Raw genomic sequence first — 57,671 nt, 5'->3', positions numbered from 1 at the left:
AGAGCGTTTGCAAGTGTTTTAATTCAACTGGGTAGCCTTGCATTATTGTCATATTTCAGCATCCGCACTGCAAGAGACTCCTCCCATGCCAGTCAATCCTCTCTTCCCCGCCATTCAAGCTAACACGTTCACTATCAGTGATCAGCTTACTTCAGCTTCTGCACTAGTTTCAGATCAAGCTCGCCCCATGAGGGCAGTGGCAATGGCGGCAGATGGCAGCTTTGCAATTACTTGGTCGAGCCGAGGTCAAGATGGATCTGTTGGATCGGAGTGGGGAGCTTACGTTCGCTTTTTTGATCAAGATGGCACCCCAACGAGCGCTGAAATCAGAGTTAACCCAAATACTGACAAAAACCAGTCAACCACTTCGATCGCGCTGCTGCAAAATGGCAACTATGTCGTCACTTGGTCAGATGACAATGAGATATTGCCCGATGTCAGTTTGAGCGGAGTCCACGCTCGCATTTATCAGGCGAATGGGACTGCGGTAGGCGGTGAATTTCTAATTAACCAAGATACAGACGGCGATCAGTACAATTCTGCGATCGCCACCTCAGCCAACGGCAAATTTGTCGTAACCTGGGTGTCTAATGCTGACCTAATTGACGTTGAAAATGGGGTTCGTGCCCGTGTCTTCAACAGTGACGGAACTGCATTTGGCAACGAATTTCAGGTCAACTCTGTTATTGCTGGTAACCAACTTAAGCCCTCTGTTGCCATGGCAGATGATGGCAGCTTTGTCATCGTTTGGGAGAGTCAGGCACAGGATGGCGAGGGAGCAGGTGTTTTTGGTCAACGCTACACCGCAGCAGGTGTGAGACAAGGAACTGAGTTTCAAATTAATGAAATTACGGCGAAGGATCAAAAGACCGCCAGCGTAGCCATGGCAGCAGATGGCAGTTTTGTCGTGACCTGGACGAGCGACGAAGGTGCAATAAACGGCAACGAAATTTATGCACGACGCTATGACGCTGCTGGAGTTGCGATCGGGAATGAGTTCCGAGTCCTTAACCCCGGTGCAACATCTGGGATTATGGGCAACCAACGAGACTCTATCGTAACGATGACGGATGGAGGCGGTTTCATCATTACTTGGACTAGTGATGATGGTACGCTGGGCGATAGCTCAGGCTCAGGCGTTTATGCACGACGCTTTGATGCAGCAGGATTGGCGATCGAAGCACCGTTTTTAGTCAACACTGGACAAACACTGCTCAATCAAGACAATGCCTCGATCGCTGCCAATGCCAGCGGCGATTTCATTGTGGCGTGGACAAGCCAAGACCAGGACGGTAGCGCGAGTGGTGTCTTTGCCCAAGGGTTTACCATTCCGCTTAGTGCACCTCCCGTTTTAACACCCCTTGCTGCTTTGGTAGGGTATGCCGAAAACCAGGGTGCAGTCTTTCTAGATACTACTATTGGAGTGTCTGATGCAGATAGTGCTGACTTGCAGAGTGCAACCCTGAGCATTGGCAATTATGTGGCTGGACAGGACTCACTGGATTTTATTGACCAGAATGGAATTGTCGGTACATTCAACTTTGTAACGGGTGTTTTAACCCTAATTGGACAAGCCTCGGTTGAGAATTATCAAACGGCACTGCGATCGATTACCTATACCAATAGCAGCGACCAGCCCAATACGAGCGATCGCCCGATCACTATTTCTGTCAGTGACGGGGCGAGCAATAGCAGCGTTGTTCGCACTGTCAAAATTACGGCAGTGAATGATCTGCCGATTGTTGGTGTTACTAATTCGACCTTGATTTTTGCGGAAGACGGAGCAGCAGTGGCGATCGATCCTGCTGTCACTGTTACTGATTTAGATAACGACAACATCACAGGCGCAACCGTAACAGTTAACGGTTTGGTGGTCGGGGAAGACACAGTGAGCTTTACGAATCAGGGAACAATCTCTGGAACACTGGCTGGTAACGTGCTGACGCTGACTGGAACGGCAACAGAGGCTGAATATCAAACCGCATTGCGTTCTATTACGTTTAGAAGTACGAGTAATCCGCCTACTCCCGATCGCACCGTTGATTTTGTCGTCAATGATGGCAGTGGCAACAGTTTAGTTGTCTCCCGAACCATCCAGATCTCTGCGATAGACGATCCTCCAGTGGTAATGACCACGGGCACATTAATTTATCTAGAAAATACAGGTTCCCAAGTTATCGCTCCGACGACATTGACCGTTAGCGATGTTGATAGCGCCAACATTACTGGGGCAACCGTCAGAATTACGAACTTTGTGATGGGAGAAGATGTCCTTGCCTTTACTAATAGCCTTGGCATTATCGGGACTTGGAGCGATGGAACGGGCGTTTTAGAGCTAACTGGCACGACGACGATCGCCAATTACCAGGCGGCACTGCGATCGATTACTTACACCAACAGTAAGCCAACTCCCACAGCAGGCGATCGCATTGTTCAATTCACAGTCAACGATGGCACTAGCATCAGTGCCCCAGCCAGCCATATCGTCAAAGTTACGCTGGTTGATGATCCTCCGCTCGTGACTCCGACCTCTACTAACCTCAACTACGTTGAAAATGATGGCATTGTGGCGATCGACGAAGGCTTGGTACTCACCGATCCCGATAGCACTATTTTAACCGGGGCGATCGTCACCATTAGCGGCGTGGTTGCTCCAGAAGATGTCTTTGGGTTTGTATCGCCTAATAGCATTGTCGGTACTTTCAACGTCATTGATGCCACGACTGTCTCGTGGACTTTGACAGGCAGCGCCTCTGTTGCCGATTACCAGGCAGCGCTCCGTGCCCTAACCTATGCAAACAACAGCCTTACTCCTGCCGAAACTTCCCGCACAGTAACGTTCAGCGTGACTGATGATACGACGGTAACCAGTGTCGTGAAACAGAGAATTATTACTGTTGATGATACTCTGAATGCACCCATAATCACTACCACCGATGGTTCACTGACCTATAACGAAAATGATGAGGCAGTGATCATTGATCAGAACATTACTGTGATGGATATTGACAGCGACGATTTGGCAAGTGCAGCTGTCACTATTGGTGGTTATGTCGATGGGCAAGATATTCTTGATTTTACGCCTCAGCCTGGAATAGATGGAGATTTTGATCGGGCAACAGGTGTTCTCACCTTCACGGGCACTGCGTCAAAAGCAGATTATCAAACTGTTCTTAGCTCCGTTACCTACATCAATACTAGCGACAATCCTACGGGCTTCACTCGTACCATTCGCTTCCGAGCAAACGACGGAATTAGCGACGGCAACTTAGCGACGCGCACAATACAAATTATTGGGGTTAACAATCCTCCAGAGATCACGATCGACAGTGTTTCTTACATTTATACCGAAAATGCAGGAGCAGTTTTTGTCGATGGTGTCTTGACTGTTGAAGATGTTGATAACACCACCTTAGACCGCGCCACTGTTGCTATTAATGGCTACGTTGCCGGAGAAGATTCTCTAAGTTTTGTAGCCGCACCCGGAATCACTGGAGTATTTGATACCGCCACCGGAACGATCGCCTTTACAGGAGTTACTAGCGTTGCAAATTATGAAACGACGCTGCGATCGCTTAAATATACCAACAGCAGTAGCACACCCACTACCACTACTCGCACGATTGAAATTATAGTCAACGATGGACTGGCTGACAGCTTAGTAGCGAGTCGGAGCATTCAGGTTACTTCCAATGCGCCACCCATTATTACCGTTACAGCCGCAACGCTCAACTATTCTGATAACCAGGGAGCCGCTGTCATTGATAACGGGCTGACTGTGAGTGATAGCGATAGCCCTAATAGCCCTAACCTATCCAGTGCCAAAGTCACCCTTGTTGGATACGTGGCGGGAGAAGATGTTTTAGCGATTACGAATCCTCAAGCTGGCATCACGAGTAGTTTTGATACGGCAACTGGAGTCTTGACGTTGACTGGCGTTGTGGCGATCGCCACTTATCAAACTCTACTTCAATCCATTACCTATACCAACACCAATCCTACCCCTGCGGCAACCACTCGTACTTTGCAGTTTCAAGTTAATGATGGCGTTGAGGATAGCAACATTGGCAGTCGGGTTATTCAAATTGTGGTGAATGCTGCGCCTGTTATTACTACAGCCACTACTGCAATTTCTTACACCGAAAACCAGGGTGCCCTGGCAGTTACAGGCGGGTTGACTGTTAGCGATACCGACAGTCCTAACCTCAGTAGTGCAACGGTTCAACTCATAGGCTATGTCGCAGGTGAAGACACACTAGCGTTCGGGACGCTGCCAACTGGCATTACTGGAGGATTTGATCCAGCAACAGGCATCATTGCCTTCGTGGGTAATGCTACTTTGGCAAACTATTCAGCGCTATTAGCAACTCTAACTTATACCAATAGCAGTAGTAACCCGACAACGACACCCCGATCGCTTCAAATTATAGTTAATGATGGGATCGAAGATAGTGCTGCGACAAGTCGATCGATTCAGATTACCGCGAATACCCCACCTACTTTAATTCTAGCTGGAACGCTACTTGTTTATACAGAGGGACAGGGAGCGATCGCCATTGATAACGCTGTTCTCTCCGTCAGCGACACCGATAGCACCAATCTTGTTGGTGCAACCATTACCATTGGTGGTTATGTAGCAGCAGAAGATACACTGACCTTCGTTAATCAGCTAGGTATTACGGGCAACTTCAATGCGATAAGCGGAGTGCTGACCCTAACAGGTACAACTACACTTGCTAACTACCAAGCCGCTTTACGCACCATTACCTACACTAACAGCAGCGCCAATCCTACGGGAGTAACGCGATCGATTGAGTTCCGAGTGAACGACGGGATCGAGGGCAGCATTCCTACTAGCCGCGACATTCAAGTCAATACTTTAGAAAGTCCACCCAGCGGCAGCGGCAGCGGCACACCTCTGAATTACAACGAAAATTCTGGCGCTGTGCCGATTGATCCAAGCATTACGCTGACTGACCCTGATAGCACTAATTCGACGGGAGCAACAATTACTCTAACGGGCTTTGTGCCAGGGCAAGATGTCCTAACCTTCCTGAATCAACCTCCCATCATCGGCACTTTCGATCCGGTAACGGGAGTGCTGACTCTGACTGGAACGGCAACGGTTGCCCAATACCAAGCGGCGCTCCAATCTGTTACCTATACCAACACCAGCAATAATCCTGCAACCACGCCTCGGCAAATTGAGATTACCGTTACCGATGGCACGACGACGAGCAATCCAGCGATTATCCGCCCTATCATTATTACGCCGATTAACACGGCACCTATAGTCAACGCTACGGCTGGAAGTTTGCTCTATAACGAAAATGCCGGGGCATTGGCGATCGACACAAATATGGGAGTTAGTGATCCAGATAGCACTACGTTGACTGGAGCGACCATTACCCTAACTAACTATGTCGCAGGACAAGATACCCTCAGCTTTGTCAACCAAAATGGCATTTCTGGCAGCTTTAATGCTGGAGTTTTGACCCTAAGTGGATCATCAGCGATCGCCAATTATCAAATGGCACTGCGATCGATTACTTATACCAACAGCAGCAATAATCCTGACACCACCCTTCGCACGCTGCAAATCTCTGTGACAGATGGTTTTGCAATCAGCAATATCGCGACTCGTAGCATTCAAATTACAGCAGTTAATAACGTTCCAGTGGTAATCAGTTCTGTAAGCGTGCTGGCTTATGCTGAAAATGCAGGAGCAGTGGCGATCGATAGTGCAATTTCTGTAAGCGATGCTGATAGTGCCAGCTTGAACAGTGCCACTCTAGCTATTAACGGCTATGTGTTAGGACAGGATATCCTGAGCTTTACTACCCAAAACGGCATTTCCGGCGTATTTAATGCGGCAATAGGCGTATTGCAATTAACGGGTTCGTCTACGGTTGCCAATTATCAGGCGGCGCTACGTTCAGTTACTTACACCAACAACAGCAATAATCCCAGCACTGCCCTGCGCACACTGCGCGTTGTCGTCAGTGACGGCATCGGTACCAGTGCCCCTGCCGATCGCCTCATTCAGGTCAGCGTTGTTAACACACCGCCAGCGGTAATCAATTCCCTCACTCCTCTGACCTACACCGAAAGTGCTGGGGCAATTGTGGTAGATGGGGCGATCGCTGTTAGTGACGTTGATAGCAATACGTTGACCGGAGCGACGATCGCCCTCGGCGGTTATGTTAGTGGTGAAGACCTGCTTAATTTCGACAATCAGGGCGGTATTAGTGGCAGTTTTAATGCGGGGACAGGTGTGCTGACGCTGAGTGGTTCTGCCCCGATCGCCAGTTACCAAGTTGCTCTCCGCTCCATCACCTATAGCAACCTCAGCAGCAATCCTAGCGTTGTTGCTCGGACAGTGCAGTTCACAGTCAGCGATGGAACAACCCTGAGTGCTCCTAGTAGCCGTACCATCCAAGTTGTTCAACTTAATTCTCCGCCCGTCGTCGCCACTTCTACCGCCACCCTGTCCTATGTTGAACAAGCCGGAGCCATGGCGATCGATCCTGGCATGTTCGTACTCGACAGCGATTCAGCAAACCTAACAGGCGCAACTGTGACCTTGGGTGGCTATGTCGCTGGGCAAGATAACTTGTTATTCTCTAGTCAAAATGGCATCTCCGGTAGCTTCAATTCAACGGCAGGCGTGCTAACTCTGACAGGAAATGCGACCGTTGCCAGCTACCAGGCTGCCCTCCGCTCGATCGCCTATCTCAACAACAGCACCAATCCTGTCACCACAAACCGATCGGTACAGTTCACAGTGACAGACGGCACAGCAACCAGTAACCTGGCAATTCGCGGCATTCAGGTAACTTCAGTTAACAACCCACCTGTCATCATCTTGCCGTCTCAGGTGCTTACCTTTCCTCGTATGGCGGGAGCGATCGCCATTTCGCCTACCCTGGTTGCCAGTGATCCAGATAGTCCTAATTTAGAAGGCGCAACCATTACATTAGGTGGCTATGTTGCCGGACAAGATAGCTTGATTTTTGCCGATCAAAACGGCATTGTGGGCAGCTTTAACGCAGTTACAGGCACCTTATCTTTGACCGGAACTGCAACGGTTACTCTGTATCAAGCCGCATTGCGATCGCTGATTTACAGCAATAACAGCGACACCCCGGCAACCACTCCCCGCACCGTTAGCATCAGCCTAACAGACGGCGCGGCGAGCAGTAACGCTGCCACTGTTCAAATTCAGTTTGATAACAGGTTGTCAGTGCCTGTGTTGGATCTGAATGGCACAAGTGGAGGCGTTGACTTTAGCAGCACGTTTGTCATCAGCGGTGCGCCCGTGGCGATCGCCGCCAACGATGCCAAGTTGATGGGACAAAATAACGCGATCGCCTTTGCTCAAGTTAGAATCTCCAATCTCTTAGACGGGCAAGCCGAAGAACTGCTCGTCAACACGACTGGAACCGGAATTTCTGCGGCATATCGTAATGGCATTCTAACCCTCAGCGGCGCAGCTTCCCCTGAGCAATATTTACAAGTCTTGCGCACCGTTCAATATCAAAATCGTTCTGACCAGCCCGATCGGGCAACCCGCGTTATTTTGTTCTCGGTTAGTGATGGTACCACTACCAGTGAACCTGCACAGACCACAGTACAAATTACCCAAGTGAACTTGGATGCGATGGTCACTACCCCTGCAACCGATGTGATTTATGCCTCTAGCAGCGATAACACAGTGGTTTCAGTACTAGAAAACCTTCAGCAAAATGACACGATTGATGGGGGTGCCGGAACTGATACTTTTGTGTTGACCAATGGCGCAGGTGCAGCATTCGTGAGTGTTGGAGATCCCTCTAATCAGATCGGCGGTATTTTAACGGGAATTACTACGGTCAGAAACTTTGAACGCTTCGACTTCAGCGGCTTTTCTGGCAATGTCACGATGTTTGGCAGCGATGGAATTAATGATGATTTAGTGGGTGGTACAGGCAATGATGAAATTTATGGTGGAGCAGGGAACGATCGCCTGATCGGTAACGCTGGAAATGATACTCTCGATGGCGGACTAGGTAATGACACGTTGAACGGTGGAGCAGGTGATGATACTTACATTTTAGATAGTATTAGTGATTCTATTATTGAAACTTCAGATAACGGATTTGATACCGTTAAATCTAGCCTTTTAAACTACACGTTAGGCGAAAATCTGGAAGACTTAGTCCTTCTTAGAAACGCAGTATTAGGAACTGGAAATAACCTGAGTAATAACATTACAGGCAACGGTTTAAATAACACGCTGGTCGGCGCTGATGGCGATGATTTTATCATTGGTTCTGGCGGAAAAGATACTCTGCTAGGAGATGGGGGTGCCGATCGCCTGAATGGTGGAGCAGGCAAAGATCGGTTGGTGGGTGGTAAAGGCAACGATATGCTGACTGGCGGACTAGGAAAGGATCGGTTGACGGGTGGTAAAGGCAAAGATGTCTTCTTCATTGAATCGGCAAAACGCAGTAGCCGCGATACGATTACCGATTTTCGCCCTGCTGACGATCGAATTACAGTATCAAGACAGGGCTTTAGTGCAGACTTAAGGGAAGGTACGATCGCACCTAGCGAGTTTACGCTGGGCAGTCGGGCGAAGGATAGCAGCGATCGCTTTATCTACGATCAAGGCACAGGCAATTTATTCTTTGATGCAGATGGAACAGGAGCAGCGGGACAGGTCTGGGTGGCTCGATTGGCAAATCGGGCGGCGATCGGAAGTTCTAATATTGGGGTTGCGTTCTAATTTCTCTAATGGGGCAAGCAAGACACTTATTCTTACTATTAATCTGCATCAATTAATCTAGAGTGATTTATTTTGACTTCTTCTTCTCCTTACCTTCTTTTCCATCTTTGCTGCTTTTATCTTTCTTCTCATTGGGTACAGCATCCAATGCCCCTTCAACCTTCGCATTAAACCCATAAATCTGACGACTGCCCACAAAGCTTACCAGTTCAACTTGGCGATCGTCGCCTGGCTCAAATCGCACAGCCGTGCCTGCTGGAATATTAAGCCGCATTCCTCGAGCTTGCTCTCGAGAAAAATTAAGGGCAGAGTTGACTTCGTAAAAGTGAAAGTGAGAGCCAATCTGAATAGGGCGATCGCCTATATTTGCCACGTTTAGCGTCACAGTCTCCCGACCTGCATTCAGTTCGATTTCACCTGCTTCAACCAACAGTTCGCCAGGGATCATATGTTGCTCCGGTAAGGTCTAGAAAAAATATACCGTGGTGGCGAGTGATTTAATCCAATTTGTAGCAAATTTATTAAAGGCAACAGGTACAGGTAAAAGGCAAAAGGAATGAAGCCAGGGTCAGTCATCAGAATGATTGCGGGAACAAGCCCAGCGATGTTCCAGGGAATGAGTGGAGCGATCACCACGACACTGTTTTCTAAGTCGATCGCTAACTGATAGTGACCCTGCTCGTTCTCTTGATATTTCTTCTCCACCAATTGCTGGGTTAACAGGATGGCGATCGTTTGGGTACACCCAAAAGCAGCAGCCCCAGTTCCAATAATGCAAGTTCCTAAGAAATAGTCGCTGCGAGATTTTGCCCTAGATAGTAAGGTTTCAATACCTTCTAAAACGCGGGTTTCTGAAAAGATACCGACGAATGCTGTTGAGATGATAACGACTAGCGTGACACGCAGCATAGAGACAATGCCACCGCCCGCCAAAATGGCGTTGAGCGGGTGAGATTTCTCTAACTCAAACCCAAAAACTATGAATTTGAATAGTTCTTGCCATGAATAATCCTGGTAGAGGAGGGCGATCGCACTTGCAACAGCAATGCTAACTAGCATCGATAATTTCACCTCAACTTGTGCCCACGAAAGTCCGACAATGGTCAAGGCAGGCAATAGATTAATCCAACTGAGGTGAAAAGTTTGGCGAATGTTTTGCGAAAAAGACTGATCAGTTATGAGTACAGGATGCAGCCAAGACATTAACCCAAACAACGCCACAGATGCAGATAAGGGCAGCCAAGAAGTCCGCCACATATTTTGAATGTTGGTGTAGAGGTTTGTTTGAGTAATGCTTGCAATGAGGTTTGCCCCCGACGACATGGGCGAACAGCGATCGCCTACGTAAGCCCCGGAAATAATCGCCCCGGCAATAATATGTGGATCAACGTCACTGCCTTTTGCCATCATCATCAGCGCTAACCCAATGGTTCCGGCTGCCCCAAACGAAGTGCCAATTAGCAAAGACACCAAACTAGTGAGGGCAAACGCCAAGAGAATAAAATAGCTGGGAGAAATGAGTTGAATGCCGTAATAAACGATCGCTGGAACGGTTCCTGCTGCCATCCAAACTGCCATGACTGCGCCAATTAACAGCAGCACGCTAAAGACTGGAACCGATTGCCGACTCCCTCTCCATGCCATTTGCAGCAGGTCTTTTAACTCAAAGCCGCGTCTCATTAGCATAGCGACAATGAGCGTCATAGCCACTAGCAAGGGATAAGCAACAAAAACGCCTTGAGTGACGCTCAATACCAGTAAAACAAATGAACAAAGCAGCGCAAAGAATAAATCCATACTGGCGTTCCAATGAAATTGCTGCTGAAGCTCGCTTTCAGAAGTTGTTGCTCAATTTGGTTGGGTCGATTGTAGCGTTTTCCGTAAGTAAGGTTTTACTCGAACACCTCTTATAATGAGGAGAATGTAAACTTATGTAAAAGGGTAAGATTTATGAGCCACCAAACTCTAGAAGAGATTTCTGCCCAGCTAGACAGTGAAAGCACCCGCGATCGCATGGTAGCTCTTGCTTCGTTACGCAACGTGCCTGCCGAAGATGCGATGCCGCTCATCAAAAAAGTGTTGGATGACAAAAACCTGCAAATTCGTTCTATGGCAATCTTTGCCCTGGGTGTGAAGTCCACCGACGAAAGCTATCCTATTCTAATTAAGCTCTTAGAAAATGACCCTGACTACGGCATTCGAGCCGATGCGGCGGGTGCTTTAGGCTACTTAGAAGACCCCCGAGCCTTTGAACCCCTCGTTCGCACTTTTTACGAAGATACAGACTGGTTGGTGCGTTTTAGCGCGGCGGTTTCCTTGGGTAATCTCAAAGATCCCCGTGCCCATGATGTGTTGATCCAGGCTTTGGACAGTAAAGAAGTTGTGGTGCAACAAGCGGCGATCGCTGCCCTTGGCGAAATTAAAGACCTCGAATCGGTCGATCATATTCTTCGCTTTGCCCAGTCCGAAGATTGGCTGGTTCGACAACGCCTTGCTGAAGCCTTGGGGCACTTGCCAACCCCCAAAAGCATCTCAGCTTTGCACTATTTGGAAAAAGACAGCCATTCTCATGTTTCAGAGGCAGCAACTTTCTCCCTCAAGCAGTTAGCACAGGCTGAATAGAAATTCTGGGAGAAATCAATCCATCTCCATCATGGCGTTTTCCTCCTGCTCTTGATCCTCGTCTACAAATCCTTGTACAAATGCCCGGTATTCTCGCAAGGTTTCATCCACCCAACCCCGATCAGAGCTATCCGCGTAGAGGTGTACCAACGGTTCGCCCGCATCGGGTAAAACAAGCACCCAGCTGTCATGCTGAGGGTTAAGAATTTTCACGCCATCGGTTAAATCTAAATGCTCTGGTGGGTGGGTTTCTACTAAGCGCCGCATGAGGGAACCTTTTGCCGCCCAAGGACAGCGCACAGTGAGGGTGCGATGGGAGAGCCGGGGTAGCTCGGCACGGATTTGTCCGAGGGTACGGGGGACATGGTTGTAAGGATCGCGTTGCTGAAGCGAGAGCATTTCGATCAGTTTGGCGATGCAGAACATGGCATCGAAACCTGGATGGAGTTGGGGGAAGATAAAGCCCATTTCGCCACTGCCGCCCAAGACAACGTTGGGGTTGGTGTGACAAGCCTCCATTAAAGCTGTGGGGTTAGCTTTAGTACGAATAACGGTGGCATCGTGACGGCGGGCAATTTGTTCGACAGCGCTGGTGGCGTTGACAGGAACAACAACGGTGCCGCGAGGGCGATCGCTCAAAATCATATGTATCATAAGTGCAGTCAGCATTTCGCCCCGAATGGCACTGCCCGATTCATCCACTAAAATAAACTGCTCACCGTTTGCTGCTACCTGTAAGCCCATATTTGCCTTGAGCGCTTCTACAACATGCCCCAACTGGCTCAACAGCACCTCCCGATCGGAGGCAGAGGGAATAATTTGATTGAGGCTGGCGTTGAGAACCACGGCATCGCATCCAAACTTGGCGAGAAGCTGCGGTAACACTGCTCCCGAAACAGCGTAGGCGTAGTCAATGACTACTTTAGAACTGCTCCGGAGGATCGCTTCGCCGTTGAGATGACGTTCAAAACTGGTGCTGTAAAGGTCGTTTGCCTGCGTAATAATGACGACATTGCCAATTTCTTGAATTTGCGATCGCCGAAAGTCTTCCTTAAAATAAGCGCCCTCAATCTTTTTCTCACGCGACTTAGAAAGGTTGATGCCCTTGTGATCAAAAAACTCGATTAATAAATGATCCGATCGCTCTGGATGTACTCGCACATGGATGCCGCCTGCAACGATCAATGTTGGCACAACGGTTCGAGCAACGGGAATAGCGGTTGCTTCTAAGTTTTGAATGTTAATGCCAACGGACATTAGACCTGCAATCAGCGATCGCGATACCATGCGAGAAACATTGCGTTGATCGCGAGATACTGCAATTTGAGAGCCAGGTTTGAGGGTGGAACCAAACGCTGCGCCCAACCGGACAGCAAATTCAGGGGTAATATCCACATTTGCCAGTCCCGAAACGCCACGCAGTCCGAACAAGTTGCGGTGTGCCGTTTGCCCCCAAATCAAATTCATGTTGAGGGTTGCGCCCGGATCAATCCGTTTGCTGGGCCAGACGCGCACGTTTGGGTTAATCAGCGCCTCCTCACCCACCACCGATAGAGAACCCACGATCGCCCCTTCCAATACCTGCGCTCGCCGATCAATCCGGGTTCCTCTCGCCGCCACACAGGCGCGCAACTGTGCCTCTTCGCCTAAAATCACGCCATTCCACACAATGGGGCGCTTTAAGTTGGCATCTGCCCCCACCATGACGTTATCGCCAATGATGCTGCCAGCGTCGATGTGTGCCCGTGCCCCAATCCGGCAGTTGTTGCCAATGAGTACCGGAGCCCCAATCTGAGCGGTCGGATCAATGTAGGTATTTTGCCCCACCCAAAAACCGGGCGATCGCTCTCCATAGTCTACTTCCAGCTTGACCCGCTGATAGAGTGCTGCGTACTGTGCCTCGCGGTAGGCATCTAAATTGCCCACATCGCACCAGTAACCTTCTGCTACATAGCCATACATAGGAATGCCTTTTTCTAGCAGCAGCGGAAACAAGTCTTTAGAGAAATCGGTTTCCTGATGCTCTGGCAAATAGTCCAAGACTTCAGGTTCGAGAATGTAGATGCCTGTATTGACGGTATCAGAAAAGATTTCGCTGCTAGAGGGTTTTTCTAAAAAACGTTGAATACGACCGTGATCATCAATAATCACTACGCCAAACTCCATCGGGTTGGGCACACGGGTTAGGACAATGGTGGCTTGCGATCGCTGCTCCCGATGAAACCGAATCACCTCACCCAAGTCAAAATCGGTGACGCTATCGCCACTAATCACCAGAAACGTTTCATCCAGCAATTCCGCCACATTTTTAACGCAGCCTGCTGTGCCGAGGGGCTGATCTTCTTCAACGGCATAGGTCATTTGCACGCCAAACTCTGCCCCATCTTGAAAATATTCCCGCATTAAATCTGGCAAATAATGCAGCGTGGCAATAATTTCGGTAATGTGGTGCCGTCGCAGTAAATTAATAATATGTTCGGCAATGGGTCGATTTAAAATAGGCACCATTGGTTTAGGTAGATCGCACGTGAGCGGTCTTAACCTTGTCCCTGAACCACCCGCCATCAGCACTGCTCTCATACAAGCCTCCTTTGACGCTTTCCCTTATACCCGCATCGTAGAGGTTTCCTAAGGTCTTGGGAATGTAAGTTGAGCATAATCAATCTTTCGCAAGACTTCAGTCGGCTAATCTACACTTAAAAGGAACCTTTGGCTTTTATGAGCCTTTGTCGGTTCACGTCATTGGGTCGATGAATGTCAATAGAATCTAGGTCAGCTAAGGAGATTAAATTATGCCTGTGTGGTTAAGTTTTGCTGTATTGGGTGTTTATATCTGGGGCGCTTGGAAATTTTGGGCGGGGTTTAACCGGACTAACTTTAGTGAAGGAAAACTTTACCTGACTGCACTTTGGCCTGTGTTCCTAATTGCTAACAAAGGCTACCGTCAGAATTTTACTAAGGCGCTCAAAGGTCGGTAGTACTTTAGAAGTCGGGGTTTTTAGAAAATCTCGACTCTACTGGTTTAATGCACGTGTATCACGTATATGTAGACAGAATAGACAGATAGCTAGATTGATATTGATGAAAAAATCTAAAAATCAAGATTTGGTTAATTTTCTCGGCGATCGCCCAGCTGCTATTTCCGAGGAACAAATTGGGGCAGTCGCCTTGCGCTACAACAAAGAATACCGCCGAGAACCCTTCGATTTGCCCGCAGAGGTCGAAGCCATGCCTATTTTTCGAGAATGGGCTTCCGGCGCTTTGGCAAGCAAAATTGCTTCACCTTTTTGGGAAGTTGCTAAACCTCGCAAACAGCAAAAATGCCTGGATTTGGGCTGCGGATTGAGCTTCCTCATTTACCCTTGGGCAGAATGGGATGCCTTCTTTTATGGACAAGACATTAGCATCGTGGCAAAAGAAGCCCTGAACTCCCGTGGCTCTCAGCTAAATTCCAAACTATTCAAGGGCGTGCAACTAGGAGCCGCTCATCAACTGAACTATCCCGCCGACCAGTTTGACTGGGTAATTGCAACTGGATTTAGCTGCTATTTCCCCCTCAGCTACTGGGAAGCTGTTTTAACCGATGTCAAGCGAGTCTTGAAGCCAGACGGTTTTTTTGTATTTGATGTCGTTGATCCAGGCGCTGAGATAGCTGAGAACTGGGCAATTCTAGAGACATACTTGGGGGCTGAGGTCTTCTTAGAATCATTAGCTGACTGGCAGAGGACCATTAAGGCTGCGGGTGGACAAGTTACAAAAACGGTTCCAGGAGAATTGTTTCAGATGTACAAAGTGAAATTTTCTTAAATCAAGACAAAGCAGGAGGGCTAGGTGCGCTCCTGCTTGTTTTAGAAGAATGGTAAGGACAAGATTAGAGAACTTCTAACCCGTTCATCCTTGACGAATACTCAGCCTAGTAAAGCTCTTCTTCTTGATGAGTCTTGATGGTGCAGTCAGAAGTAGGATAAGCCACACAGGTGAGCACGAAACCTGCCTCAATCTGGTCATCATCCAAGAAGGATTGGTCAGATTGATCAACGGTTCCTGAGGTCAGTTTTCCTGCACAGGTGGAGCAAGCGCCCGCACGGCAAGAATAGGGCAAGTCTAGACCTTGCTCTTCAGCAGCGTCTAAGATGTACTCGTCATCAGGAACTTCAATGGTGGTGTTTAGCCCTTCAGCTTCGTTGATTAACGTGACCTTAAAAGTTGCCATGTAGTAGTCCTCTCAATGTTCTTAAACGGCAATTACGAGTTCACCCACAGCAAACCGAACGACTCACAAGAAGGTCAGGATTCGCTCTCCGGGAAAACTCTCTTTCTGATACTACGAGAAAACATCAGCACTGCAACCTCTGAATAGGGGATAAGTTGAATGGGATTCGTAATGAAAAACTTCGTTTAAACCCGAATTACTTATACTTTGGGTTCTCTGGACTGCTTTCTGACTGCCCATTTTCTCTCTGCATCCCCTTAAAGAACAACCTGGCGGGCTTTTTGTTGAGTTTTGCGGGTTGCCTAATAGAGAGGCATCGACCAAATTTTAACGGTCTTGTCTGCGCTGCAACTAACTAGGCGCTTGCCGTCTGGGCTAAGGGCGATCGCGTTGATCGCATCGGCATGATCTGACCAAGACTCTATCACTTTGCCTGTCCCTAAGTCCCATAGTTTGATGGTCGTATCGCCGCTTCCACTCACTAGAATTTTGCCGTTGGGGGTGATGGCGATCGCCTGCACGTCTCTAGTATGTTCAGCTAACGTGCCGATCATTTCGCCAGTGCGAGCATTCCAGAGCTTAATCGTCTTATCTTTACTGCCTGTTGCTAAAAACTGCCCATTAGAGCTAAAAGCGATCGCGTTAACACATCCTAAATGTCCAACCAAAATTTGCAGCAGTTCCCCAGTTTGCAGATTCCAAAGCTTAGTTTTGTTATCTAACCCGCCGCTTGCCAAGACTTTCCCATCGGGGCTGGTTGCTACGGTCTTAATCATTCCAGCTACACCCGTCAGCGTTTTCAGCAGAGCGCCCGTTCCCATGTGCCACAGCCGAATGGCTCGGTCTTCGCCGCCGCTACACAGAAACTTGCCGTCTGAGGTGATGGCTACTGAATTCACGTCTCGTGAGTGCTCTTTCAGCGTGCCTAGAAGTGTGCCCGTGTGGTAGCTCCAGAACTTGATGGTGTAGTCATCACTGCCACTGACTAGGGTTTTACCATCAGGACTAATGGCGATCGCATTCACGCCGCGGGTGTGTCCCCGCAAGGTCAGTAATTCTTCGCCGGAATGCAGATTCCAAATTTTGATCGTGTCGTCTAGGCTACTGCTGGCAAATGTTTTGGCATTAGGGCTAATTGCCACGCTGGTCACCCACGAGGAGTGCTTCGTGAGCGTTAAAAGACAGCGAGAGGTTGTTGACGCGATCGCTGCCTTTGCACCAGGGAATTGAACCTGAGGTGTTGCAGCTTGGGGAATCGGTATGACTGGCTGCTGGCTGGCGTGGGACGTTGCGGGTTGTGGAATTGCAGGTCTAGAACTTGAGGGCGGCGAAACTGGAGGTCTAGAGACTTGGGGCTGAGAAGTAAGCGTTCTGGATGGAGGTGATTGCGAGACTGATTGGGGCGGAGCAGAGGGACGAGCCGTTAAATAGGGGACTGTGGATTGCATTGGGGCAGAAGCAGGCATGAACGAATCGGCGTTCAGATCGCGCATGACTTCATCGGCTGATTGGTAGCGATCGTTCACCAAGTCTTTCAGCATTCCATCCAAAATATGAGAAATCTGGTCGCTAACCCTGACTCCTTTTTCTCTCTGCAAATACTCGCGCCAAGTCCAAAGTCCGTTAAGGGGATCGTACAAATTGTCGGGACGGGTTTGAGTCATTAAATGAAGGCAAGTGGCTCCTAGGCTGTAGAGATCGCTGGCTGGATAAGCCTTGCCGCCCCTGAATTGTTCTAAAGGAGAATAACCCTCAGTGCCGATGCGAGTTCCAGCCTCAACTCCAGCCTCAGCATCAAGCTGTTTAGCGACACCAAAGTCAATTAAAATGATGCGATCGTCCGATTGACGGCGCAAAATGTTGGCAGGCGTAATATCTCGGTGAATCACCTGGTTTTTGTGGATAAAGCGTAAAACTGGCAGCACATCCGACAGCACCTCCCGAATTTGCCGTTCGTTAAATGCGCCTTGCTGCCGCATCTGTTGAAGTAAACTCTGCCCTTCAATAAACTGCTGCACTAAGTAGAGATAGCCCCCCTGCTCGAAGTACGCTAGCAAGGTAGGAATTTGGGCATGTTCACCTAGCTCATCTAAACGAACTGCCTCTTGGTTAAAAAGCTGAATCGCTTTTTCCATGGATTTGCCCTGGACTTGAGGCGCAAATTGTTTGATGACGCAACGGCTTTTGAGGCGATCTTCATCGACCGCTAAATAGGTTCTTCCAAAACCACCTTGTCCTAAGGTCTGCACCGCTCGATACCGTCCTCGCAGCAAGGTTAGGGGTGTACCGCAGCTTTGACAACTACTCGCTTTGTCAGAATTAATTGGGTTTGGGCATTGAGGGTTAAGGCAACAAGTCATAATAGGTAGCGCACACGGGCGTTCACCTTTCCAGGGTTCCCGCTGAGATGGCGAAACCCAACGGGAAGAGGAGACTTATTTAGGCGCTTGTTTAGAAGCGCGCTGCTGGGCGATCGCCTGCTGAAACCCTATCACCACCAAGATATTTGCCAGCGTTAGGAAAGATTCTGCTCCACCATGCAAAAAGTCAACGTTTGCCAGTGATTCCCCGTAAACGACCTTGGCATAAATCCCCGCCGGGATCGTGACTGCCACAAATACTAAAGTCATACAAAACCCAATAAACCCTAGCCTGGGAGTTTGCTTCGCCTTGCTAAGGAACCAAAGAAAACCCAGGTAGGGGAAAAGAGATAAACCAAACAAAGTTTCAGGAGGCATGAGGCGGCACAAATGATTCGGTAATTAGAAGTGATTAGAACAGTGAGATAGCGCTTAGACAAATGACCTTTATTTCGCTTCCTTCTCTTCTTGACCCGATCGATAAATCCACCAAGCTGCCAAGCATAGCGTTCCATTTCCAATCAAAGTCGTGGCACCTTGCACCACAACCAGCCACTCTAGCGAAGGATCATTATCAAAAAAATGCCAGGTACAAGCACACATGGCGCTGACTAATGCAGGCAACATGGCAAACGAAAGACCGCGCCACGTTGGATTCTCTGTCACTTCGCTGTAAACCCAGATTAGCCAAATAGCGACAATCCACTCAATGACGCTAGAGACATGAATCATCCAGGTTGGAATTGAAAGGGCGTTCATGGAGTTTTCAAAACAGACTATGGTAAGGGTTATGTTACTGGAATTTGGTTAACAATGCGGGCAGTTTTGTGTGGTTATTATGGCAAAGGGAATGGTGGAGATGAGGCGCTGTTAGCAACTCTACTGCAAATGCTGCCTCGTCATGTTCAGCCTATAGTGTTATCGGGCAACCCAGCAGAAACCCGCGATCGCTATCAGGTCGAAGCCTGCGATCGCCAGTCAGCCTTTGAGGTGCTCCGTGCCCTGCGCCAATCCGATGCCTTGATTTGGGGCGGCGGCAGTCTTATGCAAGATGCTACTAGTGCCTTTAGCCCCATTTACTACGGCGGCTTAATGGGACTGGCACAACAACGCGGATTAACAACGATCGCCTGGGCGCAGGGTATTGGTCCTCTCAAGCGCGCCTCAACTCGCTGGCTAACCCGCAACATTTTTGCAGGCTGTACGGCGGTCAGTGTCCGAGACAGCGGCTCAGCGGCTTTACTAGCAGAGTGGCAAATTCCCTTTACTCTGGCTCCTGATCCGGTTTGGGCGTTGCAAGCCGAACCTGTTCCTAACCTGTGGGATTTGCCAGCGCCGAGGGTGGCGATCGCGTTGCGTGCCCATCCAGGGTTAACCCCAGAGCGGCTGGAGGCGTTGACCTTGGGGCTGATAGATTTTCAAAAGGCGACTGAGACTTGTATTTTGCTGATTCCGTTCCAGCCTGTGCAGGATTTAGCGATCGCCCAGTCTATCCATTCTCGCTTGCCCAATAGCCACATTCTTGCTTTGAGCGATCCGAAGCAACTGATGGGCGTATTTCGGGGAGTGGAAATGGCGATCGCCATGCGTTTCCATGGGCTAATCATGGCAGCGGCGGCAGAATGTCGCTGTTTTGCGCTCAGCTACGACCCGAAGGTAAGCCAACTGATGCAAGATTTGGAGCTTCCTGGATGGACAATGAATCAGATTCCTCTCGACCCCCAGGCAATCAGTCGAGAGTGGCTAGACCTATACGCCAATGGCGACCCGCTCTCCAAAGATCGGGTTCAGGTGTTGATCGATCGAGCCTCAACCCATCAAGCGTTTCTCCAGACCGCCTTGAGGTAACACGCATTATCAAAACTTGAAAACTTGAAAATGAATTTAAATAAGGTGTCACCAAAATCTTTTTCTGTGCTAATAAATTAGGAGTTAAATTGACGTGTTTCCTAAGGCACCCGAAACTCAGTAGTACACTGTCTTTTTAGCCCAAAACCTTATCTAACGCTCGCGTATCCGCCCGTCCGAGAGTCAAACCTATGAGTCAATCAAACGCCCCTTCCAACAATCAGCCTGATCCTCATCAATCTAAGTCAATGGACGAAGCACCCTTGATTTGGAGAGATCCTTTTACAGGGATGTATGAGCAAGAAGACTCAGAAGTCGATTTTCTGGTAGTTTCTTTGGCGGAGATTGAAATGACTCCAACAGATGGGGCAGTGGAGGTAGCAGAGACAGAGCCGATCGCCCCTAGCGCTGAATCATCTCAGCCTGAGGAATCTGTTCACCCAGCCGAACCTCCCGAACTCGCCGATTTAGTCAGCCTGATTCAGGAACTCAACCAATGCAATAGCGCTTTGTTAGATCGAGTTTCCCAACTGGAAGAAGCACTAGAGCAAAGCCATAGTTCTCTCCCTTGCATTGAGTCTACCGAACCGATGCCCCAGAACTTACCCAAGGCTCAAGAGCAAATCACCACGCTCTACAACCAACTTGAATTTGCCCACCAAACCAATCAAAGGCAGCAGATTTTGCTCGAAACCCTTACCGATCAACTTGAAGCCAGCCAGGAACGAGTGGCACAACTAGAGCGAGAAACCTCTCTGCTGCAACAGCGCTACACCGAGCAGTCCCAAATCCTCGCTCAAACTGAAGGCAACTGCCGAGACTTGCAAACTCGTCTCTATCGTCAGCAGCGCTACACTCTTCAGTTCAAGGCAGCATTGGAGAAATGCTTAGAAGTTCCGGTGCCCCAATACGAAGGTCAGGAGTTACCCTCTGCTCAAACTGCAAGCGATTACCTTTTCTTGCCAAAAGCCCAGCGCATCAAGCCTTGGGCAGCACAGTCTAATTCAATGCCAGGGAAAATGCCTTGGATGAATATTACTCCGGGTGCATTGGATAACTTCCAATCTGAGGATGCTCACTTAAAGCTTCAGCCCAACGAGAATCTGAATCTTCCTACCTTTACTTTACCTGAACTGCAAGCGCCTCACATGCCCTCGGTGCAAGCTGTCTCAGCATCTTCTGAGGAAGTTTGGAAAGAAGAAGCGCGCTGCTCCGCAGATACCGCAAGGGTCGCCCCTCCCACAATCCACTCGCAAATTGATCCCGTAACTGATCCAACCCTTGATCCAACCCTTGATCCTGTTGCCGACGACCCGGCTCTCATGGCGCACATCAGTTCGATCGTTCAGCCTCTAGCCGATTTGATTGCCGAAGCCATGCTGGCTGAACCGTTCCCAGTTGATGCCTTGCAATCGACGATCGCCCCTCCGAGCCCTGAACCCGTCTCTGCTCCAGCGGTCAGCGAATTGACCAGTGAATTGATGCATAAGCCTGCCCAACCGATCGCCACCGAACCCAAAGAGATCTTGCCGCCGCCCCTAGAAGTGCCAATGGCAGATGCAGAAGACGCTTTGTGGCAAGATTTAGCCCGGCTGATTGAGGTGTCCACCGAAGATGTGGTAAAGGCTAGTCTTTCTGGAGATTTTGCTGCTTTTGAGGCGATCGACTTTGCCGCCTTAGAAAACGCCACTCCCACAGCCAACATTGAGCAAGACCCTTGGGATGTTCCCGCAGTCTCCTCTCAGGCAGCTTCCCCTCAGCCAATTTCCCCCCAAGTTTTGGCATCGGTGCCAGTTCCCAAACCTCAACCTGTTGAAGCTCCTGTTCAAAAGGCTGTTCAATCCCCAACGATTCGACAGCCCGCAGCAGTTCAGTCTCCTCTCAATCCAGTGCCTCAAAGCTCGGTTCCTGCCTTTGTCGCAAATTCTCAAAACTCTCCTTCGCCTCTGGTCTATCCATTGCGTCCCCTCAAAAAGCGCCAATCTTTAGCCATGGTTGAATTGCCTGACTTTAATAAGCAGCCCTCTAGCCCTGTATCTCATTAATCAAGCGAAAAGTAGGCTGAATACAAAAGCCCCCCGGCTTCTTGAAGAGGTCAGGGGACTTTAATGTTTATGCCTCTAAGCAGTTTGCGAGATGACTCTATTAAAGAGACATTAGCTCAATACCATCTAGACCATTGTCTGCAATAAAGTACAGCGACCCGCCAATATTGGTCAAACGCTCAGGGTTGGAGCTGAGGGTCTTGCTAGAATCATTCGGATCAGCTTTCGTGTTGATGTCAACTAGCTTCATTGTGCTGGTGGCAGTGTTGTAAGACCATAACTCTCTGCCTTTGGTCGTGTTAAGTGCCGAGAAGTAAAGAGAACTGCCGATCGCCACTAACTCCTCAGGGTTTGTGCCCATTCCATTAGAAACGTCTGTAATGCTGACCTGCATTGGAGTCGAGCCACTATCAACCTTCCAAAGCCCTTCACCCATGCCATCGTTTGCATCTGCAAAGAAATAGACTGAGGTTCCAACTGTAACTAGGTTGTTGGGACGGGAACTTAGAGTCCCAAAACCTGTTGTGTCAGAGGCAATGTTTAGAAGAGATGCTGTGTCAGTAGTGGTATCCAATTTCCATAGTTCTGTTCCATCAGCGGTCGTGTGGCCTGAGAAGTAGAGTGTATTACCGACCGCCACAAAACTCTTAGGATCTGTCAAACCACTCTGAATTAAAGTGGCACCACTACCATCAATTTTTACAAGGGAGGAGGTAGTACCAGACACGACCGCAGATGCATACAGCTTGCCATTCGCCACCACAAACGCGTTAGGGTTGGAACTACGGGAAGGGTTAAGGTCTTGACTGATCGGTACTCCTGGCGAAATGCCTCCCGGATTATCTATCCGCCATAACTCTTTGCCAATAGAGCTACTATTCGCACCCTGTTCTGCCGAGAAGTAGAGCGTATTGTTATAGAAAGCAAGATTTCCAACCCCATAAACTGGGTCAGCAGGATCAACAGCAAAAGGAACGGCTTCGATATCTGTTCCTGCTACGTTAGTTCTGTAGAATTGCCGAGCATTAGGATCTAAGGCATTGTTGGCGAGGAAATAGAGTCGTCCTCCTGCGGCAGTCAAGCTTGTAGGACTAGAACCATTGCTTCCTGTTCGTAGATCTTTTACCAAGACTGTCCCACTGGCAGTTCCATCACTTCTCCAAAGTTCAGTTCCGGTTGAGCTATCATTTCCTGCAAAGTAAAGGAAGTTATTAGCTTCGGTAAAGTTGCTCAAAGAACCAGAGAAAGACTTAAGCTTCTGAGTCCCTTTCAGAGTTCCATCAGTTTTCCAAAGAGCGGTATCGGCTCCATCGAAAGCAGAGAAGTATGCTAATCCACCGACCTTGGTGAGAAGCTTGGCATCAGAACTATTGCCATTCTCTCCAATGACAGCGTTGTTATCATCAAGAATCTGAGTTCTTCCATAGTTAATGTCTCGCGTAATAGTCGGAACGCTGTTTTTAGGGTTGAGTGACATTGATAAGCTGTACTCAGATCCTTCGCGGGTTCCAACTACCCCTGGCTTAATCCGAATGTAGTACGTGCCCTCATCTAGGGTTCCGCCAAAAACTTCGGCGCTGTTGCCCGATCGTGATGAGGTCAAAATAGAAGTATTTGCAGTTGGAGCAAATCCGTCAGCACCAAATAACTCAACATCTAAGTTGCCTGTTAAACTTCCGCCAGAAATACCTTTGAGTTCTAAGTTTAAGAATTTGCGCTCACCTGGAGCAACCACAATCTTGAATAAGTCTTCTGTAGAATTCTTAGCGCCATCTAATACATAGTTAGATGCCAGTACCCCTAGAACGGTTGTGGGCGTTAGCAATGAAGCACTATCTGCTCCGCCTGCCAGGGTTCCTGTAAAGCCATCAGTCAGCAAGGACATACTAAGACTGTAGTTGCTTGTAGCGCCTGGAGTGCCTTGGAACACCCGCGCAAAATAGCTTCCTTCGTTTAAAGGAACAAGTATCGACTCAGCCTGATTTCCAAGAGTCGTCGTAGTTTTGATCAAAACTCCGTTAATGTCGAGAATCTCAACATTGGCATTAGCCGTTAGCCCTGAGAGGTCAAACTTATAGTCGCCAGCGCTGGTGCTGGGCACCGAGAATTTGTAGTAGTCTTGCTGGTCGCCATCGTTGACAACGCCACCTTGGGCTGTAAATAAGAAATCCAAAGGACGAGCACCTGCTAAAGAGTTGCCATCTTCGGGGATCGGAATGGGAGTTGGGTCGGGAGTGGGTATGGGATCGGGAGTAGGGATAGGATCGGGTGTAGGAATAGGGTCAGGTGTGGGAATAGGGTCAGGCATTGGGATGGGATCTTCGGGGAGCAGCGCGCCAACGATGGAGAGGCGATATTTGCTGTCTATTTTGCCGCTTTGCCGAATTCGGATGACATAATCACCAGAGTCAAGTGGGTTGAGGGCAATCTTTGAGCCTCTGGGATTGCGTGCCTTGGCAGAACGGATAAGTTCAAAATTGGTGCTGAGATCTGACCGATCAATTTGGCTAAAGTCAATGTTGCCAACATTTCCCCTTACTTCTTCAAGGGGGCGCTTAAGTTTGTAGAGTTCAACTCCGACTTTGGCTTTTTTAGAGATTTTAGAAAGGTTGACACCTAGGCTGCTCCGCCCAGATAGATTAAATTGATACAAGTCATCAAGATCCTTTCTGCCAACTTTACCGTTCCGATTAGTCACGAGTCCGACGTTAATGGCTCCGTTAAGTTGATTATCCCTACGCATACCCTTTGACCCCAGTAATGCTTACAACTAGGGTAGTTTTCCCACATTGGGGCTAGGAGCAACTATTTCTAGCAGTATTTATGAGGGCTTAATACGATCGCTCTTTCCTCTGTATTCCTCCCCGATCGCCATTGCGGTTTCTGCTGAAGGCTAACTTTAGAGGGCGGATTGAGGTGCTAATTGTAGCGGTACTTCTACGGGCGTACTGAGCTTGCAAGAGTCTATTAAGGGAGGCTGGTTCTCAACGATTAGCTTTTGATAGCCCGCAGTCATGAGGAGTTGGTTCACGGTCATTTTGGCGCGATCGCTTGCCGACTGCAAAATACCATTGGCACAGGCAGAAGCCACAATTTTGTCTAACGTTTGCCGCTGCGCTAGATCCTGTAGCTCTGGGGCAGCATCGGGACCCAAGCCCAAAAATCCGCGATCGTAGTCATAAACTTTAGAGCGGCTGACATCGATTTTGCTGTCTAAAATTCGCGGTGGCGGCAAGCGAAGAATGGTGGTATCGCCATTGAGTTGCACATCTTCAGGCTTTAACTCAGACAAATCAACGCCTGCCCGAACTTCTCCGTAGGCGATGTAGAGGAGGGTGGTTTTGCCAACAACGTAGCCGCCAAGGGTACGATCGCGGCTGGCTGGCACCACGGTTTCCATAGTGAAAATTGCGGTTGTTAGCTCACTGGCATGACGGATTTGCTGTACCACCATCGATCGCACATCAACTTGTGGTTCGGGCTGAGGCGCATTGAATAAGCCAGAGAGCTTCCCGAAAAATTGGTTTCCAGTTTGCCACATGCCCGCCAAAATGATGAACCCAATGGCGATCGCTCCCCCTGTGGTCATGATCGACAAGGTTTTGAAGATGCTGCTTAAGTGCGCCAAAGCGAGGCTTTTGCCAGATTGAGCATTCAGGTTAAGGTCACGATGATCGCGCTTGTCCTGATCCTGAGATTTCGGAATTCTCATGCGATCGCGTCCTCTTTTGGGCAGGGGCAAGTTTAACATCCCCAAGCATAACGCCTGTCAGAAATTTGAGAGCAGTCAATAATAAAGCGATCAGAATTAAAGAGTACAGTCATCTGACAACGATAGGGAGGAGAACCGCGATCGTTGAGAATTCGACTTATACTATTTCCGAATACTGTTTGACAACACCCTCGTTTCCTAAGCCCTAAAACCTATGCTGCTCAAGTCTACAACCCGTCATGTTCGCATTTTTGCGGCTAACATTCAAAATACAAATAACGAACTGGTGCCTAGTCCCGACACACTGACCTTAGATGTTGACCCTGACAACGAATTGCTTTGGAATGACACCGCTCTTCAGCAGGTCTATCGCAAGTTTGATGAGTTGGTAGATGCTTCTGAAGCCGTAGAGTTGACCGATTACAACTTGCGTCGAATTGGGTCAGATTTAGAACAGTTTGTGCGATCGCTCCTTCAAGCAGGCGGCATTTCCTACAACCTCAACAGCCGCGTCAAAAACTACAGCCTTGGCTTACCCCGTGCTGCCGATGATAACGGTGCCGCCAATCACCTTGATCTCTAAAGAATTCAAAATCTCAGAGCTAAAATTCAAAATCTAAAATCGAGATACGATATCCTGATGGAACCGTTGTATTCCTGGCTCCATTACTCATGGCGATGCTTGACTGCCATAATCCCGCCTGCCAAACGCCCAATCCTGAAGGTAATCAGTTCTGTCAGAACTGTCGTACGCCTTTAATCAGGCGCTATTTGTGGGCAGTAGGCAAAGATCGCTATGACCCTGATGAATTGCTAGCAGGGCGATATCTCTGCAAATCTAAGAACATTTTTCTTGATACGAAGCCAGGACTTCTTCCCAATAATCCTGCCGAGGTTCCCCCTCAATTAGTGCCCTACTTGCGCCTTTCACCTTGGCAACTTCATGTGCCACAGGTTTATGACTGGCTAGAAAGACAGGCTTCTAGTCCTATTTTGTTGCTAGAACAGGCGGCTCTTTGGGTGGAAAGATTAGAGGGAGAGGGTTTCAATGTCCAACTTCTGCCTGCCCTAACTGATGAATGGGGAAAAGCGACTGCACTGCGTCAGTTGAATTGGCTATGGCAGATGGCGAACTTATGGCAACCGTTTAATAGTGAGCAGGTTGGCCCAGGTTTGTTGAATCCTGAATTATTAAAAGTAGAAGGTTCGTTGCTGCGGTTAGTAGAGTTGCAGAGCGATCGCGAAAATGAGCCTTCTTTGGCGCAACTTGGGCAACTTTGGCAGTCTTGGGCGGCGATCGCACAACCCGAAGTAGCCTCTTTTTTACAACAGATCTGCCCGCAATTAGTTCAAGGTGAAATTTATAGCATTGAATTGTTGATAGATTATCTTGATAATGCGATCGCTCGTGTGGGTCAAGCTCAGGCTCGGCACGTGCAAACCGCCACCTGCACAGACCAAGGCCCAACGCGCCAGCGCAACGAAGATGCTTGTTATCCCCCCAGTGGCATCGTTCAAGCCCTGCTCTCGGTACAAGATCCTCTAGTAGTTGTGTGCGATGGTATTGGGGGTCACCAGGGAGGAGATGTAGCCTCAAACCTGGCGATCGAAGCAATTCAGAACCAAATTATATCCCTCGACCTCAAAAGCTCCAATGCCGCGACTTTGATGGTGGAATTAGAAAAAGCCGCTTGCCTTGCCAATGATCAGATCAGCCGCCGTAACGATAGCGAACAGCGCCTAGACCGTCAGCGCATGGGCACAACTTTAGTCATGGGACTGATTCGCGCCCACGAGCTTTATATCACCCATGTCGGCGACAGTCGCGCCTACTGGATTACCCGCTACGGCTGTCATCAAGTCACGTTAGATGATGATGTGGCATCGCGGGAAGTCCGGTTAGGGTACTGTACCTATCCACAAGCACTTCAGCAACCTGGCTCTGGGTCTTTAGTACAAGCATTAGGAATGAGTGCGTCTAGTTTGCTGTATCCCAATGTGCAGCGATTTGTCTTGGACGAAGACAGTGTGTTCTTGCTCTGTTCGGATGGCTTGAGTGATGGCGATCGCGTGGAGGAATATTGGGAAACTGAAATTCTGCCCTTGCTAGAAGGAAAGACTGACATTGAAACAGTTAGCAAGCGCCTCGTTGAGATTGGCAATACCCAGAATGGACACGATAACGTCACGGTAGGCTTAATCTATGTTCAAGTAACCCCTTCATCGCCCCCATCGCCCTCCGTTCTTTCAGAACAACGCTGGTCAGATCAGTTTACCTCTACTGCCCCAGTCTCTGTTCAGACCAGCCAGCCTTACTCAGCAGAGCCTGTTCCATCCGGGATTAAAACTCAAGTTCTTCCTCCTAAACAGCATTCTTCTAGGCTGCTACTACTCGGTATTGGAGCGCTGTTGGGCATTGCAGGATTATTAGGGTTTCTCTTCTGGTTGTCGGGCGTTAAACAGGCAGTTGCTCCTGGATCCGCTCCACCAATTAGCCCTCAGCCTAGCTCAACTATTTCTGCTAGTCCAATTGTGACCCCTTTAGAAATTGGTTCATTGGTGCAATTGAACCCCAAAAATCCTGCCCTTCTCCCGCCTCTTGTCTTACTCTTTGAGCCAATTGCTCCTAATCCCAATACCAGTTCCAATACGAGGACTGGGATAGCGCTTTCTCCACCTGCTTCCAGTTCTCCTGGGGCGATCGGCACGATTCCTAATGACGCAGTTTTGGAGGTTGTGAGTAAGAGAGGCACGACTCGGCAGGGACAGTGGGTGCAATTTAGGGTGTGTTCTGTTCCAGTCTCAAAACTTGATTCTTCGTTAACGTCAGGACAGGAGGGCTGGATTCGGGAGTCTGACATTAGTGCCTGGGTAGTGCCCATTGCTCAGGCGACTCCTCAGCAACAGGGAGCTTGCAAAAAAACGGCATCTCCATAAGCAGGTTTAAGCAGGTTTGATTACGAGAACGTTCTCGGAAAGAGCCGAGTTGGGAAGGGACTGATACATTAGGGATGGCAGCTTAGTTATTTATTTAGAGGGATTAGTACCCGCTACATGTCTTTGTTGGATACTCCTTGTCTTAGCTTGGCGATCGCTCGGTTAACAGCGGTCGAACCGCAGCACTACGCCGTCTGGGTTTTGCAGTCTCCCTATCCAGGGGGATATGTTCACCACGACCGCCTATGGTCGCCCGCGCTGACCGAAACCTGGCACTCCTGGCAAGGGCTGTTTTCACTCCGCGACCTGCCCGAAGTTCCTCGGTTCCCCGTGACCTTACCGCCCTTAGTTCCTGATGCCAAGGCAGAAGGACATCCTACAAGCTACACAGGGCGGTTAATGCAGCACCTGGGTATGAGCCTTTGGCAATGGCTGCTGGATGGAACTATTCAAGGAAGCTTTAATCAGAGCCAGGGAATTGCCATTGGGCAAGGTCGTCCGCTGCGGGTGCGAATGGAAATTCGTGACCCAGAATTAATTGCTGTCCCCTGGGAAATTATGCAGCCCCAAGCAGGCAAACAAGCAATCTCCCTAAGTCAACAGCTTTTGTTTAGCCGCACCACCACAGATGTAGACCCACTGCCGCCGCTCCGCTCTGAATACTTTGTAAAAATTCTGCTGGTGCTAGGACAAGAATCTGCAAAGGGAGGTTTGGCGCAACTCAATCTTGATAGAGAGGCAGCTTCCCTGGCAAAAATTTTGGAGAGCGTTGCCGAAGCATCGCCGCGCCGCGCCATTACTCCAGCCTCTTGCCAAGTGACTACCCTCATTCAACCCACTCCAGGTGAACTGGTTCAAGCCCTAGAAACGGGAGATTACAACGTTTTGTTTTATGCAGGGCATGGGGTATCTGCGCCTGATGGCGGACTTTTGTTTTTGCGCCCTGGGGAAGCGATGAATGGGACAGAACTAGCGCAGGTATTAGTCCGGTGTCAGGTTAAACTCGCTGTTTTTAATGCCTGCTGGGGCGCACAGCCCTATCAGCAATCCCATCAAGCTGTCCCTCGCAGCAGTTTGGCAGAGGTGCTGATTCATCATGGCGTACCGGCGGTGCTGGGAATGCGAGACTCGATCGCCGATCAAGAAGCTCTGAGCTTCATCCAAGTTTTTACTCAAGCACTAGCAGAGCGATCGCCCATTGATGAAGCGGTTGCCATTGCCCGTCAGCATCTTTTAACGCTGTACAAATTTAATCAACCCGCCTGGACGTTGCCTGTCCTCTACATGCACCCTCAGTTTGATGGTGAGCTACTTCGTCCCTTTACAGGCAACGTGACCGAAATCCCTGAGTACTCTGCCACCTGGATGGGAGAACAGCGAACTCCCTCGGCTTACTTGCGATCGCTAGAAACCCCGCCTGAAGTTTGGTCTGTTCGAGGCGGTATCATGCGGGTGGGCAGTCGAGAGGGCAATGATTTAGTGTTACAGCATCCGGGTGTTTCTCGCGACCACGCTGAGATTTTCTATCGAGATTCTTCGCGGCTAGATGATCTGGAGCCGAGTTATTTACTACGCGATCGCTCTCGGTACGGCACCTGGATTTCTAGCGATGAAGGCTGGCACAAAGTTCATCAGCAAGAAGTGCCGCTGCGCTCCCAAACTCAGCTGCGGTTTGGCAATCCTCGTAGCCAAGCATTAGAATTTGTTGTCGAATAATCTAAAAAGCAATAGACAATTGCGGAACTGGCTTACAGGCAGATGTAGTCATGCATATCAAATCGCATCTGTCAGAAAATTCGGGAGTAAATTGATGACCCAAGACCCTCAACGACCTAGTGTTTCAGCTTTCCAATCTCAAGCTGAGATCGAGCTTCTAAGACAAATCCTGCAAGAGCAGGCTTCTTATGTTTGGGATCCTGCTAGCCTCACCGCAGCGTCCTATTTTGCTGACTTAGAGCAGGAAGTTTTGAACGCGGGTTGGACGACTGAAGACCTAACCGAGCAAGGACAAATTTTTGCGACCCACTTAGAGCAAGTTTGGGCGACTGTTCCTGCTACCAATGGTCTTGCTGCCGATGTATTCCAACGCTTTGCTACACAAGTTCCTCAACGGTTGCTCAATATTATTATTCAAAGAGCACAGCAAGTTGCTTCTGCTAACCTGTCTTTGGCAGATCAATTGGTTCAGTGTGTTCAAGATATTCTGCCTAGTTGGGATACTGATGATTTGCAAGTCCTTGCCCGCCCCTTTGCCTACGCTATGCGAGGTTCAGAATCTGAAAGTCTAGAATCAGTTCTAAAGTCGGTTCATTGTACAGACTGGGATGACTTATCGAGCATTGAACAAGCTAGATTGAGCCTAGCAGTGGCGCGCTATACGCTTCTCCAAAGTTCTGGTGCTGGAGAAGAATCAAACTAAGGCAAATTTGTAAAGCGAGTTGCAAAATTTTGCGATCGGTTGGGAGATAAAGCCCTCGCTTTCAAGATCGCTGCTGCTAAAAACGCATAAGAGGCGATACCCACCAGCGCTAGTACCAGTAAATTCAAAGCTCCTGTTGCATTCCATAGCGCATGTAATCCGGCTGCTGTAAGATACCCTACACCCAAGATTTGCCAGCGTTTTGAGGGCTTGAGAACACTCAGCCCAATGAAATAGCCCAGATAACCGCTATACGCCATGTGCCCAGAGATAGAACCCAAAATCCGGGTAATTAGTAGCTGTAGACCCACTACCGCACCCTGACTTTGAAGCATCAAGTCATTGCTTGCTGAGGGCACATATTGCCCTAATGTTTCGAGGAGTGTGAATCCTACGGCTGAGGCTGTCCCTAGTAAAATGCCATCAAGTGGCTCCCAAACCCCTATTTTTTCGCGCCAGGGCGATCGCAACTTTGTACCAATGCCATAAGCCAGCAAGATAGGAATTGCCTTTAGTAATTCCTCCATTAACCCTGCTCCAAAGAACATTCGCACTAGCATCAGCAGGAAGTTCTCTGATGCGGCGCTTTGAGAAACTTTTCCGGGTAGAAAATCCCGGAACACAAAAACGAACAAATCTAAAAGAGGGCTGCTCAATACCAGCACCGTGACGATCGCAGAACCCGCCAATACCCACCAGGGCTTGCGTTTGCCACAAAGCTGGTAGACAAAAAAGTAAGCAATCCCGGCAATATAAGCTGCCAGCAGTAGATTGAAAAGATCTGACTTACCAATGGCAGTAAACATCAAAACCACAAACGCGATCGTAATAATCCCTGGAAGTAAATAAGCCTTCTGAGTTAAGTCTCTCCCAGTCGAAAGAATTGGAAATAACTGGCTAAAGGTGACATCTGAGACGACTACTGAGTGAACGGGTAGGGCAGAAATATTCTCAGGACTCCCATTCTGAGAAACCAATGAGCGATTAGTCGGCAATTCGACAAACTCAGTACTGGATTGAAGCCCAAAAATAAAATGGGGGCCTCCTTGTGCCAACGAGATGCGATCGCCAACCTGTAAACTTCGACACCCTCTCAACGGCTGCCCATTAACATAGGTTCCATTTGCGCTGCTAAGGTCACAGACCTGCCAACCTGTTGGTGAGGTAAAGGACGGTCGAACCTCTGCGTGCTTTCGAGACACGCCCCCATAACTTTCAGAATCGAGGAGGATTTGGCATTGGGGATCGCGCCCCATCACCATTCCCTGAGGGTCAATCAGTGAGTAAGAGGCAGCAATATCGCCGCTACAAGAGACTTGCCGGAGAACTGCGGGCAGGGGAGGTAATCCGGTCATTATTCTAGGGAGGAGAGGAAAGGGTTATGCTATTGCCCATTAGCTCTGGCATCTTGAACGGCTGCATAAAAGAAGATACCCGTTAAAGGGGTACTCAATGCCAAGATAATTCCAGTGATTAACCCACCCAGTTGAGGGGTTCCTGAAGAGAGTTCAAATATACAACCCACTGCCGCGATCGCCGCAACGCACGAACCTGCCAACAAAGCACCACTTTTTGGAGTCACTCGATTTCTTCTCTTTACTAAACAGGCTTAACTGCATCTATCGCGAACCCTTGCTTCACTAGCTCTTGGTTCATTGCCAAAACATTATCCACCCGATCGACAAATAGAACGCCATTTAAATGATCTATTTCGTGCTGAATTACTCGTGCCAGTAGCTCCTTCGCGACTAGCTTTCGGGGTTTGCCCTGCTCGTCTTTGTAGGATACTTCAATCATTTCAGGGCGAGTTACATCTAAAAATACTTGAGGAATGCTGAGGCAACCTTCCTGGATCACGCAAAATTCTTTGCTGGCACTAGTGATCACCGGATTAATCAACACCAAAGGTGGTGTTGCTGCATTCTCGGTGTCACAATCTACGACCAGAATCTGCTTGTGTACGCCCACTTGGGGAGCCGCCAAACCAATGCCCTCCTCACTGTACATGGTCTGGAGCATTTGTCTTGCCAGTTTGCGAATGTCATCATCGACTTTGGCAATTCGCTTCGCAGGCTGTCGCAGGACGCGATCGCCCAGATAATGCAGCCCTAGGGGCGGTTTCACTAACTTCTTCTTTTCAACCAAAATTTGAGCAGTCATGACATGGAAACTCGCAAACGACCTTTTAACATTGAACTACATTCTTCTCTCCATCTTAGTAAATCCTGCTCATCTCTGGAATTTTGATGCAAAAGTAATCGGCTAGCGCCTGCTGGTACTCTTGTTCAGTTTTAAGACGGCGCTCCTGGCGATCGCCCCATCGAGTTAAAATCAATCGTCGATCTACCAAAGTAATACGTCCTTCCAAGGTCGCCCGACTACAAAGCCGACGTTGTGTAAACTTCGACTCTGGCGAAGTCTGGTGGTAAACGCACATTCTGTGAAACTCGGAGAACTGATGCGGATCTGGCGTAAAGCGAAATTGAGTTTGCCAATGATCTGTTTTAAGCGCTTGTACCAGCCAATACTGCCCATCATGACTCAACCGATAGCCGCCACATGCCCCTTCCTGGCTCAAGCTTAGAGGTTCGGGAAACGACTCTCCAAACCCCACATCTACCAACCAATCCTCTTCAAGATGAACAAGTAAGACAAGATGGTCAAAGTTCTCTCCAAACCCGCCCTGTTTTCGAGCAACCTGGGCTGAAAGTAAGGATACTTCAAAGCCTAGTTGAAGCAGAACTTCTGCTAGTAATCCATTTAACTCATAGCAGAAGCCGCCACGCTGCTGCTCTACGATTTTTGTAAACAAGGCATCTGAATCAAGATTAAGGGGCTTCCCCAGATGAATATCAAGATTTTCAAAGGGAACGGTTAGCAGATGGGCTCTTTGCAAAGCTCCTAGTGTCTGAACCGTCGGTTCTATTGATCCACCGTACCCAATGCGCTGTAGATAAGCAGAAATATCCATGGTGTGCAATTTTTCTATCTGCTTAGGCAGTTCTGATTACAGCATACACACTCTAAGAGGATGTCTAAGAAGTCTAGATTGCTATCCGATCCGCCCCCTAAATCCCCCATTCTGGGGGACTTTGAAGGAGCATTGGTTCGGAAGTCCCCCAGAATGGGGGGTGGGGGGCGAGTGTAAGAATCTTTGATACTTCTCAGACATCCTCTAAGTTTATAAGTTATTTGCCCTTCATCAAAAGCTTGCGTAGATTCACGATCGCCTTCTCCGTCAGCCCCTAAAACCTACGAGAAATCCAGTAGTCTTTATCTAATTTTCTTTAAGCTACTTAGAATTTCTGCTGAAGGAATTATCATGGCTCATTAAGAAAGAGTCTGGCTTAGGAGCAATTGGAGAGTTCTAAACGTGCTGCAAATTTTTACGAAATCAGACTATTTACTCCGAGAAACCCTGCTAGGGCTAAAGCGAAGCGGCTGGATGAACTGGGCGGCAGTTAGTACGGTTACAGTGTTGCTGTTTCTGTTTGGCATGAGTTTACAGGCTTCTTGGCAGTTAGATGGTTTAGTTAACCAATTTGGTAGCCAGCTAGAAGTGTCTGTTTACTTGGAAACAGGCGTGCAGGCAGATGACTTGAAGCCGTTAGTGCAAGCGATGCCAGAAGTAACTTCGGTGACCTCGATTCCTAAAGAAGAAGCATGGGGCGAATTGGTCAAGGCTTTGGGCTTGTCAGACATTCAGGGAGCGAGTGAGCAATTGAATGGTAATCCGTTGGTAGACCAAATGACTGTGAAGGCGAAGAATTCGGAGACGGTGCCAGTCTTGGCAACGAAGCTGAAGCAGGTGCAAGGGGTTGAGGAGGTGAAATATGTAGATGAGGCAGTGAAGCGACTGGCGCAGTTAAATCAAGGGTTGAATTGGGTCGGCTTAGGGATCACAACAATGCTAACGTTGACAGCGATCGCGGTGATCAACACGACTATTCGCCTGATTGTGATGGCACGTCGTCGAGAGATAGAGGTGATGCAGTTGGTGGGTGCAACCGATACTTGGATCTACCTGCCATTTGTTTTGCAAGGCCTAATCTTGGGCGGCGTTGGAGCATTAATTGCTTGGGGGCTAATTGCTGGGGTGCAGGGATTTTTGACTAGGCTCTTGGCGCAGCAACCCGAGTTTATTAAGTTTTTGACAGATGGAATGCAGCTAACGGCTCAAGAGTCGCTTTCTCTGCCCTTAATCTTGCTGGCGTTAGGTGGCTCGGTTGGATTGATGGGTAGTTTGTTTGCAGTACGACGCTTTTCCTTGCGTTAGCTTTTTCTGGGTTCTATCTTTCTCTTTACAGCCCCTTACAGCACGATTATTTACAGTAGGCAGGGACGGGCGATCGCTGTTTGCAGCAGCCGATTGTACTCCTGGTTAGGCAAGATATACGCCCCAAAACGCTCCAGATGAGGGTTCATAATTTGGGCATCGAATAAGAGAAACTGGCGCGATCGCAGGTGTTCAACCAGCTTGACCATTGCCACCTTCGAGGCTTCAGGAATGTGGTAGAACATAGACTCTCCTATAAATGCTCCACCAATAACGATGCCCAAAACCCCACCGGCGAGGGTTTCGCCTTCCCAAGTCTCGAAACTGTGGGCGATTCCAGCCTGATGCAGCGCCCAATAGATTTCTTTCAATTCTGCTGAAATCCAGGTCGTTTCTCGCTGGGCGCAGCCTGCGAGCACTGCTTTGAAGTCTCGATCGACGGCAACAGTGAAACGATTCTGGTTAAGGATACGTTGAAGCGATCGCGGGTATCGAAACCGATCGTCTAAAGGGATCAGCGCCCGTTCGCGGCTAGAGTACCAGCTTAACGCCTCGCCTTCTCCGTCTGCCATCAGAAAATAGCCTTGGGTGTAACCCTGAATGATGGTAGAAACATCGAATTGCATAGAAGGGAAGTGGCTAGGAGAAACATCCGGCGGTTGAAACGTATATTATCTTGAACGATGAAGCGGCTGAATTACCTAATCAGATAGCATAGCGTTTATGCAGATTAGAGATATACAGATTGGAGGACGCAATGGCTGAGCCAATCCCATCCATTACATTGCCGCCAGCGCGCGATGCTCAGCAAGAGGGGGAGTGGTTACAGCGATCGCTCCATCAATGGCTTGACCAAGAATTTATTCCTGAAGCCGTGAATGAGGGAATTGCCCAACGAGCGGCACAGGTGTTTGTACGGCAGCGAATGGAAGGTGAGAACGATGTGAGTTCGCTAGTCATGGCGATTATTACTGAAATGCAGGCGTTTGATTTTTCTAGAAGCTTTTATAGCGAGTTTGCCGTTGCCAATGCAGTCAGCGATCTGTTGTTAGATAGCTTAGGCATCGATCGCTGCTGCGGACAATAGGCTAGGTTGTGGGGAGCATTAGAGTGCTGGTCTTGGGCTGAAAATCAAGGTTTGTATTAGAAACCACAGAAATTATCTCGCTCGACCAAATTTCTTTGTTAAGCGATCGAGCTTTAATCTGATAGGATGTGCTTGACACATAGCTCTACAGGCGCATCTATGCCCATTACCCTAACGCCCGAAGAAACGAGGTTTCAGCAGGAAACAAGGCTCGGTCGAGTGCTTTTGGTTGAAGACGAAGAGCTAATTAGAGAGACGATCGCTTTAGCGCTGTCTGAAGAAGGCTACGAAGTTGTAACAGCCGAGGATGGACGTAAAGGGCTAGAACTAGTTTGTCGCTCAGGAGAGTCGAATCGTCCTGAATTGGTGAATTTTGATCTAATTATTTTAGATTTAATGCTGCCCTATGTTAACGGTTTAGACTTGTGCCGGCTGATTCGGCGAGAAGGAAATAGTGTCCCTGTTTTGATTTTGAGTGCAAAGGGCAGCGAAACCGATCGCGTGGTGGGCTTAGAGGTCGGTGCAGATGACTACTTGACCAAGCCCTTTGGGATGCGAGAGCTAATCGCCCGTTGCCGTGCCTTGCAGCGTCGCCATCGTCATGCTCAACTTCAAGCTCAGGAAACTACGCTAAAATTTAACGATATTTCTCTATATCCCCAAGAGTGCCGAGTCACAGTTCGAGGAGACGAGATTAATCTTTCTCCAAAAGAATTCCGAATTTTAGAGTTGTTCATGAGCTATCCCCGCCGAGTCTGGTCGCGGGATCAGTTAATCGAACGGATTTGGGGCCCTGATTTTATGGGCGACAGTAAAACAGTAGATGTTCATATCCGTTGGCTCAGAGAAAAGCTAGAGGTTGATCCGAGTCATCCTGCGTATCTCTTAACCGTTCGAGGTTTTGGTTATCGGTTCGGTTAGGCATAATTTTATGGCATAGGTTTCGGGTTATTCTATCTGCTGTGCTCTGAACTTCTTCAGATGGAATCAAATCGTGGCAGTCTTAGGGTTTCTCTTAGGGTTAACGGTTGGCATAGGGTTACTGCTGTGGCAGCGATCGCGCTTTAATTTAAGGCTGAGGGTTTTAGCTAGAAAGCTGGGGACAGATGTGGAAGATAACTCTTTATCTCCCGCATCGCAGGTGGGTATCGCAATCGCTCAGATGAAAGAGGTGCAATATCACCTTGAGCAGAAGGTGGAGATATATTGGCAAACTTTACAGCGTGCCCCGATTGGCTACCTGAAAGTTGATGACGAAAATCGGCTGATGGAGTCAAATTTACAAGCCCGAACCCTCTTAGGGATCGATGAGGAAAGCCGCTCGGCAAAGCCCCGCTTGTTGTTAGAGCTTGTGCGTTCTTATGAACTAGATGATTTGATTGACCAAGCTCGAAATGTCGATCGGCGTTGTCAACAGGACTGGATGTTTTACTCTGTAAGCAATGATCCGGCTCAACTCTCGGAGCAGCAGTCTTACGCATTGCGGGGATATGCTTTCCCTTTAATGGAAGGTCAAGTTGGAATTTTTCTAGAGAATCGTCAAGAATCGCTGACTTTAATGCAGCAGCGCGATCGCTGGGCTTCTGACCTGGCACACGAGTTAAAAACGCCGCTGACTTCTATCCGTTTAGTGGCTGAAACTTTGCAAACTAGGGTTGATCCCGCTCTGCGGACTTGGATCGATCGCTTAATTCAGGAAACAATTCGTCTCAGCACGCTCGTTCAAGATCTGTTGGATTTAAGCCAGGTTGACCAGAACTCTTTTCAAGGGATTCAACTTCAGCCCAATAACCTGGTTGATTTAATTTATTCGGTTTGGCACAGCCTAGAGCCGCTGGCAAGACGCAAAGGAGTACAAATTGACTATCGTGGACCCACCCAGCTTTGGATGCCAATGGATACGGCACGAATTCATCGCTTATTAGTCAATCTTTTAGATAACAGCATTAAATTTAGCCACGACTACCAGCATATTTGTGTCAAGGTTCAGGTGGAGGATGCGCTCAAGCCTTCTCAACCTGCTCAGGTGTGCCTTGAGGTCATTGATTCGGGGTCTGGTTTTCCAGAGGCAGCTCTGCCCCACGTATTTGAGCGGTTTTACCGGGCTGATCCTTCGCGATCGCGCCAAGTCACGCTGTTGGCGGAAACGACCAGCGATATGGGGCAGAGCGATCGCTATACTAGTCAGCCTGACTTACCCAGTGGCAGTGGGCTAGGGTTGGCGATCGCTCGGCAAATTGTAGAAATTCATCAAGGTTCAATCACTGCCAGCAATCATCCCCAAACAGGGGGAGCCTGGCTCCAAGTTCGTCTTCCCATGGGTAGTTCAGACTCTCTACACACTTTACCCACCTAAATCTGTGGTTTGGTTACCGCAAAAGTCCTCCAGTCCTGTAATATTTGTACATGTGCAAACATGCTAAATCTGAACACAGAGTCCTGGCTTTGCCCCCAATCTACTCTCTTGGTTCAGTGCCCCTTCTTATCCTATGACTGAAAGGCTACAAAAGATTCTTTCCCAATGGGGGGTTGCTTCACGTCGTCAGGCTGAGCAAATGATTTTAGATGGACGCGTCTGCTTGAATGGGGAAGTTGTCCAAATTGGACAGAAAGCTGACCCTCAACAAGATTGGATTGAGGTAGATGGAACCCATATCCATCCCACTCACCGTCCTACTCCGATTTATTTGCTGTTACATAAGCCTGCAGGGGTTGTTTCTACCTGCCATGATCCTGAAGGACGTTCCACAGTAATTGATCTCATTGCCCTATCAGTGGGTATTGATGCTGGGGTTCATCCTGTGGGGCGGCTAGATACTGCCTCTACAGGAGCGCTGATCCTCACTAATAATGGAGCAATTACCTTTGGGTTGACCCATCCTCGTCATGCAGTGCCCAAAACTTATCAGGTTTGGGTCGACGGCTTGCCCTATGCCAGCACTCTAGAGCAATGGCGTGACGGAGTGATGCTAGACGAAAAAATGACGTTGCCTGCAGAAGTTCGGGTTCTCAATCAAGATCGAAACCAAACACTTTTGGAAATCGTACTTCGAGAAGGACGAAACCGCCAAATTCGTCGAGTGGCTGAACAATTGGGTCATCCGGTTCGTCAACTACACCGAACTGCTATTGGTTCAATCCGACTAGGAAAATTACCAAGTGGGCAGTATCGTTATCTAAGGGAGTCTGAAATTAAGTTTTTACAGGTTCAGGCTGAAGGTATCGGACAACCCCTGGCAAACTTAGGGATGACTGAACCAGATTTGAAGATTGGTGTGAGTGAAAGTAAAGGTCACAAGCTATGACTACAGAGATTTCCCTCCTACAAAAGAATGAGCAAGCAGAGCAACTTACGCAGATAGGCGACTATTTGCGGCAGATTCGTGAGGAGAATTTGTTGTCTCTCGAAGAGGTTTCTACCAAGACGCTAATTCAGCCTCGGCTGTTGCGGGCGATCGAGATGGGCAAGTTACAGCAGTTGCCTGAACCTGTCTATATTCAAGGATTTATCAAGCGCTATGCGGAAGCCTTGGGGCTGGATGGGACCCAGTTTGCGGAGGCGTTTCCAGTGGAGGGCAATGCCCGCAAGGTAGAGTCATCTTGGAATGATTCTGCGGCTGCCCAACTTCGTCCACTGCATTTATATGTCGCTTATGTCGGGCTCATTGTGGCATCAGTGAGCTTACTCTCTTATGTGGTCAATCGTTCGGAGCCTATTCCTAGCGGTGTCACCCGTTTAGAAGCTAGCCCTTCTAATGTCCAAAGAAGTTCAAGTGCTGCTGAGAAGTCCATTAGTCCTCAAACGATCGCCAGCCGCTCAACCGTGGATAAGCCCGTTAAAATTAATGTCAAGCTGACGGCTCAGTCGTGGTTGCAGGTTGAGGTAGATGGGCAGCCTGACTACGAAGGCGTTTTGTCGGAAGGAACTGAGCGTTCTTGGTCGGCAAAAAGCTTAATTCGGGTACGATCGGGCAATGCGGGAGGCGTAATGGTTGCTTACGATGGCAAGCAGGCAAAGCCGATGGGTGATCCAGGAGCAGTTGAAGAGAAGGTCTTTTCGGTCAGCCAAGACTCAGCAAGTTTGCCAGATTCGGCGATCGCTCCCATTCGATAAGGCTTTATCGAGTTCTGAATAATTTAAAAAGCAGAGAGGCGGCTTCTAATGAGCTACTTCTCTGCTTTTCAAGAGCTATTTTCGATCCTACTTAGGGTTGCGCCCGTAGATCTGGGTCATGGTACGGAGGCGATCGCTCATTTCAGGCGTTAAGGCACCTGCCTCGTAACGCCAGCCCCAGTTACATTCAGCCTGTCCGGGTGAGTTCATCCGCGAGGCAGTCCCTAATCCCAGAATATCCTGTAGAGGCGTAATGGCTTGGTTTGACACAGAGCTTAGGGCAAGACGAATCAGATCCCAGTGAACCCCGGCAGAACTCGGGGCACTGAGGTATTGGGTAACGCTGTGCTGTTCATCAGGCGATCGCTCTTCAAACCATCCTACAGTTGTATTATTGTCGTGGGTACCTGTATAAACCACGGTATTAGGGGTGTAGCAGAAGGGCAAATAGGGATTATCGGAGCCGCCATCAAAGGCAAACTGAAGAATTTTCATGCCAGGAAAGTCAAACTGATCCCGCAATGCCTCTACTTCTGGCGTGATGAATCCTAAGTCTTCGGCAATGATTGGCAGAGTGCCCAATTCTTTCTTAAGCTGTAGAAAAAGTTCTGTGCCCGGGGCTTCTACCCACTCGCCATTGATGGCTGTAGTTTCGCCTTGAGCCACTGCCCAGTAAGCCTGAAATCCTCGAAAGTGGTCAATACGAATCAGGTCAACGCAGTTGAGCATGACCTGAAATCGCTGCATCCACCAGCTAAAGTTCTCCTGCTGAAGGCGATCCCAATCATAAATGGGGTTGCCCCAGAGTTGCCCAGTCTCGCTGAAATAGTCAGGAGGAACGCCTGCCATGAGAAGGGGCTCACCTGTTTCTTGATCAAGGTGAAAGTATTCGGGACGTGCCCAAACTTCGGCACTGTCATGGGCAACATAAATCGGCAAATCGCCTAGGATTTGAATTCCTTTTTCGTTGGCGTATTGCTTCAGGCTTGACCATTGTTGAGCAAACTCGAACTGAAGGAATTTATGATAGAAAATTTCGGCGGCTAGCTCTTGTTGCTTGTGGGCGATCGCCTCAGGTTTACGCTGAGCAATTTCTGGCTCCCATGTTTGCCAACTAGCTCCCCGATGAATTTCTTTAAGCGCCATAAACAGGGCAAAGTCTTCGAGCCAAGCGGCAGATTGACAGAAAGCCTCAAATGCTTGGTATTTTTGCGGGTCTGGCTGCGCCCGGAAATGATCGCAAGCCTTCTGCAATAGCGGCATTTTGACGTGAATGACCCAGCCAAAGTCTACAGATAGGGGAAAATTAGGGGGATTAGATATATCGTCTATGCTCAGTAATCCTTGTGCTTGAAGCTTTTCTAAGCTAATGAGCAGCGGATTGCCCGCCATTGCCGAGAAACATTGATACGGAGAATCGCCATATCCTGTGGGGCCTAGGGGTAGAATTTGCCAAATCTGTTGGTTACTTTCAACTAGAAAATCAACGAATCGGTAAGCCTCGTTGCCCAAGTCACCAATACCAAATTGGCTAGGCAATGAAGTGGGATGGAGCAAAATACCGCTAGTTCTGGGAAAAGGCATACGGGTTAGAGATTAGAGAGGCAAAAATTGTTTTTCCAACATTTGACTGTATCATGATCTGAAAGTTCCAAGTGGAAGCGACACGTTGGATCTGCGATCGCCAGAGCCAGGCAATTGTCGTCTTGATTCTGCTCTAATTAATCACTTCAGGCACTTCAGATATTCATGAGTTAACCAGTTTTAGTACTTTTTGTTGTCTATCTTCCGGTTTGAATTTTAGGGTTACGTTTAGGTTCGACGCAATCATTCGTAGCCTAGCTAAATCATTCGTAGCCTAGCTATTGGCAGCATTGTTGAATGAAAGGGCGATCGCTCCCCTGCTGTGGTGCGGATAGTTTTTGGCAAGAGTCCAGACATTTCTTTATCTCATCTCTCTCATCTCTATCTTAGATCTGACGATTCAGGCTTAACCGATGACCTATAAGAATCCTGTTCCTACGGTTGATATCATTATTGAACTTAGCGATCGCCCCCATTGCCCCATTGTCTTAATCGAGCGCCTTAACGTCCCCTATGGCTGGGCGTTACCTGGAGGCTTTATCGACTATGGCGAATCAGTCGAAGTTGCAGCAAAACGCGAAGCCCAGGAAGAAGTTGGGCTAGGGGTTCAATTGGTCGAGCAGTTTCAGGTTTATTCTGATCCTGCCCGTGATCCCCGGCAGCATACCCTCAGTATTGTGTTGATTGCGATCGCTCAAGGAGAACCAAAAGCTGGAGACGATGCCAAAAATCTAGGAATTTTCGACCTTTGGCAACTGCCTTCTAATCTTTGCTTCGATCACGATCGCATCTTGCAGGATTACTGCTACTATCGGCGATATGGTTTTCGACCCAGGCTTTACGTATGACCCGCGAAATTATTCAGACCGACCAAGCTCCTGCTCCTGTAGGGCCCTACAATCAGGCGATCGCCGCAACTGGAACTTTGATTTTTGTGGCGGGGCAAATTGCCCTTGATCCTGTAACTGGAGAAGTGGTGGGGGAAGGAGATGTGGTACAACAAACCGAGCAAGCGATCGCTAACCTCAAAGCCATCCTCGCTGCCGCTGGAGTAACCCTGGCAGACGTGGTCAAAACCTCAGTGTTTTTAGTCAATATGAATGACTTTGCGGCAATGAACGCCGTGTACGCTAAATACTTTGACGAAGCGACGGCTCCTGCCCGTGCCTGTGTTGAAGTTTCGCGCTTGCCAAAAGATGTGCAGGTTGAAATTGAATGTATCGCTGTGAAAGATTAGGAATGTATTGCCGTAAAAGATTAGAACGGCAACTAGCCTCTCGTCTTTAGCAACTGCTTGACAGCCTTAACCAAATCCTGAGGATGAAACGGCTTAGTCATGTAGGCATCGGCTCCCTGCTTCATGCCCCAGTAGCGATCGAACTCCTCGCTTTTGGTCGAACACATGAGCACTGGAATGCTCTGAGTACTGGGGTCGGTTTTGATCCATCGACATAACTCATAGCCATTCATCAGCGGCATGATCAAGTCAGTAATGACCAAATCGGGCGCTTCGGTTTGAATTTTCCCCTTCGCCTCCACACCATTGATAGCCTCAATGACCACTAGCCCATTGCTCTGCAAAATCTCAGCAATCATTTGCCGTAAGGTGTGACTATCATCAACAATTAGAACTTTGCTCATGCCGATCTATTGCCCCACTCGCCCTAACGGTCAGCTTGCTAGCTAATCTAGAAAGTAAAATCCTATTCATAGTATTCCCATAAGGCTAGAAACAACTGCCTTCAGCTAAGATGAATCTTCTGAATCAGCAGAACGTCTATTTATCGAGTTGTGCAGAGGTACGTTGATGATTTGAGAAGTCTGTTCAACGATTGGTTAATCTCAAAGACTACGACTTAATAGATCTGATGTATCGTCCTGTTAATGCTCTGTCAGCCAAGTCTCTAGGTCTGCTAGGGTGCCAAAATCGAGTACTGCTTCGATGAGTTCCTCAAGCAGTGGCAAGGGTAATGCGGCGATCGTGGTTTTCATCTCTGGCGATAACTTTTGTCCTAATCGACGGGTCAACAGTCGCAAAACCAAATTTGCAGCCTCTACTAGTCGCCCTTCTTCTCTGCCTTGTTCTCTGCCTTGTTCTCTGCCCTCTTCTCTGCCCTCATTCTTGGCTTCTTGGTAAACCCGCGTTTCCTCTAATCGCATATTTAGCATTGCTTCTACCTCAACTCGGCTTAACTCGGAAAACTGATAAACCATAATCGTTGTCACTACCTCTATTATGGCGCGGCTCTCGGCTTCAGTTGTTGTTTCCTGTTCTGTTCTAGTCAGGAGGTGTCGTGCTTCAATAGGAGTTTGTTGGCGATTCAACGTTGTCAGTATCATTAAGGCTATACCAATGGGCAGATGACGAATGGCTCCTAATTCATTTAGATAGATGCGATGCACTTGCTCGCTGCTCAATAGTGCCCGATAGGGATGCAACTCACTTTGCTCTAGACTGCGAGATGGATAAATCACAACGGCTTGCCAGTCACAATAACGTGCCCGATTGCGATAAAAATATAAAAATGACTCGCCGAATACTCGTTCATAGAGTTGTTCATCTTTTTGAAACTGCACTTCGCAGAAATAAACTACGCCTGGTGTTCCTGTGTTAGGCGGTAGAAATACTCCATCAATCTCAAATTTTGGCTCTTTAACCGCGACTGAATCGAAACGATAGTCTTGGGCATTAATGGGTGGGTTGGGCAGTAGCTCAAACAGAGAGGCTGGGGTCTGTTGAAAAATTTTGTAGAAAATTGAGTCTCGGCGCATGGATGAAAATTAGGGTTAGGAGAATAAGCGATCGATCGCCCTATCTCTAAATAACGCATCAGCGATCGCCTTCGTTGATCGCCCTTGTTCGGCTTTAGAAGGGTACGAGGATTGTTATAGTAGATGGGATGATTTTCAGCCTCGGCTTTCCATGACACAGCCTCTGCCAAAGCTTCTCAATGAAGCCCTTTCTCTTGCCCTTGCCCAAAGTGTAAAAAGTAAGGCAAAAACCCCGTTTGACAATGCCTATCGTGCTGCTCTGGCAACCGAAGGAGCAACCTATGTTCAGGGTTTCCTAGTTTTTGCGGGGCAGCCCTACAAGCCCTTAGAACATGCTTGGATTGAGAGTCAAGACGAAGTTCTGGATCCTTCTTTGCCGTACCTGAAGCAAAAGCCTGAGGGGCTACATTACTTTGCAGCGCAGAGTTTGAGCGTGAAAAAATTGAAGGCGATCGTGGAAGAGGCAAGGGAAGACTATCCAGAAGACGACCCGCTGCCGACTTATGGCTCATCGCCCTATGAGTATTACGGCAATGTGATGCTAGGTGGCAAAGAGTATCAGGCAGCTTTCAAGGCAGCAGAGGCAAAGTGTCAAGAACTGAACCAGAAGCAGGCAGAGAACAATTAAGGAGTTCCTTTAATTTAGTAACTCCCTCAACTCTTCTCGCATCGATCGCGGCGCATATCCCAAGCTATATGCTACGGAACTATCCAACGAAGCATTGGGAGGACGAGGCGCAGACATTTTTACATCGGCTTGACGGCAAGCGTTTAATTTTGGGCTTTCAATCTGCAAAATATCTGCTAACAGCAGCCCCATTTCATAGCGTGATAGCTGCTCCTTGCCGCCCAAGTGCAAATAGCCTGTGACCTGTTTTTCTAATGCCATTAAAATGCCTTGTGCGGCGGCTGTGCCGCTGACTGGGTTGCGAATTTCGTCAGTGAATAAGTTAAGCGGCTGTCCTGACTTAAGGGCTTCGATAAAGGGCTGGATGAAGCTAGGACGGGGGGCAACTCCATACATCAGCGGCATTCGACAGATGGTGGCGGCGGGGTGTCGTTCTAAAATGCCAACTTCGGCAGCAACTTTTTGTTCGCCATAATGGTTGATGGGACAGACGCGATCGGTTTCACGGTAGGGCGGGTTTAAGCCGTTGAAAACTTGTTCTGAGGAAGTAAACAGGTAAGGAATTTGGGCAGCAGCGCTAAGTTCTGCGAGGTGCCATGAGGCGTGGACGTTAACAGCGGAGGATGGGATGGGATTTTCTTGGCAAGCGTTAGGACTTGAGATGGCTGCGGTGTGGATGACCGCATCGGGCTTGAGAATTTGAAATTGGGTTTTGAGTGCCGTGAGGTCAGTTAGATCGAGTGGGATGGATAGGATTTGGGGGAGGGCAGCCTCTTGCGGATGACTTGAGGCGACCCCTTGCGGGTATTTCGCCGCGATCGCCTGATGATGATAGATGCCATAAACCTGCCCGATTGCTTGGGCAAGCCGACAAAGATGCCAGCCCAAGAATCCGCTGGCACCAGTAACTAAAAGTTTTTTCATTTGTTTTGAAATTGCAGATCCAAATCTGAAAACATGTTCTATCCTTATCCTGACGTTTAGCTGATAGTATCCTCACTTTTTTATTCGCTGACAGAGACAATCCCTATGGCAACTAGAAATTCGCACACCCGTCCACGGCTTGCCACAAAGCTTCTGCTTCCCGCTGCTTTAGGGATAATGCTGCTGGCAGCTTGTAGCTCGATGACTCAGCCTTCAGCAAAAGCACCTGCTAAGACGACAGGAGCAACCGAGGAAAAGAAGGCAGATGGAGCGTTAACGTTCCCTCAGGCAACTTGCGGTGAGGAAGCTTCAACGCCGAGTGAGAACTGGTACCCGGTCTTTATTGATGGGGCGGAACTGACTGCAATTCGCAGCCAATATTGTGGCAACGCTATTAGCGAAGTACGCAGCAAAACGGGTGCGCCCACCGTTCAAGTTGCAAGCTTCACCAGCTATGAGAAGGCGAAGAAGTTTGCCGCAGCGGTTGGGGGCGAGGTAGATGTAGTGGGAAGTTCACCTGGAGCTAAGCCGGGCAGTAGCCAAGCTAACAGCCCTAGCTCAGAGGAATTGACAACAGGCAAAACTGCTACGCTTGCTTCTGCTGAAACGGGTTCGCCTATCAATATTCGTCAAAGCGCCAGTACTGATGCTTCGGTACTGGAAGTCGCGTATTCAGGTGATGCTATTAAAGTTGCTTCTAAAACCCAGGGCACTGATGGTTACACTTGGTACAAAGTTGAGTTGGATTCTGGGTCATCGGGTTGGGTACGCAGTGACTTGATTACTACAAGTACAGCCAGCGCCAACCCTACCCGCACTGCTGCTAGAGATACAACTTCGTCCACAACCTCATCTACGACCGACGCAGCATCGACTACAATCGCCTCTGCGCCCGCTTCAACTTCTAGTTCTTCAACAACGGCGGCTTCTACTCCATCGACTGGCTCAACGGCGACAACCCGTTCTACAAATGCCTCCAGTGAACGCACGGCAACGATTACTAGCAATGATCCTGACTCGCCAATTAATGTTCGATCGGGGGCAGGAACTGATGCAGAAGTGCAAGACGTTGCCTATGGTGGCGATCGTATTCAAATTACTGATAGCCAACAAGGTGATGATGGGCAAACTTGGTACCAGGTAGAGTTTGAATCGGGTGCATCGGGATGGGTACGGAGCGACTTTATCGATAATTAGGGGCTTTTCCCTAATGTAATTTCTCTTCAAAACTAAAAGAGGCATGATCAGCGACCGTGCCTCTTTTGGTTTTTTGATGTTTAATACATTGATACTTGTAACGCCTGCCTTTAATAGCTATCTTCCCCAGGAACTTGATCTTCAACATCAGGGATTTTTTGTTCCAGCGCTGCCGTCCGAATTGCAAGCCATTGATTGAACAACTCACTATTGTTAAAGTCGCTGAGGTCACTGTTTCGATAGCGCTGAAGTGCCTGTTCTAGCTCTTGGGGAGTGGTAGGAATTGAAGCCGAAGTTTGGTCTGCCATGGCTTAGTCTCCGTAAAATCGTTAGTTTGAAGCTGATTGCCTTGAATCTTCACTGCCTTGGAACTATCTACATAATGGTAAAGAAATATCAAAGCTTTCGCGTAGGCATTCTTATATTTCTTAACTGTAACAAGCAATACAAAACATCTAGTTTGCCAAGTCTGTAAACACTTCACGGATCGTCGGATGAACAATTTTGTGGTCTTGGATAGTTAAGCCTTTTCCTAAAGCTTCGCTTGATATTAATGCAGTTAAACCTTGATTTGCAAGTCTTTGAACATAGGGAAAAGTGCTGTTGTTAAGAGCTTGGGTCGCTGTCCAGGGTACGGCTCCAGGCATATTAGGTACGCCATAGTGAACGACTCCGGCTTCGATATAGGTGGGTTGGGTATGGGAGGTGGGACGTAGCGTTTCAATGCAGCCGCCCTGATCCACGGCAACATCTACCAGCACGGAGCCAGGACGCATTGTTTCGACGAGGGCACGAGGGACGAGGGTAGGCGCTTTGCGACCGGGAACGAGAACTGCCCCAATTAAAAGGTCGGCTTCTGGGACGATCGCCTCAATTTGTAAGGTACTGCTGTAAAGTAGCTCAACTCGTGAGCCAAACAGCGTTTCTAAGTAATCCAAGCGCTCTACGCTAATATCAACAATTTGGACTTGTGCACCTAGACCCACCGCCATTTTTGCAGCTTCGGTGCCCACTACGCCGCCGCCCAAAATCACGACCTTTCCAGGTCTTACCCCAGGTACGCCGCCTAACAGCACCCCTCGTCCCCCTTGCTGACGCTCTAAGAAACGCGCTCCAAATTGCACCGAGAGCCGCCCAGCGATGATACTCATGGGGGCAAGGAGGGGGAGGCTACGGTTTGGAAGCTCTACTGTTTCGTAAGCGATCGCCGTTACCCCAGAATTCATTAAATGTTCTGTTAAATCCCGATTGGCTGCCAAATGAAGATAAGTAAATAAAATTTGTTCCTTCTGAAGTAAAGAGTACTCAGATGCCAAAGGTTCTTTGACCTTGACTACCAAATCTCGGTTCCAAGCTGAAGGAGCATCGGCAACGATTTTGGCTCCTGCTTGAATATAGTCGGCATCAGAGAAGCCCGCTCCAATGCCTGCTTCTGTTTCGACTGCTACAGTATGTCCGCTATCCGAGAGCGATCGCACACTTGTCGGACTTAGCCCAACCCGAAATTCTTGGTCTTTGGTTTCTTTTGGCACACCAATTTCCATGGACTACCTCGATGATTCTGTGATTGGGAATGACGGGCAAATAATGCTCCGCTTCTCTATATTTACCCTAAAAAATCTCTCTCAATCGGTTAGCAATGAGCAGCGTGATTTTGGGCTAACTGAGATTCTGTCTCTCATTGAGACGATCTGTAGGAAATGGCGCAGATGAAAGCTCAACCCTACGAGGTTAGCGCTCTCATAGCAATCTTCGATAGACTGCATCTTTTGTTGCAATCAATATTTCAAATAACAGCTACGCTTAAAGATTATCTCTTGACCTTCTCTTAACCTGTATCTTTTAGTCTATTCAATTCAGGGTTATTTCCCTTGACAATATAAAATTATGGACTTGTTAGAGTATCAAGCAAAGGATTTATTCCACCAGATGGGCATTCCGGTATTGCCATCGCAGCGCATTGCCCACCCCCGAGATTTGAAGGGGCTGAAAATTTCATACCCGGTTGTACTGAAGTCACAGGTACGTACAGGGGGGCGGAGTAAGGCGGGTGGTATAAAATTTGTCGAAAATACGATTGATGCGGTGGCGGCAGCACAAGCCATTTTCCACCTGCCAATTATGGGGTGCTATCCTGAAGTACTCCTAGCGGAAGCGAAATACAATCCCGATCGCGAGTTTTATTTGGCAATTATGCTAGATAGCTCAACCCGTCGTCCGCTGATGCTGGGGTCACGGCAGGGCGGGGTTGATGTGGAATCGAAGTTAGAGCATATGCAGCAGGTTGTGGTTGATCAGGAATTCTCGTCGTTTTATGCTCGGCGCTTGGCGTTGAAAATGGGGCTAGAAGGCGAGTTAATTCAATCGGTGAGTTCGGTCATAGAAAAGATGTACAACCTATTTATTCAGCAAGACCTCGATCTCATTGAAATTAATCCACTTGCTGTGAGTACAACGGGTGAGCTAATGGCGCTAGATGGTAGGGTTGTCGCGGAGGATGCGGCGTTGGGACGGCGATCGAACATTGCGGCATTCATTGCCACCATCCCTGATACCGCTCCATCTAACCTATCTGGAGATGGGAAAACCAAATTAACCTCTGACCTCAAGCGGGTTCAACTAGAGGGGAACATTGGCGTTTTGTGTAATGGGGCGGGTCTGATGATGGCAACGCTAGATCTGATTCAGAGCGCCAAGGGTAAAACCGCCAGCTTTGTTGATATTGGCGGTGAATATCGCTATAACTGCCCGCCTGAGACGCTACAAGAACGGTTGCAGCAAGGCTTAGACCTCATTCTTGCTGATAAAACCGTCAAGGCGGTACTGGTTAATGTTTTGGGGAGCGTTATTTCTTGCCGTCAGGTGGCGGAGGGGATGACCTTTTATTTACGAAATCGCAAAAATACGCCGCCCATTGTCGTGAGGCTAGTTGGCGATCGCCTTGAGCAAGCTGCCGAACTACTGGCGAAAAGCAAAATTCCGATGACGGATAGCTTAGAAGATGCGATCGCTAAAACCGTTATCCTATCGCAGTCCTAGCTTCCGACTGATCTAAACTTACTGATCTAAACTTCTCGCTGATTGAACTTCCTCCTAATTTAATTTCCATGCTTTTCACGTCTGATAGCAAAGTAATTGTACAAGGCATTAAAGAGCCGCTGGGTTCGGTTTATGCGCCGCTCATGCAAGATTATGGCACCCAGGTTGTGGCTGGGATAAGTCCGGGGCACGCGGGTGAGTCCTTAGAGGGCATTCCCATCTTCGATATGGTGGAACAGGCACTGGCAACTGTTGCGGCAGATATTAGTGTGATTTTTGTGCCGCCTTACGAAGTGTTAGATGCTGCATTAGAGGCGATCGCAGCGGGTATTCGACAGCTTATTTTAATCACCGAAGGCGTGCCCCCTCTAGATATTGTTCATCTGTTGCGTAAAGCTGAAGCAACAGAAACCTTGGTGGTGGGCCCTAGTTGCCCAGGGGTAATTGTGCCTGGGAAGATTTTATTAGGCACTCATCCAGCGGCGCTTTATCGATCGGGAACGGTAGGGGTTGTTAGCCGCAGCGGTAGCCTGACCTATGAGGTTGCGCATGAGCTAACCAAAGCAGGTTTAGGGCAGTCGTTAGTCGTGAGTATTGGCGGCGATCGCATTCCGGGTTCTTCTTTTCAGCAATGGCTGCAAATTTTGGAAGAAGACGACCAGACAGAAATGATTGTCTTGGTAGGCGAGATTGGTGGTGATAGCGAAGAAGCCGCGGCTCGGTACATTACAGAACAAATTGATAAACCTGTCATTGCTTATATCGCCGGACGGACGACTCCCAAAGGTCAGGCAATTGGTCATGCTGGAGCGATTATTGCGGCACGGATGGCAGGCATGGGGACAGAAGTAGGGACAGCAGAAAGCAAGTTGGCGGCATTTAAGCAAGCCAAGATTCCGGTCGCCTCTAGTCCCTGGCAAATTCCAGAACTAGTGCATCAGGTGCTTCAAGCACAGCAGGCGCAACAGGCGTAAAAGCTGTCAGGTGTAAAATTTTATAGTGATTCATAGTTTGTTTGACACCAATGCCCGAAGGCCCTGAAATCAAACGTGCCGCCGATGCGATCGCCAAAGCGGTGATTCCACATCCGGTGACTTCTATTTTTTTTGCTTTTAATCATCTCAAGCCATTTGAGCAGGTTTTTGAGGGTCGAGAAATTGTTGGCGTTAAACCCCAAGGGAAAGCCCTGCTGATTCGGTTTGACAACGACCTTAGTATCTACAGCCATAATCAGCTATATGGCAAGTGGATGATTCGCGCTGCTCAGAATTATCCAAAAACGGGACGGCAGTTAAGGCTGGCAATTCACAATGAGAAGAAGTCGGCGTTACTGTACAGCGCATCAGATATTACGGTGCTGGACGATGTGGCGATCGCGACTCATCCGTTTTTAAGTAAGCTGGGGCTGGACGTGCTTGATCCAGCTACGACAGTCGCCCAAATTATCGAACGATTTCAGGATAAGCGGTTCTACCGTCGGGGCTTCCCAACACTGTTGCTAGATCAGCATTTTTTATGCGGGCTGGGCAACTATTTACGGAGCGAAGTCTTGTTTGTGGCACGGGTGCATCCGGCATTGCGTCCGGTGGATTGTTCGACAGAGCAGATCGAAAAGTTGGCAGCGGGGGCGATCGCAGTGACGTATCAGTCTTACAAATTTAATGGGATCACGAATGATTTACAGTTAGCAAGTCAATTGAAGCAGGCGGGAAAGCGGCGACGGGATTATCGGCATTATGTGTTTGGGCGGCAGGGACAGCCTTGCTTTATTTGTGGAATGGCGATCGTGAAAGAAGAAATGGGAGGAAGGCGGATGTATTATTGCCCGAACTGTCAGAGAAAGTAGCGGCTCTAATCGATTGGTGGATGCTACCCCACCTTCACCCAATAGCTACGAACTTCTATTGCGTCAGGATCATCAGCAAGGTGAAGTGTTACGACCGTCGCTCGACCTATAGGCGATCGTCCAATGATTCTCAGTCCCTCTTGAGTCCATTGAAAATGCTCAAACCAAGATTGAGTTCGAGGATTAAACAGTTTCACCGTTACGCCTGTTTCTGGATCAATTCCTTCCCTTTTGTCGCTTTTATAACGATTGCAGATGGGGCAAGCTAACCACAAATTTGATTCATTCTTAGAACCTCCCTTGGACACTGGAGTAATGTGATCAATCTCTAATCGAGCCATTACAAGGTGTTGCGGGCTAAGACAGTATCCGCAATGGTTACGAGCATCTTTACGGACACGCCATTCAACATCGGCTGGAATATATACCCGCGCCATCGTTACGATGCAAGAGGAGGTTTTAGACCCTTTTCTACAGCGACTTTCAAGGCGCGTGCCTTATGCACTAGCCCACGTCGATAAATTTTCATAAGCTGATCGAGATGATCGAGTTCAGTTGGACTAATTTGTCCCTCTTGATTTTGGGCTAGGAGGTCGCTGAGTCGCTCTTGTTGTTCTGGCTCCATGTGAAGATCGCACAAGGTCAAAATCTGCTCATCCGGTAATGATTCAATTGGAAGTTCGGTTACGGCTCGATCAATCCACTCAAGCAAAACGTCTTCTAGCCGCCGATGAGTCAATGAAGCAATTTGTCTGGCTTGTTGCGCCAGTGCCTCTGAAAGTTCAAGGGTGACAATTTCAGCCATGGTATTCAAAGATTTATTAGGCTCTCATTGTAACGCTATAGCGTTAAGTTGAATTGGCTCAATGTCCCACTTAATCAGGATCATAATGGTCTAAGCAGAACTGATCTAAAGTTAAATTAACTGACCTTTGCTCTAGCAGACATGCCTCTTCAAATCGCATCTTCTCCAAATTTCTCCGTCCCAAGTCTAGCTGAAACGCTCCGCCAACGCCGCCAAAAGCTTGCCCAGCACATTAATAGTCCTGTTCTTCTATGGTCGGGGCAGACGAGTTCTCGCAATTTTCCGGCGAATGTGTTTCCGTACCGTGCCAATAGTCACTTTCTGTACTTTGCAGGGTTGCCGCTGTTGAATGCTGCGATTCGTCTGGAAGCAGGACGCATGACGCTGTTTATGGATGATGCAACGCCCGCCAGTATTCTATGGCATGGAGATAGTCCTAAACGAGAAGAAATTGCGGTGCAAATTGGGGCAGATGAAGCGTTGCCGTTGAAGGAGTTGAAAGCGTACGGGGCGGCGACTTTACCTGTTCAAGATGCTGCAACGCGATCGCACCAGTCAGAAATGTTAGGGCGATCGTTACAAGATTTATCAGGAATCGATCGGGAGTTGGCAAAAGCGATCGTCCAAATTCGCTTAGTTCATGATGCCGGGGCGATCGATCAAATTCGCCAAGCAGCGGCTGTTACTGTGCAAGCGCATAAAGTCGGAATGGTAGCAACTGCTTCTGCCAAAAACGAAGCGCACGTGCGTGCCGCCATGGAAAGCGCCATTATGGGGCACAACATGACCTGCGCTTATAACAGCATTGTTACCGTACAGGGCGAAGTTTTGCACAATAACCATTATCACCAGGCGATTCAACCGGGTAATTTGTTGCTAGCAGATGTTGGGGCAGAGACAGAATCAGGCTGGGCTTCAGATGTAACGCGGACTTGGGCGGTATCGGGACAGTTTTCGCCTACGCAGCGGGCTATTTATGAGATCGTGTTAACTGCCCATGATTTATGTATTGGAGCGGCTCGTCCTGGTATGGAGTATAAGGATTTGCACTTGATGGCGTGTGAGGCGATCGCGGCTGGCTTGGTTGAGGTGGGCATTTTGCGAGGACAGCCTGAAGACCTGGTTGCAATGGATGCCCACGCGCTGTTTTTTCCTCACGGAGTTGGGCATATTTTGGGGCTAGATGTGCATGATATGGAAGACTTGGGAGACTTGGCGGGATATGAAGCAGGGCGAGTGAGAAGCGATCGCTTTGGGCTGGGATATCTTCGCCTCGATCGTCCTTTGCGGGCTGGAATGGTCGTTACTATCGAACCAGGCTTTTATCAAGTCCCCGCAATTTTGCAAGACTTGGAACGTCGGGAGCAATACAAAAAGGCTGTGAATTGGGAACGCCTTGAAGCATTCGCAGATGTACGTGGTATTCGCATCGAAGACGATGTGTTGATTACTGAAACAGGGAACGAAGTATTAACGGCAGAGCTACCAACAAAATTAGAGGCGATCGAAGAATTAGTGGGTTCTCAATCCTAAAAAAAATTATGAGCCTAAGTGCCTGAATCTATCCCATGCTAGCTTTGCAGCCCCTACCATACCTGCCTGATTTCCCAACTCAGCCCGTAACAGCTTCACATCTAGCCGCGAATATGCCACAACTCGCCGCTCAATTTCCAGCCAAGCAGCAGGAAAGAAAAACTCATAGCTCTGACACACTCCTCCCCCAATGATCACAGCCTCTGGTGTCAACACATAAATTAAACTAGCAATTCCAGTTCCCAATTCGCGTCCATAGCTTTGCCAAAATGCGATCGCTTCTTGATTGCCTTGCGTTGCTCTTCTGCCTAACTCTTCTGCGTCTAAGCCTGTTCGCCGCCGAATTGCCCGCACCGATACATGCTGCTCTAATGACCCATGATTGCCACTATTGCATTCAGCCCCATCAGGATTCAGCGTAATCAAACCTAGCTCTCCGGCCGTGCCCGCCCGCCCTACAAACAGATTGCCATTTAAAATAACTGCACCGCCTACCCCTGTTCCCAAGGTCAGCATCACCAAATTCTTGAACGGTTGCCCTGCACCAACCCAATATTCGCCTAGTCCCGCGCAATTCGCATCATTTCCAATCACTGTCGGTTTGCCCGTCTTTGCTTCTAGCCAGTCTGCTAACGGAATATTGATCCAACCGCCCAAGTTAATCGCATAGATAGCGATCCGTCCCGCAGCATCAGCAGGTCCCGGTGTGCCCACCCCGATCGCCACCACTGTTAGAGCATTAAGCTGAGCGATCGCCCTTACCATTGCTGCCAAAACTGCTTCAGGCTGGGGCGGTTGGGGGGTCGGAATTGTGAGAGATTGAGAGCAATTTCCCTGGCGATCGAACCGACCTAATTTAATAGCTGTTCCACCCAAGTCAATGCCGATAACTTCTTCAATTCCCATTAATTATCCCCTTGTGACAAAGGATTAATTAATTCGTTTAAGCCTTCACCTATTAGAGATAACCCAACCACCAACAAGGTTAGCGCTAATCCTGGAAACAAAGCTGTCCACCAAATTCCGGTGGGTAGGGCATCAAGAGCCTGACGTAAATCCATTCCCCATTCTGGTGTTTGTTCAGGCAAGCCTAAGCCCAAGAAGCCTAAACCGCCCAAGACCAGAACTGCATCAGCTGCATTGAGCGTGAATAGAACTGGAACGCTTTGAATAACGTTGAAGAACAGATACTTGGACAAAACACGCCACGTTGAAGCACCCATCGATCGCGCGGCTTCAATGAATAGTTCTGTTTTAATGCTGACGGTATGATTGCGAACCACTCGATAATACTGAGGAACGTAGGCAATACTGAGGGCGATCGCTGCATTAAACACTCCTTTCCCCACTACAAACGCCAACGTTACCGACAACAATAATCCTGGTAGAGTATAGATTGTATCCATCAAAAACAACAGAACTTTATCTAACTTACCGCCCAAATAACCACTGACTAATCCTAACGGTACGCCCACAACCAGGCTCATTGCCGTCGCTACCAGCACCACCTGCAAGGCTGCTTGACTGCCAAACAACGTCCGCGAAAACACGTCGTATCCTTGGCGGCTTGTGCCAAACCAGTGCTGGGCAGAAGGTGGTTGATGGGGCGTATTGGCTAGGGCTTCAATGGGACTTTGCAAAACTCCCCAAGATTGCAGCATCGGCGAGAACAGGGCAGCTACTACAAATAATGAGGTGAGCAATATCCCCGCCCCCATCATTTGAATGGAAAGGCGAGGATAGTGAGAGAGGGGCTGGAGTCCAAGAAATCGAGGGCGGGTGACTGTCATTGGGCAAGTAAACGCAGTGGGCAAAGCAAGGTAGTGAGCAAATCAATAAGAACTTTAACCCCGATATTGTCGCTTATTTCTGCCCTACCAGTTCACCCGTTTTTGAACGCGATCGCGCTCCCTCTTAATTCTTCCGTCAGCAATCACTTAACGAGTGCTTTAGCCTGCATAAGGGGTTCCAAACTTGTCTTGAAAAACATTGTATGAGAGCGGTAACCGACCTGGATTTTTCCGGGGTTCAGCGGCGTAGCCAACTGGGACAAGAAGCGCGATCGCCATTTCTGGCTTGTCTTCTAGCCCGATGACTGCTTTAACTTTCTCTTCTATCCAACCGTTCATTGGGCAAGTTGATAGTCCTAAACTTTCTGCTGCCAGCATTAAATGGGTAGCGGCAATCAACGCATCCTTAATCCCGTACTCGCGGGCTTTATCGCCCACGCTGGAGTAGAACTGCGGAATTGCAGTTTTGAAATAATTGACTGTTGCCTCTGACCAAGCGCCCGTTTCTAATCCTTGTTCATAAACTGGAGTTAAATCTCCCGTTCCGACCGAAAGATCGGTGGCAAACACAAACGTGACGGGAGCCTGCACGATTTGCGCTTGTCCCCAAGCGGCCTCGGCTAAGGCGGCTTTTTGGGCAGTATCTTGCACCAAAATAATACGCCATGCCTGAATGTTGTAGCTGCTAGGGGCAGCGACGGTCAGTTCAACCAATTGCTTGAGCAGTTCAGGGGCGATCGCATCAGACTTAAAGGTTTTAATCGAACGACGTTGCGCGATCGCGGTGGGCACATCAAGAGGCATGGGCTGATCTCCTAATTTGTTTTGCTAAGACTTGAATGATGGTTCAACAATCGCTGTTACTCAGGCAATTGATACTTAGGAGTTGCAATTAAATAACACCCTGAATCGCCCCCTAAATCCCCCATTCTGGGGGACTTCCGAACCTTTCAAAGTCCCCCAGAATGGGGGATTTAGGGGGCTGAAAAGTCAATGCGTCTCACTAGGTTTTATTTTCACGCAACTCCTTAGAGGATGTTTGAAAAGTTATGGCAAGTCAGATTTTACGCCAATCGCCTCACCATAATCCGGATCATCGCCAGATAGATCAGAGTCTCTGAGGTCTGCGGAAGGTGTTCATAATCTTTGTTCA

Annotated in this window: 50 protein-coding genes; 24 read left to right on the top strand and 26 right to left on the bottom strand. The window is 48.7% G+C overall.

Translation table 11 applies throughout. The features are described from left to right. The first annotated feature begins 85 nt into the window (after positions 1–85). Complete coding sequence (locus tag KME11_16060) at positions 86–8,767, top strand: calcium-binding protein (GenBank protein ID MBW4516724.1); 8,682 nt, start codon at positions 86–88, stop codon at positions 8,765–8,767. Between the two features lie 67 nt (positions 8,768–8,834). Here KME11_16060 and KME11_16055 read toward each other — a convergent pair whose 3' ends face one another. Beyond that, a complete protein-coding gene (locus KME11_16055) occupies positions 8,835–9,215 on the bottom strand; it encodes an urease subunit beta (GenBank protein MBW4516723.1) in 381 nt (126 codons plus the stop codon). Then, positions 9,212–10,564 carry a Na+/H+ antiporter NhaC family protein gene (locus tag KME11_16050; protein ID MBW4516722.1) on the bottom strand — a complete coding sequence of 451 codons (1,353 nt, stop codon included), beginning with the start codon at positions 10,562–10,564 and terminating at the stop codon, positions 9,212–9,214. The genes KME11_16055 and KME11_16050 overlap by 4 nt, the downstream gene beginning before the upstream one ends. 153 nt (positions 10,565–10,717) lie before the next feature. On the opposite strand from KME11_16050, the gene KME11_16045 reads away from it, so the two are divergent. Further along, positions 10,718–11,389, top strand: a complete 672-nt coding sequence (locus tag KME11_16045; GenBank protein ID MBW4516721.1) for a HEAT repeat domain-containing protein — start codon at positions 10,718–10,720, stop codon at positions 11,387–11,389. Positions 11,390–11,404: 15 nt separating this feature from the next. On the opposite strand, the gene KME11_16040 is transcribed toward KME11_16045, so the two are convergent. After that, the gene (locus KME11_16040; GenBank protein ID MBW4516720.1) at positions 11,405–13,969 is read right to left on the bottom strand and encodes a mannose-1-phosphate guanyltransferase; all 2,565 of its coding nucleotides are present in this window, start codon (positions 13,967–13,969) and stop codon (positions 11,405–11,407) included. Between the two features lie 212 nt (positions 13,970–14,181). On the opposite strand from KME11_16040, the gene KME11_16035 reads away from it, so the two are divergent. Next, positions 14,182–14,367 carry a hypothetical protein gene (locus tag KME11_16035; GenBank protein ID MBW4516719.1) on the top strand — a complete coding sequence of 62 codons (186 nt, stop codon included), beginning with the start codon at positions 14,182–14,184 and terminating at the stop codon, positions 14,365–14,367. 103 nt (positions 14,368–14,470) lie between these two features. Beyond that, positions 14,471–15,196, top strand: coding sequence for a class I SAM-dependent methyltransferase (locus KME11_16030; protein MBW4516718.1), 726 nt, complete (start codon positions 14,471–14,473; stop codon positions 15,194–15,196). 106 nt (positions 15,197–15,302) lie between these two features. On the opposite strand, the gene KME11_16025 is transcribed toward KME11_16030, so the two are convergent. The 4 genes from KME11_16025 to KME11_16010 form a co-directional block, all read right to left on the bottom strand. Next, positions 15,303–15,602 carry a 2Fe-2S iron-sulfur cluster binding domain-containing protein gene (locus tag KME11_16025; GenBank protein ID MBW4516717.1) on the bottom strand — a complete coding sequence of 100 codons (300 nt, stop codon included), beginning with the start codon at positions 15,600–15,602 and terminating at the stop codon, positions 15,303–15,305. A 302-nt stretch (positions 15,603–15,904) separates the two neighbouring features. Further along, positions 15,905–17,962 (bottom strand): protein kinase, encoded by a 2,058-nt coding sequence (locus KME11_16020; protein ID MBW4516716.1) that lies wholly within the window; start codon positions 17,960–17,962, stop codon positions 15,905–15,907. A 75-nt stretch (positions 17,963–18,037) separates the two neighbouring features. Next, positions 18,038–18,340: a DUF3593 domain-containing protein gene (locus KME11_16015; GenBank protein MBW4516715.1), complete on the bottom strand. Its 303-nt coding sequence runs from the start codon at positions 18,338–18,340 to the stop codon at positions 18,038–18,040. A gap of 69 nt (positions 18,341–18,409) precedes the next feature. Beyond that, positions 18,410–18,721 carry a DUF2499 domain-containing protein gene (locus tag KME11_16010; protein MBW4516714.1) on the bottom strand — a complete coding sequence of 104 codons (312 nt, stop codon included), beginning with the start codon at positions 18,719–18,721 and terminating at the stop codon, positions 18,410–18,412. 54 nt (positions 18,722–18,775) lie between these two features. Here KME11_16010 and csaB point away from each other — a divergent pair, with 54 nt between their 5' ends. Beyond that, positions 18,776–19,810: a polysaccharide pyruvyl transferase CsaB gene (gene csaB / locus KME11_16005; protein ID MBW4516713.1), complete on the top strand. Its 1,035-nt coding sequence runs from the start codon at positions 18,776–18,778 to the stop codon at positions 19,808–19,810. Positions 19,811–20,001: 191 nt separating this feature from the next. Then, positions 20,002–21,855 (top strand): hypothetical protein, encoded by a 1,854-nt coding sequence (locus tag KME11_16000; protein MBW4516712.1) that lies wholly within the window; start codon positions 20,002–20,004, stop codon positions 21,853–21,855. A 100-nt stretch (positions 21,856–21,955) separates the two neighbouring features. Here the strand turns inward: KME11_16000 and KME11_15995 are convergent, their stop codons facing one another. Both KME11_15995 and KME11_15990 read right to left on the bottom strand, forming a co-directional pair. Further along, positions 21,956–24,598, bottom strand: coding sequence for a hypothetical protein (locus tag KME11_15995; protein MBW4516711.1), 2,643 nt, complete (start codon positions 24,596–24,598; stop codon positions 21,956–21,958). A 156-nt stretch (positions 24,599–24,754) separates the two neighbouring features. After that, entirely contained in the window at positions 24,755–25,567 is an 813-nt protein-coding gene (locus KME11_15990) for a DUF4230 domain-containing protein (protein MBW4516710.1), read from the bottom strand. 214 nt (positions 25,568–25,781) lie between these two features. Between KME11_15990 and KME11_15985 the strand changes: the two genes are divergently transcribed. From KME11_15985 to KME11_15970, 4 genes are all read left to right on the top strand, one after another. After that, the gene (locus KME11_15985) at positions 25,782–26,150 is read left to right on the top strand and encodes an NAD(P)H-quinone oxidoreductase subunit M (GenBank protein ID MBW4516709.1); all 369 of its coding nucleotides are present in this window, start codon (positions 25,782–25,784) and stop codon (positions 26,148–26,150) included. 89 nt (positions 26,151–26,239) lie between these two features. Then, positions 26,240–28,504 (top strand): protein phosphatase 2C domain-containing protein, encoded by a 2,265-nt coding sequence (locus KME11_15980; protein MBW4516708.1) that lies wholly within the window; start codon positions 26,240–26,242, stop codon positions 28,502–28,504. A 117-nt stretch (positions 28,505–28,621) separates the two neighbouring features. Next, a complete protein-coding gene (locus tag KME11_15975) occupies positions 28,622–30,220 on the top strand; it encodes a CHAT domain-containing protein (GenBank protein MBW4516707.1) in 1,599 nt (532 codons plus the stop codon). Positions 30,221–30,314: 94 nt separating this feature from the next. Then, positions 30,315–30,923 carry a hypothetical protein gene (locus KME11_15970; protein MBW4516706.1) on the top strand — a complete coding sequence of 203 codons (609 nt, stop codon included), beginning with the start codon at positions 30,315–30,317 and terminating at the stop codon, positions 30,921–30,923. On the opposite strand, the gene KME11_15965 is transcribed toward KME11_15970, so the two are convergent. From KME11_15965 to KME11_15950, 4 genes are read right to left on the bottom strand one after another with little or no spacing between them, the layout of a single operon-like run. After that, positions 30,920–32,278 (bottom strand): PrsW family intramembrane metalloprotease, encoded by a 1,359-nt coding sequence (locus tag KME11_15965; protein MBW4516705.1) that lies wholly within the window; start codon positions 32,276–32,278, stop codon positions 30,920–30,922. The two genes, KME11_15970 and KME11_15965, sit on opposite strands and share 4 nt — an antisense overlap. A 29-nt stretch (positions 32,279–32,307) precedes the next feature. Further along, on the bottom strand, positions 32,308–32,505 hold the full coding sequence (locus tag KME11_15960; GenBank protein MBW4516704.1) for a hypothetical protein: 198 nt from the start codon (positions 32,503–32,505) through the stop codon (positions 32,308–32,310). 17 nt (positions 32,506–32,522) lie between these two features. Continuing rightward, a complete protein-coding gene (def, locus tag KME11_15955; protein ID MBW4516703.1) occupies positions 32,523–33,083 on the bottom strand; it encodes a peptide deformylase in 561 nt (186 codons plus the stop codon). Between the two features lie 55 nt (positions 33,084–33,138). Beyond that, positions 33,139–33,894 (bottom strand): arylamine N-acetyltransferase, encoded by a 756-nt coding sequence (locus KME11_15950; protein ID MBW4516702.1) that lies wholly within the window; start codon positions 33,892–33,894, stop codon positions 33,139–33,141. A 402-nt stretch (positions 33,895–34,296) separates the two neighbouring features. On the opposite strand from KME11_15950, the gene KME11_15945 reads away from it, so the two are divergent. Then, positions 34,297–35,199, top strand: a complete 903-nt coding sequence (locus KME11_15945; GenBank protein MBW4516701.1) for an ABC transporter permease — start codon at positions 34,297–34,299, stop codon at positions 35,197–35,199. 50 nt (positions 35,200–35,249) lie between these two features. Here KME11_15945 and aat read toward each other — a convergent pair whose 3' ends face one another. Continuing rightward, complete coding sequence (gene aat, locus KME11_15940) at positions 35,250–35,825, bottom strand: leucyl/phenylalanyl-tRNA--protein transferase (GenBank protein MBW4516700.1); 576 nt, start codon at positions 35,823–35,825, stop codon at positions 35,250–35,252. Positions 35,826–35,956: 131 nt separating this feature from the next. Between aat and KME11_15935 the strand changes: the two genes are divergently transcribed. From KME11_15935 to KME11_15915, 5 genes are all read left to right on the top strand, one after another. After that, positions 35,957–36,286 carry a hypothetical protein gene (locus KME11_15935; protein MBW4516699.1) on the top strand — a complete coding sequence of 110 codons (330 nt, stop codon included), beginning with the start codon at positions 35,957–35,959 and terminating at the stop codon, positions 36,284–36,286. A gap of 159 nt (positions 36,287–36,445) precedes the next feature. Next, positions 36,446–37,207: a response regulator transcription factor gene (locus KME11_15930; GenBank protein MBW4516698.1), complete on the top strand. Its 762-nt coding sequence runs from the start codon at positions 36,446–36,448 to the stop codon at positions 37,205–37,207. A 73-nt stretch (positions 37,208–37,280) separates the two neighbouring features. Continuing rightward, positions 37,281–38,642, top strand: a complete 1,362-nt coding sequence (locus KME11_15925; GenBank protein MBW4516697.1) for a HAMP domain-containing histidine kinase — start codon at positions 37,281–37,283, stop codon at positions 38,640–38,642. Between the two features lie 133 nt (positions 38,643–38,775). Further along, positions 38,776–39,591: an rRNA pseudouridine synthase gene (locus KME11_15920; protein MBW4516696.1), complete on the top strand. Its 816-nt coding sequence runs from the start codon at positions 38,776–38,778 to the stop codon at positions 39,589–39,591. Continuing rightward, on the top strand, positions 39,588–40,400 hold the full coding sequence (locus tag KME11_15915; GenBank protein ID MBW4516695.1) for a DUF4115 domain-containing protein: 813 nt from the start codon (positions 39,588–39,590) through the stop codon (positions 40,398–40,400). Before KME11_15920 ends, KME11_15915 begins: the two co-directional genes overlap by 4 nt. A gap of 87 nt (positions 40,401–40,487) precedes the next feature. On the opposite strand, the gene malQ is transcribed toward KME11_15915, so the two are convergent. Next, entirely contained in the window at positions 40,488–41,984 is a 1,497-nt protein-coding gene (gene malQ / locus KME11_15910; protein MBW4516694.1) for a 4-alpha-glucanotransferase, read from the bottom strand. A 413-nt stretch (positions 41,985–42,397) separates the two neighbouring features. Between malQ and KME11_15905 the strand changes: the two genes are divergently transcribed. Beyond that, positions 42,398–42,832 carry an NUDIX hydrolase gene (locus tag KME11_15905; protein MBW4516693.1) on the top strand — a complete coding sequence of 145 codons (435 nt, stop codon included), beginning with the start codon at positions 42,398–42,400 and terminating at the stop codon, positions 42,830–42,832. After that, positions 42,829–43,221 (top strand): RidA family protein, encoded by a 393-nt coding sequence (locus KME11_15900; GenBank protein MBW4516692.1) that lies wholly within the window; start codon positions 42,829–42,831, stop codon positions 43,219–43,221. Before KME11_15905 ends, KME11_15900 begins: the two co-directional genes overlap by 4 nt. Before the next feature lie 32 nt (positions 43,222–43,253). On the opposite strand, the gene KME11_15895 is transcribed toward KME11_15900, so the two are convergent. Together KME11_15895 and KME11_15890 are read right to left on the bottom strand one after the other, a co-directional pair. Beyond that, entirely contained in the window at positions 43,254–43,625 is a 372-nt protein-coding gene (locus tag KME11_15895; protein ID MBW4516691.1) for a response regulator, read from the bottom strand. Positions 43,626–43,865: 240 nt separating this feature from the next. Continuing rightward, the gene (locus tag KME11_15890) at positions 43,866–44,756 is read right to left on the bottom strand and encodes an Rpn family recombination-promoting nuclease/putative transposase (GenBank protein MBW4516690.1); all 891 of its coding nucleotides are present in this window, start codon (positions 44,754–44,756) and stop codon (positions 43,866–43,868) included. A 151-nt stretch (positions 44,757–44,907) separates the two neighbouring features. On the opposite strand from KME11_15890, the gene KME11_15885 reads away from it, so the two are divergent. Then, the gene (locus tag KME11_15885) at positions 44,908–45,384 is read left to right on the top strand and encodes a hypothetical protein (protein ID MBW4516689.1); all 477 of its coding nucleotides are present in this window, start codon (positions 44,908–44,910) and stop codon (positions 45,382–45,384) included. A gap of 9 nt (positions 45,385–45,393) precedes the next feature. On the opposite strand, the gene KME11_15880 is transcribed toward KME11_15885, so the two are convergent. After that, positions 45,394–46,308 carry an NAD(P)-dependent oxidoreductase gene (locus tag KME11_15880; GenBank protein ID MBW4516688.1) on the bottom strand — a complete coding sequence of 305 codons (915 nt, stop codon included), beginning with the start codon at positions 46,306–46,308 and terminating at the stop codon, positions 45,394–45,396. A gap of 105 nt (positions 46,309–46,413) precedes the next feature. On the opposite strand from KME11_15880, the gene KME11_15875 reads away from it, so the two are divergent. Further along, positions 46,414–47,505, top strand: coding sequence for an SH3 domain-containing protein (locus KME11_15875; GenBank protein ID MBW4516687.1), 1,092 nt, complete (start codon positions 46,414–46,416; stop codon positions 47,503–47,505). 110 nt (positions 47,506–47,615) lie between these two features. Here KME11_15875 and KME11_15870 read toward each other — a convergent pair whose 3' ends face one another. Both KME11_15870 and ald read right to left on the bottom strand, forming a co-directional pair. Continuing rightward, positions 47,616–47,813, bottom strand: a complete 198-nt coding sequence (locus KME11_15870) for a hypothetical protein (GenBank protein MBW4516686.1) — start codon at positions 47,811–47,813, stop codon at positions 47,616–47,618. A 147-nt stretch (positions 47,814–47,960) separates the two neighbouring features. Then, positions 47,961–49,049 (bottom strand): alanine dehydrogenase, encoded by a 1,089-nt coding sequence (gene ald, locus KME11_15865; GenBank protein MBW4516685.1) that lies wholly within the window; start codon positions 49,047–49,049, stop codon positions 47,961–47,963. A 343-nt stretch (positions 49,050–49,392) separates the two neighbouring features. On the opposite strand from ald, the gene KME11_15860 reads away from it, so the two are divergent. The 3 genes from KME11_15860 to nei all read left to right on the top strand — a co-directional run bounded on the left by KME11_15860 (position 49,393) and on the right by nei (position 52,390). Continuing rightward, positions 49,393–50,544 (top strand): succinate--CoA ligase subunit beta, encoded by a 1,152-nt coding sequence (locus tag KME11_15860; GenBank protein MBW4516684.1) that lies wholly within the window; start codon positions 49,393–49,395, stop codon positions 50,542–50,544. Positions 50,545–50,612: 68 nt separating this feature from the next. Continuing rightward, positions 50,613–51,518, top strand: a complete 906-nt coding sequence (locus KME11_15855; protein ID MBW4516683.1) for a CoA-binding protein — start codon at positions 50,613–50,615, stop codon at positions 51,516–51,518. Between the two features lie 50 nt (positions 51,519–51,568). Continuing rightward, entirely contained in the window at positions 51,569–52,390 is an 822-nt protein-coding gene (gene nei, locus KME11_15850; GenBank protein ID MBW4516682.1) for an endonuclease VIII, read from the top strand. Positions 52,391–52,413: 23 nt separating this feature from the next. Here nei and KME11_15845 read toward each other — a convergent pair whose 3' ends face one another. After that, positions 52,414–52,827, bottom strand: a complete 414-nt coding sequence (locus tag KME11_15845; GenBank protein MBW4516681.1) for an HNH endonuclease — start codon at positions 52,825–52,827, stop codon at positions 52,414–52,416. 2 nt (positions 52,828–52,829) lie between these two features. After that, the gene (locus tag KME11_15840) at positions 52,830–53,195 is read right to left on the bottom strand and encodes a hypothetical protein (protein ID MBW4516680.1); all 366 of its coding nucleotides are present in this window, start codon (positions 53,193–53,195) and stop codon (positions 52,830–52,832) included. A 141-nt stretch (positions 53,196–53,336) separates the two neighbouring features. Here KME11_15840 and KME11_15835 point away from each other — a divergent pair, with 141 nt between their 5' ends. Continuing rightward, positions 53,337–54,728 (top strand): aminopeptidase P family protein, encoded by a 1,392-nt coding sequence (locus KME11_15835; protein ID MBW4516679.1) that lies wholly within the window; start codon positions 53,337–53,339, stop codon positions 54,726–54,728. 6 nt (positions 54,729–54,734) lie between these two features. Here the strand turns inward: KME11_15835 and KME11_15830 are convergent, their stop codons facing one another. The 4 genes from KME11_15830 to KME11_15815 form a co-directional block, all read right to left on the bottom strand. Next, positions 54,735–55,634, bottom strand: coding sequence for an ROK family protein (locus KME11_15830; GenBank protein MBW4516678.1), 900 nt, complete (start codon positions 55,632–55,634; stop codon positions 54,735–54,737). After that, positions 55,634–56,518: an ABC transporter permease gene (locus KME11_15825; GenBank protein ID MBW4516677.1), complete on the bottom strand. Its 885-nt coding sequence runs from the start codon at positions 56,516–56,518 to the stop codon at positions 55,634–55,636. Before KME11_15825 ends, KME11_15830 begins: the two co-directional genes overlap by 1 nt. Before the next feature lie 159 nt (positions 56,519–56,677). Beyond that, positions 56,678–57,322 (bottom strand): nitroreductase family protein, encoded by a 645-nt coding sequence (locus KME11_15820; GenBank protein MBW4516676.1) that lies wholly within the window; start codon positions 57,320–57,322, stop codon positions 56,678–56,680. A 260-nt stretch (positions 57,323–57,582) separates the two neighbouring features. Further along, positions 57,583–57,671, bottom strand: an 89-nt coding sequence (locus KME11_15815; GenBank protein MBW4516675.1) for a transposase, incomplete at its 5' end; no start/stop codon positions are given.

It is taken from the genome of Timaviella obliquedivisa GSE-PSE-MK23-08B, from assembly GCA_019358855.1.
GTDB lineage: Bacteria > Cyanobacteriota > Cyanobacteriia > Elainellales > Elainellaceae > Timaviella > Timaviella obliquedivisa.
The sequence above is the reverse complement of the archived record's forward strand: the minus strand, read 5'-3'. Positions and strand labels throughout refer to the sequence as shown.

Bases quoted from the DNA above. Each gene is read 5' to 3' on its own strand.
- KME11_16060 (MBW4516724.1), top strand. From the start codon at position 86: ATGCCAGTCAATCCTCTCTTCCCCGCCATTCAAGCTAACACGTTCACT.
- KME11_16055 (MBW4516723.1), bottom strand. From the start codon at position 9,215: ATGATCCCTGGCGAACTGTTGGTTGAAGCAGGTGAAATCGAACTGAAT.
- KME11_16050 (MBW4516722.1), bottom strand. From the start codon at position 10,564: ATGGATTTATTCTTTGCGCTGCTTTGTTCATTTGTTTTACTGGTATTG.
- KME11_16045 (MBW4516721.1), top strand. From the start codon at position 10,718: ATGAGCCACCAAACTCTAGAAGAGATTTCTGCCCAGCTAGACAGTGAA.
- KME11_16040 (MBW4516720.1), bottom strand. From the start codon at position 13,969: ATGAGAGCAGTGCTGATGGCGGGTGGTTCAGGGACAAGGTTAAGACCG.
- KME11_16035 (MBW4516719.1), top strand. From the start codon at position 14,182: ATGCCTGTGTGGTTAAGTTTTGCTGTATTGGGTGTTTATATCTGGGGC.
- KME11_16030 (MBW4516718.1), top strand. From the start codon at position 14,471: ATGAAAAAATCTAAAAATCAAGATTTGGTTAATTTTCTCGGCGATCGC.
- KME11_16025 (MBW4516717.1), bottom strand. From the start codon at position 15,602: ATGGCAACTTTTAAGGTCACGTTAATCAACGAAGCTGAAGGGCTAAAC.
- KME11_16020 (MBW4516716.1), bottom strand. From the start codon at position 17,962: ATGACTTGTTGCCTTAACCCTCAATGCCCAAACCCAATTAATTCTGAC.
- KME11_16015 (MBW4516715.1), bottom strand. From the start codon at position 18,340: ATGCCTCCTGAAACTTTGTTTGGTTTATCTCTTTTCCCCTACCTGGGT.
- KME11_16010 (MBW4516714.1), bottom strand. From the start codon at position 18,721: ATGAACGCCCTTTCAATTCCAACCTGGATGATTCATGTCTCTAGCGTC.
- csaB (MBW4516713.1), top strand. From the start codon at position 18,776: ATGCGGGCAGTTTTGTGTGGTTATTATGGCAAAGGGAATGGTGGAGAT.
- KME11_16000 (MBW4516712.1), top strand. From the start codon at position 20,002: ATGAGTCAATCAAACGCCCCTTCCAACAATCAGCCTGATCCTCATCAA.
- KME11_15995 (MBW4516711.1), bottom strand. From the start codon at position 24,598: ATGCGTAGGGATAATCAACTTAACGGAGCCATTAACGTCGGACTCGTG.
- KME11_15990 (MBW4516710.1), bottom strand. From the start codon at position 25,567: ATGAGAATTCCGAAATCTCAGGATCAGGACAAGCGCGATCATCGTGAC.
- KME11_15985 (MBW4516709.1), top strand. From the start codon at position 25,782: ATGCTGCTCAAGTCTACAACCCGTCATGTTCGCATTTTTGCGGCTAAC.
- KME11_15980 (MBW4516708.1), top strand. From the start codon at position 26,240: ATGGCGATGCTTGACTGCCATAATCCCGCCTGCCAAACGCCCAATCCT.
- KME11_15975 (MBW4516707.1), top strand. From the start codon at position 28,622: ATGTCTTTGTTGGATACTCCTTGTCTTAGCTTGGCGATCGCTCGGTTA.
- KME11_15970 (MBW4516706.1), top strand. From the start codon at position 30,315: ATGACCCAAGACCCTCAACGACCTAGTGTTTCAGCTTTCCAATCTCAA.
- KME11_15965 (MBW4516705.1), bottom strand. From the start codon at position 32,278: ATGACCGGATTACCTCCCCTGCCCGCAGTTCTCCGGCAAGTCTCTTGT.
- def (MBW4516703.1), bottom strand. From the start codon at position 33,083: ATGACTGCTCAAATTTTGGTTGAAAAGAAGAAGTTAGTGAAACCGCCC.
- KME11_15950 (MBW4516702.1), bottom strand. From the start codon at position 33,894: ATGGATATTTCTGCTTATCTACAGCGCATTGGGTACGGTGGATCAATA.
- aat (MBW4516700.1), bottom strand. From the start codon at position 35,825: ATGCAATTCGATGTTTCTACCATCATTCAGGGTTACACCCAAGGCTAT.
- KME11_15935 (MBW4516699.1), top strand. From the start codon at position 35,957: ATGGCTGAGCCAATCCCATCCATTACATTGCCGCCAGCGCGCGATGCT.
- KME11_15930 (MBW4516698.1), top strand. From the start codon at position 36,446: ATGCCCATTACCCTAACGCCCGAAGAAACGAGGTTTCAGCAGGAAACA.
- KME11_15920 (MBW4516696.1), top strand. From the start codon at position 38,776: ATGACTGAAAGGCTACAAAAGATTCTTTCCCAATGGGGGGTTGCTTCA.
- KME11_15915 (MBW4516695.1), top strand. From the start codon at position 39,588: ATGACTACAGAGATTTCCCTCCTACAAAAGAATGAGCAAGCAGAGCAA.
- malQ (MBW4516694.1), bottom strand. From the start codon at position 41,984: ATGCCTTTTCCCAGAACTAGCGGTATTTTGCTCCATCCCACTTCATTG.
- KME11_15905 (MBW4516693.1), top strand. From the start codon at position 42,398: ATGACCTATAAGAATCCTGTTCCTACGGTTGATATCATTATTGAACTT.
- KME11_15900 (MBW4516692.1), top strand. From the start codon at position 42,829: ATGACCCGCGAAATTATTCAGACCGACCAAGCTCCTGCTCCTGTAGGG.
- KME11_15895 (MBW4516691.1), bottom strand. From the start codon at position 43,625: ATGAGCAAAGTTCTAATTGTTGATGATAGTCACACCTTACGGCAAATG.
- KME11_15890 (MBW4516690.1), bottom strand. From the start codon at position 44,756: ATGCGCCGAGACTCAATTTTCTACAAAATTTTTCAACAGACCCCAGCC.
- KME11_15885 (MBW4516689.1), top strand. From the start codon at position 44,908: ATGACACAGCCTCTGCCAAAGCTTCTCAATGAAGCCCTTTCTCTTGCC.
- KME11_15880 (MBW4516688.1), bottom strand. From the start codon at position 46,308: ATGAAAAAACTTTTAGTTACTGGTGCCAGCGGATTCTTGGGCTGGCAT.
- KME11_15875 (MBW4516687.1), top strand. From the start codon at position 46,414: ATGGCAACTAGAAATTCGCACACCCGTCCACGGCTTGCCACAAAGCTT.
- KME11_15870 (MBW4516686.1), bottom strand. From the start codon at position 47,813: ATGGCAGACCAAACTTCGGCTTCAATTCCTACCACTCCCCAAGAGCTA.
- ald (MBW4516685.1), bottom strand. From the start codon at position 49,049: ATGGAAATTGGTGTGCCAAAAGAAACCAAAGACCAAGAATTTCGGGTT.
- KME11_15860 (MBW4516684.1), top strand. From the start codon at position 49,393: ATGGACTTGTTAGAGTATCAAGCAAAGGATTTATTCCACCAGATGGGC.
- KME11_15855 (MBW4516683.1), top strand. From the start codon at position 50,613: ATGCTTTTCACGTCTGATAGCAAAGTAATTGTACAAGGCATTAAAGAG.
- nei (MBW4516682.1), top strand. From the start codon at position 51,569: ATGCCCGAAGGCCCTGAAATCAAACGTGCCGCCGATGCGATCGCCAAA.
- KME11_15845 (MBW4516681.1), bottom strand. From the start codon at position 52,827: ATGGCGCGGGTATATATTCCAGCCGATGTTGAATGGCGTGTCCGTAAA.
- KME11_15840 (MBW4516680.1), bottom strand. From the start codon at position 53,195: ATGGCTGAAATTGTCACCCTTGAACTTTCAGAGGCACTGGCGCAACAA.
- KME11_15835 (MBW4516679.1), top strand. From the start codon at position 53,337: ATGCCTCTTCAAATCGCATCTTCTCCAAATTTCTCCGTCCCAAGTCTA.
- KME11_15830 (MBW4516678.1), bottom strand. From the start codon at position 55,634: ATGGGAATTGAAGAAGTTATCGGCATTGACTTGGGTGGAACAGCTATT.
- KME11_15825 (MBW4516677.1), bottom strand. From the start codon at position 56,518: ATGACAGTCACCCGCCCTCGATTTCTTGGACTCCAGCCCCTCTCTCAC.
- KME11_15820 (MBW4516676.1), bottom strand. From the start codon at position 57,322: ATGCCTCTTGATGTGCCCACCGCGATCGCGCAACGTCGTTCGATTAAA.